Below are 57671 nucleotides of genomic sequence, written 5' to 3' on the forward strand. Positions count from 1 at the left end.
TATCTGACTGCACACAATACAAGGTGTTTGTCTGAAGCAGCTTGTACAAAAGCCAGGTTTCCGGTATTAACAAGCACCACTTCCCAGCTATTTTATCGGTGGTCGCTTTGTCAACCACAGCGTATAAGACCCGGTAAGCGCCATCACCTGAACTAATAATTTTCCACAGCACTTTCGCGTCATTACGGGACAGTACTTTAAGCTCGTTACGTATGATACGCGGTAAATCCAATGCACTGGCACTGTAACGCCGAACATACTCACTGTAAGCGGCCTTGTCCAGAATTAGGGTACGTCTTGACGTTCTCGAACCAGATTCTAACGCTGAGTTAAACCAGGATGGCGCCGTTAACCACTGCTGCAATACTTTCAATTTGCCTCCATCATGACAAACCCGGGTTGTTTTTCAGCGATATACATTATATTGCCGCTACCATATCCTTTGCCAAGAATGAAGGTTTCGCCATAAGCACTGTCTTCAATCTCGGCGTATATACTTACCCTTAGCCTCCTGCTTAAATAAACGTTCATTTCTTCAGAGCGCTCAGGCGTAAGCTGATCAGCGGAAACTTCATCGCCGCGGCGCAAGGCGGCCAGCTGCGTTGCCCGGTACTCGCCAATAAAGGAAGGAAGTATAGCTTCGGGTGAAAAGTCGAAGTTTACCACGGAAGATCCAACAAAAGTAACATAGGGAGCTATCTTCGGCCAATAGGGGTGCATACCTTTTACCAGTTGAAGCTCTTCAACGGTTTGCGGTAAGCCGTTTCTGGGCAGGCCCGGTTGTAGGTAATCACTTTTCTCTGCTCCGTTAAGGTGTAAAAAATCATCGGCATCAAACCAGTCTTCCAGTGCAGCGACTATATGACCCGGCTCCGCGGCTCCGGCATTGTCAAGCACGTTAAACCAGGCGGCTGCATTAAAAGGGTGCACAGCCAGAAGACCGGCCGTATCAAACAGACGAATATCAACGTCCTGCCACTGAAATTGTTCACCCCAGAAATTAAATTTCAAAGGTAAACCCAGCCGTTGGTTTACATCTTGCCCTGGCCGCTCCAGCCATAAAGGTGACGTTAATAATAAATAACTGAGTTCTGCTTTTGCCGTTTCAACTTTTGCTTTTGCCAACAGCAGGTTTTTAGCCTGGCTGGCTACAGCTAAATGACTTCTGGTTTTGTACTGATAAACTGTCACCACAACTGCAATAACAGCACATAGCATTAATACCAGTATTAGCGCTATGCCTTGTTGTGCCTTATTTGCGCTAGCCAATGCTTTCACTCAAAAAAATTCCCAATCTTTCTCTATCACTATTTTCCAACCGTAGCCAATATTCCCGCTCGCCTTCTGCTGTGCTAAGCAACAGCTTTACCCAGCCGGGCAATAAACCTGTTTCAAAGGCATCCACCTTTTTAAACCACTGTGGTTTGCTAACAAGAGCACCTGCTAGCGCCGTTGTCGTTTCGGCGTTTTGCTTTGCTACCAGACTAGGCCAACTAAAATATTCCAGTCTGATCTTATCTGCAGGCGCGATCTCCAGCATATAACTATCACATAGCGTTTTTACATCAAGTTGAGGGTTAACAAACAGTGTATCTGTCAACGTTTGTTCGCAATACACCAGTTGCTTATCACGCATTCCAAGCCAGGCAACGCTTGTTATGCCGGGCTGCTGGAGGCTGGTTGAAGCTACCCAACTGACATCTGTAGCATTACCTTTAAACCATATGCGGTTAGTGTTTGGTGCTACTTCAACGAAATAAGCAAACGCAGCAGATAGCTGATTCTGCCAGGCTTGCGCCAGCTTTGTATCTTGTAAACGAGCACCAAAAGCTGTTTGCTGCCGGTTTAACTGGCCAACATAGTATGAATAAGACGTGCTGGTCAGCGCTAACACTGTGGTCAGGATGAGTATTGATACCAGCATTTCAAGTAATGTTAAACCGCGCTGCTTTTCCACACTGTCTGCCTGAAGTTAAAGCTGAAGTCTTTTTTGTCGGTTACGGTAATATCGTACAGCACAAATATACCTTCTGCCGTTTCGGCAGCACCTGCCTCGGGACTGTATTGAGTAACCCCTGACGCTTGGCTAACGACGGTTGCTGTCCATTGATAAACATTGTCTTGTGACAGTTGAAAGCTGCCTGCTTTTTCTTGAGTGTTTTCCAACTGAAAGCTTATCTTTGCCACAATAGACGGATAATCATTTAAGGTACTGATAAACTTCGCAGCTTGATTTTGCGATGCGATATTCTGCTGAAAAATGGCCGAAACTACCCCTAGCGTCATAAACAAAATCATCGACGCTATCAGCACTTCAATCAGCGTTAACCCATATGGCGTTTTGGTTTTCAATTTTAAGTTTCCATAACGTTTGCCCGATACTGGCATTAAATTCCAGTTTAACGCTGGTGTTTAATGGCAGAAACTCGATGTGTTGCTCTTCAAACGCAATATACTGCAAGTCCAACCGCTGTGTGAAATTGCCACTGTTGGCAACAAGTGCTTTGCCACCAGCGTTAACTGTAACGGGCCTGGATAAAAAAAAGCTGTTGTGCTGCATACGCTGAATAAACAGAGCAGAAAGTTCACGCTCACCGCGATACCTGGCAGCGTCAATTTGCTTAATGGTTAATGGCAAAATAATACTGACACTGAGCGCCATCAGTGCCATAACAACCAGCAACTCAATAAGCGTAAAAGCTTGTTTAAAACGGTACATCAGATGTCGATACGATACTGAGCAGCATGGTTACTACGACTGAACCTACCAGTCCGCCCATAACGATGATTAGAATGGGTTCGAGCATACTGGTAAGTTTTAACGCCCATTGCTCAAAGCGCCAACGTGACCTGTTAGACATCTCAGCAAACACGGTGTCAAGATTACCGCTCTCTTCGCCGACTTTAACCAGTGAAAGCATTACAGGCTCTAAGATGTCTGTAGAAGCCAAAGTGTCGGATAACATACGCCCCTGTGATACTTCATCACGTACGCGGCGTAATTGTCCCTGAATTTTCTCATCAGAACTAATACCCACTGACAGCTTTAATGCCTGCGCAAGTGGCAAACCACTTTGTAACATTAACTGCATTGAAGATATAAACCTGATGCGCTCACTTAACAACAGGCCATTTTTTATGACAGGGGTATGTGTTAAAACGGTACGCAGCATTCTTTGAAACCAGGGCTTGCGGGCATTGGCAATAATAACCACTATTAGCAATACAAAAACCAGCAGGATATAAATCTGGTTGTTGCGCATCCAGGCACTGGTATCAATAAGAAACGCAGTGTAAGCAGGGATATCGCGCATATTTGCGAATAAGCCTTCCATACTTGGCACGATAAAGTTAAATATGGCAAACAACGCGATAAGGCATACCGCAAAAATAAAACCAGGATAAATCATTGCCTGATTAACTTTGCTTTTCAGGTCGTTCTGAAACTTCTGGTTTGCTCCAAGGCGTTCAAGTGTCGTGGCAAGCTGTCCTGACTCTTCGCCAATACGGATCATCTCACAGTACAACGTATTGAAGTATCGCGGAAACATCGCAAATGCAACATTAAGCGGCTTACCGGCTCTTACCTGCTCGGTCATCGTCGCCAACATTTCCGCCGCCACAGGATTAGTATTACTTTGTGACATCATATCCAGGGCACGGTCAAGTTGCACACCGTTTCTCATCAGTAACGATAGCTCGACCGTTATCTGCTCAAGATCAGCATTGCTGATCCGGTTAAATAAACTGGTATCCGCCTTTATCTCTTTTACACTTAACGGCGATAGCTTTTTTGCAATGACCTGAGACAAAGCTTCGGTTTCAGTTTCAGCTCTGATACGCCCCTTTACGCGGGCGCCAGCCTGATCAATAGCAAGATACTCCCAGCTTTGCATTAACCTGCCACCCGAATAACTTCATCATAAGTTGTAATACCTTTGAGCACTTTTAACAAACCATCTTGTTTCAGTGTTCTTAGCCCATGCTGAAGTCGATACTCGCGGATCTTCTTGATAAAGTTCTGATCTTTCGGCATGGCTTGTATATCTTCATTGTTTGGCAAATACTCCAGAATGGCTACACGCCCAGCATAGCCAGTGCCACCGCACCGTTCGCAGCCTTTACCACGGCAAATAGTTGGAGCTTCTATCAGCTTATCGATTACAAACTGCACCTCTGCCTGCTGCAATATTGACGCTGCATTTTGGTCTGCTTCTTTGCAATCGGGGCAAATGGCGCGTACTAACCGCTGAGCCATAACTGATATGACAGACGCATTAAGCAGAAACTCCTCAACGCCTAAGTCCAGTAACCGGGTAAAGGTTGTCGGAGCATCGTTGGTGTGAACAGTACTAAACACCAGGTGTCCGGTTAATGCAGACTGCATGGCGATACGTGCAGTTTCGTGGTCCCGGATTTCGCCTACCATAATAATGTCAGGGTCTTGCCGGACGATACTTCTTAAGCCTTTAGCAAAATCAAAACCGATATCGCTGTTAACCTGAACCTGGTTTATACCCGCCAACTGATACTCTATCGGATCTTCCAGCGTAACAATTTTCACCGCTGGCGTATTTAACTGCGATAAGAATGAGTACAAACTGGTTGTTTTACCCGACCCGGTAGGGCCTGTCATTAAAATGACGCCTGTTGTTCTTGTCAGGTCTTGTTGAATACGCTCGATTAAGTCAGTTTCATAGCCTGCTTTAGTCAATGAGAAACTTACAGATTCTTTTAACAAGAACCGCATAACTAAACTCTCGCCCTCTCCCAATGGCAAAGACGACACACGGATATCAAGCTCCTTTCCCGCGACACTGGTTTCAATCTTGCCATCTTGTGGCTTGCGCCGTTCTGCTATATCCATCCCCGAGATAATTTTAATCCGGGACAATACGCCAAGTTGCAAATCAAGTGGAATGGTATCGCTCTGGTGCAGTATACCGTCGACTCTATAACGCACGCGATAGCGACCATTAAACGGCTCTATATGCATATCAGACGCACGTAACTTAATACCCCTTACTATCAGGGTATTAACCAAGTTTACGGTAGGAGCTCCGAAAGCAAGTTCGCGTAGACGTTCAAGTTCATTACCACCTTCCACAGCATGATGCTGCTCGGACTGCTTTTTGGCAATAATCTGCGCTCGTAGTGCATCCAAGTGTGACTGCCGACACAGATGAATACTTAAACGGTGTTTAAAAGCATCAAAACTGTCGTAAACCCGCAGATCAAAGGGATCGACGACAGCCAGCTCAACTTTATTATCAATACAACGGTAGGGTAATGCGCCAGATTCGAATGCGTTGTCAAGGTCAAAGGTAGCGAGAAACTCTAAATCCAGTTCAATTTGCTCACTGAGCGATTCAAATAAAGGTAAGTTCAGATATGATGAATAAATCTCCGCAAGATCGTCTTTCTGGATAACCCCTAGGTTAACCAGTATATGTTCTATTCTTCCTCCTAGCTGCGACTGGTAATCAATAGCTCTTTTTAGCTGACTCTCTGACACCACTCCTAATTCGAGGATATGATCTGCAATCGACTTATTCATAAATTCCGTCTAATTATTTGTAAATAATATCAGCATTATCACCTTCTCCGCCCTCTACACCATCGGCGGCAAAGCTGAGTAGGTCATAAGCTTCAATCTCTCCGGGGATCCGGTAAACATAAGGAGCGCCCCAGGGATCAAGAGGTACTTCCCTTGGTAAATAAGGACCATCCCAGCCACGCCGATCTGAGGTTCTGAGTTCGTCAAGCCGATCGGGATAACGACCGACATCCAAACGAAATGCATCAAGCGACGTTGCTAACATTTGCATTTGTGCCACGGCCGTATTCCGTTTCGAAGAGTCAACTTTAGAGAACATTGTCGGCGCGACTAAAGATGCCAGCAGTCCCAAAATAACCATAACAATTAGTAATTCAATAAGCGTAAAGCCACGCATTTTTTTACTGCACTGAACATCTAACATCACTATTCAATCTCCTGCGTTACGGGGCCTGCGGCCGATTTAGAATGCATTATAGGGTAAAAGTTCAGCCCGTTACCGGGCTTCAGGTTATAAACCATTGATGGCGGCTATCGCAACGGCACTTTGGTAGAAAATTTGTGTTACCTGACTCCACAGGCTGAGGCTATCTTTGTATTCGGTATCCAGTGGCACCACTATGGTATCACCCGGGCTAAGTTGATCTCTGGATACACTAAACCAGCTATTTTGCTGTGGTAACATCACAGATCCATCTGCACGGATCACATATACTCGGTCAGAATCAGCCCGTTTGCGAAAACCGCCCGCTTGCTGCAGATAATATTCCAGCGATTTATTATCACTAAATCTGTGGCTGCTAGCATGCTGTACTTCGCCCACCACAGTAATGGCACTGTTGTGGCGCGGAATATACAGCACATCGCCGTTCTCCACATTAATATCGGCGGCAGGATTTTCAGCCACTATACTGGGCAAGTCAATGACCAGACGGCCCACCGGCTGTTGCTTTTCAATTTCTTTGATCATTGCCACTGCATCTGCCGGGCTGATCAAGCTTTTTTCAGCGGATAGTGCTCTTGACGCGACATCAGCCCGCAGTTGTTCTATCAGTTTACGCATTTGCAGCGTTTCACGCTCACGCACCTGTTCACGGGTAAAAACTGCTCCACTGGCGAAGGCTCGGCTAGTCAAACCACCAGCACGCCTTATTAATGAGCTGAGGGACTCACCCCGCTGCACCGTATAACGACCAGGAAATTTAACTTCTCCGCGAATTTCAACACTGCGTTGCATATTCCAATCAGGTATCGCAAAAATGTTAAGGGTGTCACGGCTGTGCAAACTGATATTTTGTTCACCGCTTAATACCTGTTGCAAAGCGATATCCAGATGCTGTACCTCGACTCCGGCCTGATCCAGATTGTTAGCCATAATACGTGTAAGCTCAGCACGTCCAAAATGGGCAGAATCTTTTAAACCACCGGCAGCATAAATAAGCTGAGCAACACCGGCATTTTGCGCCAACGGATATTCACCACCAACTAGCACTTCGCCCTGCACATTAACTATTTGCGGCACTTGTCCATTGCGCGCTTGACGCTTCAGCTTATCCAGCACCGGATAAAGTAATTCACGTCGGGTTAGATGTTGTGACAATGTTAGTAAAGCAGGATCATATAGCACACGGTTTAATTGGCTTTGCATAGTTTGTTGCAAAGCTTTTTTCTGCTCAACGACCAAAGCTTCATAAGAGAACGGCACCAGCTCGTCGTCCAGCTGTAATCCATTCGGTGCAATACGCTGGCTAATATTGTCGTTAATAAGATGTTCTGCAATTATCGTCGAGTTAGTGTCTGCAGTATCCGCCAGCACGCTGGAAAAAGCTTCATCTGCCAGATTCTCATTGGCAAGCCAGCGCTCCATTTCCGGTAGCTCAAAGCGCGCTTTTAATACTTCACTGAGCTGTTTGTTTAAAACGGCCCGATCAAAAGTAGTATTGCCATAGTGAAATACTAACAAGGTGTCGCCAGCGTTAAGTGGCAAGTTATGTACTGAATCTGGCTGACTGATTGCCTCACCCAGATCAAACTGAAGCACTGAAAGATCGCCCTGCTTATTGGTTTCACGCAGTACTAAGGCATAATCTAAATCTACCGTGATATGTAAATCAGACCAGATAGAGCCCAGCAGATTGCTCACCCTAATCCCCTTATACCAAGCAAAAACGCCCGGCCGCACTACAGCACCGGCAACAGTAATACGGTTTTCAATGCGAGGCGATGCCAAACCAATACGAAGCACATCCCCACTCTTAACCGGCAAGGTGCTATTTGTTTTATCAGTGAGATCGATATTCTTCAATGTGCGAACGCTTTGCTCGTTAAAACGTTCCAGCACAGCAGATTGCTGATAACCGCCTTCTTTTACACCACCAGCCATAGCTAACAAACTGGTCAGCGTATCTTCAGCGGTAACTTCAAATAATGCCGGGCGTCGTACCTCGCCTTTTACTTCCGCAATAGCCCGCACCGGTGCAATAAACACTACGTCGCCATTTTGCAAGTGTACATCTTGACGGGCATTGCCATGGAGCAGCAAGTCGTATAAATCAAAACTGGCGACCTGAGCGCCACTGCGCTGCACCCGGATATCCCGCAGGCTACCAATATCACTGACGCCTCCAGCAATAAAGAGTGCCTGGGTTACGGATGTCAGTGCTGAAACCGTATAACTACCTGGGTGCTTTGCTTCGCCGGCAACAAAAATATTGATAGTACGCAGCGTGCCCATACTGACTGCTGCCTCAACGCCCAACAGGCTTTTCTTAACATGGTTCTGAACAAGATCTTTGGTCTCATTAAAGGTTAGCCCTGCTATGCTAAGGTTACCCAACTCGGGAATTTGTAACTCTCCTTCGCGGGTAACGGTCAAATCATATTGAGCGTTGACCTTGCCATACAGTTGCAGTTTAATTGTATCGTCTGGCCCGAGAATATAGTTGTCAGGCACCGGTATTGTTGCGGTAGGCGCAAAAGTACTGATTTCAGAGTCAAACAGATTCATACCAAACCGTTTTGGTCCTTCATCTTCTTCTTTCTGTTCGAGTTGCAAATCAAGTTGTTGTTCATTAAGCGCCCGTTGCTTGGGAGTAAGCTGCATTCCTTGCTGATTTTTATTGTCTGTGGCGGAGGTGTTATTTTGGTTTAACTGATTTATTTGGTTTAAATCAAAACCGTACTCTTTAGCCAGCCGTTCCTGCTCAACTCGTGGTAATTGTTTTAGCTGCTCTATCATAGCAGGTGACGGAGTAACAGCGCTGGCAGGGGTAGTAATGACCACAGCGGACAGTACCAATAATACAACTCTAAACAATCTCAACACATTATTACTCCATTTAACCTTTTGCCTGCATAAAGTCCTGACAGCTCTCCATCGCAGACACCGGCTGCGCATTCCGGTTTAAGGTTGATAATTTTCTGAAAAACCAACGTATTCTAACGAGTTTTATGACATTAATCGAATGTTATTGTACCGTGCTAGACGCTCTATCAACTGCCCGTTGCAAATACCACTTTACGGTCTTTTTCAAGCCTGAACTAAAGTTTTCTGCCGGCCGCCAACCTATCTGTTGCTGGATTTTATTACTATTAACCGCATAACGCACATCGTGGCCCGGCCGATCTGTGACAAAACTGATTTGTTGCCGATAACTGCCCACAGCTAACGGCTTAATTTCATCAAGCAGCAGGCAAATCTGAGTTACTACATTAATATTTTGCATCTCACTATTTCCACCGATGTTGTAACTTTCACCCACGCCGCCTTTAGTAAGCGCAAGATAAAGCGCCTGCGCGTGATCTTCTACAAATAACCAGTCCCTGATCTGCTTACCGTCGCCATAAACAGGGATAGGTAAACCATTAAGTGCTTTATAAATAGTGTTGGGTATCAGCTTTTCGGCATGCTGCCAGGGCCCATAGTTATTAGAACAGTTAGTTAGAATTACCGGTAAGCCGTAAGTGCGGCTCCAGGCATTAACCAAATGATCGCTGGCGGCTTTACTGGCGGCGTAAGGGCTACTTGGTGAATATGCGGTTTGTTCGGTAAATGCTTCTGCGTCAGCTGTTGCTAAATCACCATAAACCTCATCGGTAGAAATATGATGAAAACGAAATGCACGCTTTCTGATATCGGGCAACTGCTGCCAGTATGAGCGGGTGGTTTCAAGTAGGTTAAAAGTACCGTGAATATTTGTATCTATAAAAGCACCTGCTGCTGCAATAGAGTTATCAACATGGCTTTCGGCAGCCAGATGCATTATGGCATCTGGCTGAAATTGCCTGAACACCTGCTCCATGGCTGCTAAATCACAAATATCACTGTGAACAAAATGGTAGCGGGGTGATGCTGAACACTTTGCCAACGCCTGCGGCGAAGCTGCATAGGTAAGTTTATCGACATTGACGACAATGTGCTCAGTATTGGCAATTATATAACGTATAACGGCTGAACCAATAAAGCCACAACCACCAGTGATCAATATTATCATTGTGCTTCCTTAGCAAGTTGTTTTAACGCCGCTTGCCAATTAAGTACCTGCAAACTAAAACATGCTACAAAATGGCTACTGTCGAGCACCGAGTAGCTGGGCCGTTTAACGCTCGCTGCCCAGCTTGCTGTAGAGGTACGTGCCACACCGGCTTGCAAGTTATGGCTTGCTGCTATCGCTTGGGCAAACTGATACCAACTGACGGCTGGCGTACCGCTGAGATGGTAAACGCCGTAGTTTAGGGAGCCATGCACTGAATAATATTGCAGTAATTGCATAAGCCGCAATGCAAGATCACCCGCATAAGTTGGGCAGCCAAACTGGTCATCAACGACTGTTACAGGTTGCCCTAAACGCAGTTTCTCTAACACCGTGCTGTAAAAATTGCGGCCAAACTCGCTAAACAGCCAACTGGTACGGACAATTACATATTTGCTGCAGTTCGCCTGTATTGCCTGCTCGGCAAACCATTTTGATTTGCCATACACATTTAAAGGCGCAGGAGCATCCTTTTCGGTATAAGGTGTATGGCTATCACCACTGAAGACATAATCGGTAGATAATTGCACCAGTAAGCAGTTATTAAGCTGACATAACTGCGCCAGCTGGCGCACCGCCTCAGTGTTTACAGCATAGCAAAGCTCCAGTTGCTGCTCGGCAAGCTCTACCGCAGTAAAAGCGGCACAATTAATGACCACATCAGGCTGATGCAGCTTAAACTGCTCTGCAATTGCGGCAGTATCCGTAATATCAAGCTGCTGGCGATTCAATGCCACCCCATCAAAGGTACACCATAGTGGTTGCGCCAGAAATGCCCTGCCTAGCTGGCCATCTGCTCCCAGTAAGAGTATTTTCATTCTGGTTTGCCTAACGTTGCCATGGCCTGAGCAAAAGAGGGGGCGCTGGCATCCTTAGCTGACAGATGCAGCGGCGATGCTGGCCAGTGAATTGCCAGTTTGGGGTCATTCCAGCTAAAGCTGCCCTCACAAGCGACATTGTAGTAACTACTGGTTTTATAGATAACGTCGGCAACGTCAGACAGCACTAAAAAACCGTGAGCAAAACCAGGTGGTAACCATAGATGAGTGGCATTATTTTCGGATAATACAACTGCCTGCCACTGGCCAAAACTAGCCGAGTCTTTGCGGATATCTACCGCAACATCGTAAATTTCGCCTCGTATTACGCTGATCAACTTGCCCTGAGGTAAAGTGTGTTGAAAATGCATACCGCGAAGTACACCCTTTATCGAGCGTGACCAGTTGTCCTGCACTAACTCGTCATTAATGCCTGCCTGGCGATAATCGGCTGCGCGAAAATTTTCCTGAAAAAAACCGCGTTGGTCGCTAAAACGAGTAGGTTCTATAAGCAAACAATCTGGCAGTTCAGCTGCTGTTACTTTCATTTTCACAGGTTCTATAAGCAAACAATCTGGCAGTTCAGCTGCTGTTACTTTCATTTTCACAGGTTCTATAAAACAAAACGCCGATTATAAAGCATCGGCGTTATGGGCAGAAAGCACCAATTTAGCAACTACAAGCGTAAATCGCTGTCGGTGGTGCTGAGTACGTATTTCAGATCGTATAAAATACTGCCTTCTTTACCCAAAGCGCGAATACCGGCTGCGCCCATGTCACGGAATTGCTTGTGCCCTACCGCCAGAATCACTGCATCGTAACTGCCGGTTTCTGGCTGCACAATTGGCGTTATGCCATATTCATGCTCTGCTTCAGCTGCATCTACCCAGGGGTCGAATACATCTGCAACAACGCCATACTCTTTTAGCTCTGCCAGAATATCGACCACCTTAGTGTTGCGGATGTCCGGGCAGTTCTCTTTAAACGTCAAACCCATTACCAGCACTTTGGCACCGCTTACCTGAATACAGCGCTTAATCATTGCTTTGACCAGTTGGCTTATCACATAACGGCCCATGCTGTCATTTATACGCCGTCCTGCCAGAATAACCTCAGGGTTATAACCTATCGCCTGCGCTTTATGGGTTAAGTAATACGGGTCTACCCCAATACAGTGCCCACCAACCAGGCCCGGCCGAAACGGCAGGAAGTTCCATTTGGTACCCGCGGCAAGCAGCACTTCCTCGGTATCAATACCCAGCTTATTAAAAATAACCGCCAGCTCGTTGATTAGTGCGATGTTCAGATCGCGCTGGGTGTTTTCGATAACTTTTGCCGCTTCGGCTACGCGGATTGAGCTGGCTTTATAGGTGCCAGCGGTAATGATGCTGCCGTACAGGCTATCGACAAATTCTGCGATTTGCGGTGTTGAACCAGAGGTAACTTTTTTAATCGTCGTTACGCGGTGCTCTTTATCGCCCGGGTTAATACGTTCCGGGCTGTAACCGGCAAAAAAATCCACATTGTATTTAAGGCCAGACACGCGTTCGATAACAGGAATACAGTCTTCTTCTGTGGCGCCCGGGTAAACCGTTGACTCGTACACGACGATATCGCCTTTCTTAATCACTTTACCCAAAGTTTCAGAGGCTTTAATCAGTGGGGTTAAATCGGGCTGACGGTGTTTGTCTATTGGGGTCGGCACCGTAACAATAAATACATTGGCGCTGCGTAAATCGTCCAGTTCACAACTGTAGCGCAGCTTGTCGGCTTGTTTTAACTCTTCGCTACTGACTTCCAGCGTATGGTCTTCGCCATTGTTCAGCTCTGCAATACGGGCTTTGTTAATATCAAACCCCAAAGTGGCATAGTGCTTACCAAACTCAACTGCCAATGGCAGGCCGACATAACCTAAACCAATAATGGCAATCTGACTGTCTGCAATATTCTTCATCTTGAACATCCTGTGTAATTCCGTTTACGGGAGAAATTAGCTTTTACTATAGCTGTGTTGCTGAATATACCATGGCATCGCCAGCGAAAGGCCTTCGCGGATGCGATACTGTGGGGTATAACCCAACATATGCTGTGCTTTACTGATGTCGGCCTGAGAGTGGCGCACATCACCAGCACGGAAATCGCCATATTGTGCTGTCTTTTGGTAATGAATGCCATTGTCAGCCAAACTGTCTGCAATGGCAGCAAATAATTCATTCAATGTAGTACGATCACCCAGTGCAACGTTAAATACCTCTGAATGTTCGATATCTGCCAGTGCTGCACGTATGTTCGCCTGCACGGCATTGTCGACAAAGCAAAAATCACGGCTGGTTTCGCCATCGCCGTTAATCATAACGTTCTGATCGGCAATCATGGCTGCAGTCCATTTCGGAATCACTGCGGCATAAGCGCCATTGGGATCCTGCCTTGGGCCGAATACATTAAAATAGCGCAGGCCTATGCTGTGAAAACCGTAACTGCGGGAGAATACATCTGCATACAGCTCATTGACGTATTTCGTCACAGCGTAAGGCGACAGTGGCTTACCAATCGCATCTTCGACTTTGGGCAGCGCCGGGTGGTCACCATAGGTTGAGCTGGATGCAGCGTAAACAAAGCGCTTAACGCCGGCATCATGCGCGGCTAAAAGCATGTTTAAAAAGCCGCTGATATTGGTATCGTTACTGGTAACAGGGTCTGCAATTGAACGCGGCACAGAACCAAGTGCAGCCTGATGCAACACATAATCGACATCGCTACATGCCTGCTGGCAATCTGCCAGATTACAAATATCGCCTTTGATAAAGCTAAAATTAGCCCACTGCTGCGGACTGACCAGTTGCTGTACTTCATCAAGGTTACGCTGGTAGCCGGTCGCAAAGTTATCCAACCCCACTACCTGCTGGTTTGCTTTTAATAACGTTTCCAGCAAATTAGAACCGATAAAACCTGCACAGCCGGTAATTAACCAACGTTTTGGGGAAGCTTGCAGGTTTTGCAGAATATCCATATTCACTACTCCGGATGTCAGTTTTTCACACTGACGTCTGATCTTATTGCATCAATAATACGCTGACAGGCTTTGCCATCGCCATAGGGATTGTGCGCAAAGCTCATACTATCGTAATACGCTTTATCAGTCAGCAGTTTAGTGACTTCGCTGATAATAACCTGAGTATCGGTACCCACCAGTTTGACGGTACCAGCTTCCACCGCCTCAGGGCGCTCGGTGGTGTCGCGCATCACCAGCACCGGTTTACCCAGTGACGGGGCTTCTTCCTGGATGCCACCCGAATCGGTCAGTACCAGTGTACTGCGGCTCATCAGATAGACAAACGGCAGATAATCCTGCGGCTCTATCAGATGGATATTATTGGCATCTGACAGCAGACGGAATACCGGCTCGCGCACATTCGGGTTTAAATGCACCGGATAAACAATGTCGCAATCGGCAAACTGCTGCGACAGCTGCTTAAGCGCTGCACAGATGTTCTCAAAACCACCACCAAAGCTTTCACGCCGGTGACCGGTAACCAGAATAAGCCGCCTGCCATTTTGGCCATATGGAAACTTAGCCGCAAATTGCTGGCTTAACTGCTGGTCACTGTCAATTTTCGCTACCACCTGCAGCAGTGCATCAATAACAGTGTTACCGGTAACGAAAATATCCGCCGGTTTCACTTGCTCATTTAACAGGTTTTGCTCAGACGTTTTGGTTGGCGCAAAATGGAAACGGGTAATGGCGCCGGTCAGCTTACGGTTCGCCTCTTCCGGCCAGGGGCTGTAAATATTACCGGTACGCAAACCGGCTTCAACATGGCCAACGGCAATTTTCTCGTAATAGCACGCCAGGGCCGCAGCAAAAGTCGTGCTGGTGTCACCGTGCACCAGTACAACGTCGGGTTTAAAATCACGCAGCACCGGCTTAATATTCAGCAGTATGCTGGTGGTCACATCATATAAATCCTGACCGGCCTTCATAATAGCCAGATCATATTCGGGCTCGATATCAAATAACTGCAATACCTGATCCAGCATTTCCCGGTGCTGACCGGTGACACATACCCGGCTATCGATATCTGCCTGCTGTTTCAGCAGGTTTACCAGCGGCGCCATTTTTATCGCCTCTGGCCGGGTGCCAAATACACTAAGAACTTTAATCATCACAGATCCTTGTTGCAGCAATGGCGTAAAGCTTACCAAAAGCGCTTTTAAAGCGATAGATAGAACCGTTAAACTAGCCGCTGCAAAATAAGGAACCGTTTATGTTATATCTGAACAGCCGAAGTATTCCTGAACTGGCAGGCCTGAGTTTCCCCCAGCGCATGGCCGTTATCCGCAAAGCCGCAGATAATTTGGCGGTACCAACCAAAATTTCTCTCAATATACTGAAACTGCTGATCCTGGTGCCGCTATTTTTACTGATAGCCCGGGCTGACGGCTGGGCAATTGCAGGTTATATCCTGTTACTGGTCGTATTGTATCCGTTGATAACACGGCCGGTTACTTTTGCGCTGTGCCGCAAAGATTTTAGCCGTGTACGCAGCCAACTGTACCCGGCAGAGGCAGGAAAACAGCAGTAAAACCGCGTTTTTTACCCTTTTTGTCCCATCGTTTTCGCGCTGGTGATGACAACTAAGCCGAACATCTGCATAATCCGGTCAGCTTCCTGTATATAAACGAAGCCGATAATTCTAATAACACTGGGGATTCCATGACTGATTCAAGCACTGTTGCGGCGGCTCCGGCCAATCAGCCGCAATTTCTCGGCCATCCGGTCGGGCTGTATGTGTGCTTTCTCACCGAAATGTGGGAGCGCTTCTCTTTCTACGGCATGAAATATCTGCTGTTGCTGTATTTAACAAAGTATCACCTGTTCAGCGATGCCGGCGGCCTGGATGTACTGGGTAGTTATGCTGGCTTAGTGTATGCCATGCCTGTGATAGGTGGCATGCTGGCAGACCGCTATTTAGGTATGCGTAAAGCAGTAACCTTCGGTGCCATCTTACTCTGTATGGGCCACCTTGGCCTGGCTTATGAAGGCTTTCAGGCTTATGTTGAAAACGGTGTAGTTGTGCAGGATACCGGCGCTATCCAGGTATTTTACTTCTCGCTGGCACTTATCATTATGGGCGTCGGTTTTTTAAAGCCGAATATCTCTACCATAGTGGGTCAGTTGTATGGCAAAGAAGATGCACGTCGCGACTCCGGTTTTACCATTTTCTATATGGGTATTAACCTGGGTTCTTTTATTGCTACCTTATCTGTAACTTACCTGGGCGAGACCTACGGCTGGGGTTATGGCTTTGGCTTAGCCGGTATTGGTATGGTTATCGGTTTAATCGTGTTTTTAACCGGCCAGAAATATCTGTTTGGCTATGCAGAACCTGCAAATCCGGCGCTGTTAAAAGAGAAAGTGTTCGCCGGTATCAACAAAGAGTGGTTAATTTACCTGGCTACTATTCCTGCACTGGTGGTTATGTGGCAACTGGTTCAATACAACCCTGTGGTACACAGTACTCTGCTTGGTATGTCATTTATTGTTCTGGTTGGCATTATCTGGTTTATTACGACCCAATGTAATAAAGAAGAACGTGATCGGATGATAGTGCTGATTATCTTAACCATGTCTACTGTGGTGTTCTGGGCACTGTTTGAGCAATCAGCCTCGTCAATGACACTGTACGCAGACCGGGTATTGGATCGCACCGTGCTTGGTTATGAAGCGACCGCTGGTCAGTTCGGTTCACTGAATGCATTTTTCATTATTACACTGGCCCCTCTGTTCGCCTGGTTATGGATAGCGCTGGCCAAACGCAAACTCGAGCCAAGTACTCCGGTTAAATTTGCGCTGGGTATTATCCAGGCCGGTTTAGGCTTCGGTGCATTGGTATATGGTGCAACTCACCCGAATGAAGCGGGCTATGTGGCAGCCTGGTGGTTAATACTGGCTTATGCGCTGCACACCATGGGTGAGCTGTGCTTATCACCGGTTGGCTTATCTGCCGTGACCAAACTGGCGGTGCCAAAAGTAGTAGGCGTAATGATGGGTAGCTGGTTCCTGGCCACTGCTTACTCAGAGCTGTTGGCAACACAACTGGCAAAACTGGCTGCTATTGATACTCATGCCGGTGAAGTGGCGAATGTCAGTGAGGCGCTTGCAGCGTACACTGAACTGTTTAGCTTCTTGTTCTATGTTGGCATTGGTGTGGGTGTATTCATGTTGCTTATCAGCCCCTGGCTGAAAAAACGTATGCATGGCGTGCATTAAACGTTAATACTGAAAAAGGTCTGCATTGCAGACCTTTTTTATTACCTTTTATTGCCCACGCCACACTTTACTATTGACCGCGCCATTGGGCATGACAAAGTGACTCATACTTTTCCCGGCTTAACAGAATACGAGCCAGTACTATATCTGCATCGCCATTTTCGCCGGTCAGCCCTATTTGGGCTTCATAGTGCAGTTCGGGTTCCAAGTCTTGCATCATCATCTCAACCCAGTCTTCACCAGGTATCGCCAGGTCAACATAACCGCGGCTTTCATAATGCTGCTGATACAAAGTGTAATCTTCGGCAGACAGGTTTTCTGCTGCCAGTTCTTCAAAAATATCAAACGCGTGGTCACATAACTCGTCCAGCGTCCACAACTCTAATTCCTGCATTAAGGCTCCGGTTTTTCTTTCTATTGATGCTGAAATCTATTGGCAGGCCGGTTAGAACCTGCTGCGCACAGCCGAAGAGTGTCTGAGCGAACGCTGCGCGTGAGCGAGTTGCTTCGGCGAGCACAGCAGCGTTGTAACGCAAGGCCTGCTAAACACCAGACAGTTGACTGAATAGATGATCATGAACGCCAGTATAGCAAGCCTTTGCCGAAAACACTGCTGTACTGCTACACTGTCGGCCTTTTTTCCGGCCGGATTTTCTTATGTACCTGTGCCCGCTGTGTCAACAGCCTTTATATCTGAACACAAAACAGTATCAGTGCACTAACCGTCACAGCTTTGACATCGCCCGCGAAGGCTATGTAAATTTGTTGCCTGTGCAGCATAAAAACTCTAAAGATCCGGGTGACAATAAAGAAATGATGCAAGCCAGGCGTGATTTTTTGCATGCCGGCTGGTATGCACCTCTGGCTCAGGCGCTGACAGACAGTGTGACAAAACTGGCGCCCGATTCTTTACTGGATTTGGGCTGCGGTGAAGGCTATTACACCGCTCAACTAAAACGCGCTTTACCGGACGCACAGGTATTTGGAGTAGATATCTCCAAGGCAGCAATCAAATTTGCTGCCAAAGCAAATAGCAATATTCAGTTTAGTGTCGCCAGTGCCTTTCAATTGCCATTTGCCGATCACAGCTTTGCTGCCATAACGCGCATTTATGCCCCCTCGAAACCGGAAGAACTGCTAAGGCTGTTAAAGCCACAGGGCCACTTAATTACCGTAAGCCCGGGCCCGCAGCATCTGGTCGAAATTAAACAAGCTGTGTATGAGAACGTTCAGCTACACAGCGATGCGGTAGCCGACATACCAGCGCTGACTCATCTAACGCGCCAGCGCCTGCAGTTTACTCTGCGCTTTGAGAAGGCCGACGATGTGTCAGCCCTGATACAAATGGTACCGTTGGCCTGGAAATTCAGCGCCGGGCAGAAACAGCAGTTTGCAGCTACTCTGCCCGACATCAGTGTCGACTTTTTGCTCGATCTATATCAAAAAGCCTAGCGCCTGACGTAAATACGGTAGTCCCACGCAGCCAGTTTTACTGTACTGTCAGCTGTAAATTGCACCGGCTCACCAGTTAAATAGTCAATGTAATTGCCGTGGTGCAGATGCTCTTTAAAGCTGACATGTTGCGGCTTATCGCTGAAATTAAATACAGCAAACACTTTGTCTTTAGCGTTTTGCCGTACGAAGCTCAGGATTTGTGCTGGTTCACTGCTGTGCACCGGCAGCATTCTGGCCCCCCACTCAGCATTCCACAGCGCCGTGTTATCACGTTTCAGTGCCAGTAACTTCTTATACAAATTACCGTTTTCATGCTCGCGCCAGATAATAGGATCACGCTCAAAAAACGCCAACCGCCTGTCGTTACCCGCCTCCTGACCGTTATAGATCATTGGCATGCCCTCGCTCACTACTGACAGCGCCATAGCAGCGTGCAGTGCATCGCCAAACATCTCAAACTCTGTACCTTCCCAGGCATTTTGATCATGATTACTGACGCCCAGCATGCGCATAATGTTTTGCGGAAAGTATTTCTCGTTCCAGGAGTAATAAACCCGCAACTTGTTGACATCAGCATGGCCATTAGCAATATCATGCACGGCTTTATGCCAGCTCCAGCCATAAGTCATATCAAAAGCGTTGGCATGAAAATCACGCCCTTCAAATTCGGCCAGCATAAACACCGGTTTTATGCTATCTAGCTCCTTTCGGGCTTGCTCCCAAAAATCCAGCGGTACAAAGCCTGCCACATCACAGCGAAAACCATCAAAACCAAACTCCTGTATCCAGTATTTCATTGCTCCGGTCATATAACGGCGTAAATCACTGTTACTGTAATCCAGTTCAATAATGTCGTCCCAGTCCCACCAGGGTGTTGGCCGAAAATCGCCTTTCCAATCGCGTAAATACCAATCAGGATGCTGCTTAACCAGCACATTATCCCAGGCAGTATGATTAGCTACCCAATCTAAAATTACATACAAACCAAGCTGATGGGCCTCAGCAATAAAGGCCTTAAGTTCATCTTCAGTGCCAAACTCGCTATTCACACCGTAGTAGTCTTTAACGGAATACGGGCTGCCTAACGTTCCTTTACGGTTGAGCTCGCCAATAGGCTGTACCGGCATCAGCCAAAGTATTTTAACCCCTAGATCTTTTAGCCGGTTTAGCTGCTCCGTCGCTGCAACAAAAGTACCCTCTGGCGTAAACTGGCGCATGTTGATCTGATAAATAGCAGCGTCTTTGCTCCACTCAGGGTGAGTCAGCCTGACATATGGCTGCGCCTGGTAAGGGCTAACGTTGTTTGGCGTGGCGGATGGTTTGGTAGCACTGCTACAGGCACAAAGCGATAACAAAGCTGCAGCCAGCAGCACCGGATAAAACCAGCGCGTGTGATTGATGCTAAATTGCATATTAGATCCCCGTCAGTCATTTTTTATTATTGGCGTAAGCCAGCAATAATAGTCTGATTTGCGCCTTCAGGGTCTAAACTGCATTCGTATTCACGGTGTTTGTACTGTGTTTTTTTGCTCCAGGCGTTGTTGATGAATTGCCGTTAATACACCAGACCAGAAATACGTACCCAGCTCGTTGATCAGGTTAGATTCAGCATTCATCAACATCACCAGGCCCATCTGATGCTCACGCGAGTAAGCAATTTCAGCGCGGTAACCCTGCACCCAGCCGCCATGGTAAATCAGTTCATCCTGCCCGAACTGATAAACCCGCCAGCCCATGGCGTAATGAGCGTCTGTCAAATACCGCCGCCACTCTTTACGGCGTAAATCACGACGGGTTTTTACCTGCTTGGCCGTAATACTAGCCAGCAGCTCATCAGACAATACCGCCGGGTTATGCCCTAATTGGGCAATTAACCAGTAGCCCAAATCTATCGCACTGGCATTAACACCTGCAGCCGGGCTGAAATGATAATAACTTTCGGCTACTTTAGTCGGATACCATTTCCCTCTGGCCCTTACATGTGGCATGGCGCGGTTTTCAGTGCTGAAAAAACCAGCCAACCCGACTGATGCAGTTGGCAACTGCAATGGTGTAATAATGCGTTCCTGTAGCTGTTCAGCATAGGTTTTGCCGGTGGTTTTCTGAATAACCTGGTCAATCAGACTAAACAACACATTTTGATAGCCATAGCACTGCCCTGGCGGACATAAAGGGTCTATTTTACTAAACTGCGGTAAAATCTTCTCAAGCGGGACATTTGCTTCTATCAGGTTGTCATACGCATTAGGCATCACGCCGGTGCTTTGCGATAACAGATGTTTAAGCTTCAGCTGGCTATTGTATTTTTTTGTTTTAAATGAAAAATCCGGTACGTAATCAACCAGTTTATCGTCCCAGCTGAAATGACCTTCAGCTTCGAGAATACTGCTTAAGCTGCCAGCAAAGGTTTTCGATACTGACGCTAAACGAAATACAGTATAGGGATCTACCGGCTCTTTACGGCCCAGCTGCCGCACACCAAAACCCGCTGTAGCGATAATTTTATTACCCTGCACTATGGCATAGGCAGCACCGGGAATATTGTGCTCTTTCAGTTTGGCCGCGTAATACTGATCAAAATCCGCCACCAGTTCAGCCAGCGAGTCATCACCAGGTGTAATGTTATCTGTTTGCGCCAGTGCTACAGCGCTAAATAAACAGCCGAATACTGCAATGAAAAACGGTTTCACTCGTTATTATTATCCGTTGTTAGTGCCAGCACCTATTGCCCAGCCAGAGAGCATTGTATGAACTTTACCTGCCGCTGCCAAGCCGACCTTTGTAAAACACCGCTGGCAAGGCCCCTAACTATGCGGGCAAACCAACGCTTCTGTAGCTGGCTGAATAGCTACCAGTTGTCCCTGACGATTACGGATAAACTCCACCCATTGCGGTTGCTCCAGCCGTGTGTTTACCTGCCCTGGTATATCAAGTTTGTCCATTAGCTGTGGTGTTATTGTTAAAAACAAATCATTGCATACGGTAATGCTCCACTCTTGCTGTTGCCGCCTTAATAATCCAACCTGGTGATGAAGCGCTTCACTGTGTTGATTCGATGCAAGGTATTGCTGGTAACGATCAGCTTTAGCATGTTGTGGTTTTTGCTCACTGACACTGTGTTGCTGTGTCTCGTTAAAACCCTCATCATGTAATACCGTAACCTGATAATACAACGGCGTTTGCTGCGCAGGTGACGATACCATCAGGTAGCCTAATACTGATAATGCCGCACAAGCTAGCGCCAACTGCAGGTTTCGCCAGTTAAATGCAAAGTGGCGGGCCTGTTTAGCTGCCGCATGACGCAGAACAGTATCGCGGATATGCGCTGGCAACGGATGCAGTGCCTTGTCATGCTGATAGCGATGTTTTAACTCTTGCTCAAATTGTTCAGGGGTTTGCATAAGTTACTCCTGCTGCGCCCGGTTAGAATGTTGCTGTAAAAACTGACGGGCGTAGCGTAAGCGGCTTTTAACTGTTTCACTGCCTTGCGCCGTTATCTGGCAAATTTCCTGTAACGAGAAGCCCTCCAACTGTAACATCAGGGCTTCGCGCTGGGTAAATGGCAGCAGCATCATCAGCTCACCAAACTGCAGTCGCTGCTGACGTATTGCCAGAACCTCCTCCGGACTAAATGGTGCAAACGCAGTATCATCTCCCAATTCCTGCCATTGCCACCGATTCAACCTTCTGAGCTCATCAATCAAACTATGCCGGGCCAGTGTAAACAACCAGGTTTTGAAGTTGCTCTGGCCAGCAAAGCCGGCATGCGAAGAAACCAGTTTAAGCCAGCATTGCTGACTGATATCTTCAGCCAGTGTCCGGTCAGATTGACGCAACAAAAAGTGGTACAGTCCATTGCCGTGCAGAGCAATCAGTTGCTCCAACGCGTTGGTATCAGCGTACTGCTGATAACGGCTGTAAAGCTGCTCTGAGGTCAACTCCGGGTTCACAGCACCGGGCCAGAAAAAGGATAATGCCATATAACGCTCCTGTTACCGCCAACGCTATTACTCAGATTAGCTCTGGTCCAGACTGAAATCGAGCTGCACCTGCATACCAGTTTGTTTTATTGTTTTGCCATCAACCTGCTTAGGCTGATATTTCCAACGCTTAAGCGCGGCCATTGCCTCACGTTCAAACACCCGTGCAGGCTCTGCTGCAAGTACTGTCACATCGGTAACTGCTCCGCTCTCATCGATACTGAAACCAAGCCGTACCCAACCACTGACGCCGTCACGGGCAGCGGTTACCGGATAACGCGGCTCAATACGCACCAGCGGTGTTGCGCCCCGGTCAGCCGGCTCCAACCTGCCGCCACTGCTAGCTGGCAAAACCGGGCCTGTCAGGGTAACCGCCATCGTACCGACGCTAACGGTATCGGCAGGCTCAGGTGCAGTCACCGGCAACTGGCGCGGTGTCGGGGCAGGCCGGGCCGGTATTACCGGCCTGATATCAGGCTCACTGTCCTGCGCTTGTTCGTACAACTGTATCACCGGCATTTCAGCGGGCGGCTTTCTTACGCTGTCTTTTATTGCTATTAACTGCTGCATCGCGGCAAACAACACTAACGTCACGCCAAGGCCTCCGCCTATGGCAGCTGCAAACTTAGTAGCCGGTATTTTATCTGTGGCAGATTGCTGTATTGATAACATTTGGTTTTCCCCTTTTTTCTGCTGTTACTCCTTTTGACGCCTGAACGTAGAACAAGGGGTTATATTTTTATTTTTTATCTGTATAGACTTTAGTCTGCCCTTCTTAAACAGTGATTGACAGTACGAGCCAAAGTACCAACACTGAAAAACACGCTACAGTTATCACTAATTTGTATAGCCAAGAGATACTTATGCTAAATAATAAACTTAAACCAGCGTTGTTTGTGTTACTGCTTGCACTTGTACAGTTTGCGGTATTTAGCGTTAGCAGCTCCGCTTTAATCTCCGTTCTGACTACCGCGCTACTACTGCTCATCTACTTTTACTGGCCCGCCAAAGCTGAGCAGCAGCCAACGAACGACAACGGCGAAGCCCTGGCCAAAACGGCCGATAATATCACCGAAGCTACGTCAAATATGGCAATAGGTGCTGCTGAAGTGTCGTTTTACATCGATAGCCTGATAAAAGATATCAAGCAAAGCAGCGCAGACAGTGACAATATTGCCGGCGTAAGCAACCGGCTTGCCAGCAGCGGTACCGACCTGACAAACTCGTTACAGAGTATTGGCAAAACCTTGCAAAATACCGCAACAGCTTCACAACAGGCAGATCTGCTACTGGCAAACGGCGTAACGAATATTGGTGCTCTGGTTGTAGCCGTAAGAGATGCAGCAGAACAACTGGCGCGTTTACGTAGCAGCAGCGACGACATTCAGCGTATTACCGAAGTGATTAACACCGTGGCCGAACAAACCAACCTGCTGGCACTGAATGCCGCGATAGAGGCAGCAAGAGCAGGTGAGCAAGGCCGCGGCTTTGCTGTCGTAGCTGAAGAAGTACGGGCGCTGGCTGGCAAAACCGCAGCTGCAACCCAGGATATCGCCGCTATGCTGGCTAATATCCGCCAGCAAAGCCAGCAAACAGCTGGCCAGATGGGCCAACTGCAGCACGCTGGCGAACAGGTACAACACGAACTGCAACAGGTTGCCGCAGGCTTTACTGACATTAATAACCAGATAGGCGCCTCATCACGCTCGCTGGGGCACATTGAACAAGTCAGTGCTGACTTACAACACACCAGCGAAGAACTGGCGGGGTCCGTTGTGAGTATCAGCAAAGCACTTCAAAACATCGGTACCAAAGGGCAGTCGGTAGCACAACAGGCTATTGAATTGTCTGAGGAAACAGAAAGTGTTTACCGGGAATTAAGCACGCTTAGCAGCCATAGCTTCTTCAGCCCAATCCTGGCAGAAGCGATGCAGGCAGCGGAGCAAATCGGCGCATTGTTTGCAAACGCAATAGCCAGCGGACAGCTAAGTAGTGATGCTATTTTCGCTGAGAAATATCAGCCGATAAAAGATACTAATCCGACCAAATATCACACAGGGTACGACAGTTTTACCGATAAGTTTCTGCCCGATATTCAGGAGCCGATACTGGCGCGCCATAATAATATCCTGTACGCCGGTGCCGTTGATCGGAAGGGATACTTCCCTACCCATAACAAAAAATTCAGCCAGCCACTTAGCGGCAACTACGAAAAAGATTTACTGCAAAACCGCACCAAACGCATTTTTAATGACCGTACCGGCAGCCGCTGCGGCAATCATACCCAGAGCATGTTGCTGCAGACCTACAAGCGCGATACGGGCGAGATCCTGCATGATTTATCGGTACCCATTTATGTCAATGGCCGTCATTGGGGCGGTTTCAGGATAGGCTTTAAACGTTAAACCGGGCTTGGTCTAATGCCGGGCAGCTGCCATCGGTTTGCCCACACCAACACGTCGTAAACCCATCCATGGGGCCTCCTCTCAGCCCTTCCGGGGCTGAGACGGTTGGTTTAGGGCAAACCGATTCTGCGTAAATGATTAGGGTTAGCGCCTGGCCCGATTTTCAGATTTACTCTAAGTCGTCCAGCAGGTCGTCCAAAGCGGCTTCATCCACTTCCGGCTCTGGCGCTTTTGGCGGGTTGCCATCGTATATTTTGAACTGCTGACGCTGGAAGTATGATTCTTTGACAAACGCATACGGGTCAAGTGACTCTTCCAGCAGATTTTCCATCGACATCAATTGTTCACGCGCATCCAGCGCACCTATGGCTGCGCGGGTTAACGTCAGTGGCGTACTAAGCAGTGCTAAAGGAAAATACAGATTATCAACAACTCCGCCTGTAGTGTCGCGCACGGTGCTCGGCCCCAGAGCTGGCAACATTAAAAAAGGGCCATCGCCAACCCCCCAAACGGCCAGCGTCTGGCTGAAATCCTCTTCGCGCTGCACCAGGCCAATCTTTGTTGCCACGTCAAACAGACCAAACAACCCCAGGGTGCTGTTTACCAGAAAACGTCCGGCACTGATTGCCGCACTATCGGGTTTAGCCTGCAAGGTACCGTTTAAAAAACTGGCTGGTTCGCTAAGGTTATTGGCGGCATTAACCAAACCTTTGCGGGCAGGTTTCGGCACTACGGTCATGTAGCCTACAGTAGCGGGACGCAGCAGATACTTATCGAGAATATCATAGTTAAAATCCCACAGTGGCCGGTTGATGGTTTCAAGCGGATCCCGGCTATCTGTATATTGCGCGTTAGTACTAGCTGTCGCTCCCGGTTGCGTTGTAGCTGGTTTGGACGCACAGCCTGCCAGCAGCAGCGCAGCCAGCACTAAACAAGATTTTAACGGCACAGAAGACATATATCAGGGCTCCAGGGTTAAAGAAATGGTTAAGCCGGGCTCGGTGAAGTTTAATACATCCGATACAGTCTGAATATCGCCCGGACGCTGCTCAACAGTACCTGACAAAGACATACGGGCAACGACTTCAACCTGATCAGCATTGGCCAGGCTCCAGCCTGGTTGCATCGCCATCTGCTCTGTCAGTTGCAACTCTATGTTACCTTCCGGCAACGGAATACGCTGTACCGCAAGCGGCAACCCCACACCCTCTTTGGCCCGGGCAAATAAAAACAGACTGGCATCCGGGTTAGCCTGTTTCAGCTGCGGCGCCACATACAATTGCACCGTAATGTAGCGGCCGGCAACCTGAACATCCGCGCCAAGCTCCTGCAACCTTTGTTGCACAGCTTCATATCTTGGGTCATCTTGTGGCAGTTGTTTCAACAACAGCTGCCAGGCTGTTGTTGCTTCTTTAAAATCACCTTTTTCATAAGCAATTAATGCCATCATCGACAACGCATCGCTGTTCTGTGGCTCTTTGCTCAATACCCGGGCCACCGCGCGGCCGGCGCGGGCTAAGCTATTGTCATCAGCCAGCAGTATCTGTGCCTGGGCGTAGCTAAGCAGCAAAGGTGTACGCTCAGGAGTTAACAACAAGGCCCGCTCAAATGCGTCCACAGCCTGCTCCAGCGCACCTTGCGATAAACGTATACGGCCAAGCAGCATCCAGGCCACTGCATCATCGCCTTCATTCGCCAGACGGGTACGCAGCGCCAGCGCGAAGCGTTCAACCTCCTGCTCTGACAGCGGCTCTCCCTGGTTCAACAGCGCCCGCTCACCGTATTGTTTAAGATTCTGCTGTGCCAGCTGCCACTCCTGCAACTGCTGATAATGCCCGCTGACGCTGTAGACCGCGCCAACTAGACCGGCAACAATCAGTAACAGCACTGCCGGCAGCCGCCAACTGCTGTTGCCTTGTAAGCTATTAGTTGCGTGCTGCTGTAAAAACTGGCTTTTCAACTCCTCGGCAGCACTGTCAAAGTCTTGCTCTGCCAGCTCGCCACCATCACGTGCCAATGCCAGCAATTGTAACCGTTCTTCAAATTGTTGAGACACGGTTTGTTGCGCTTTGTGTACAGTTTTTCTGGGCCAGAACAAACATAATGCTGTCAGCAACAGCATACTTAACGCTGCAACAAATACAGGCCAAATTATCATTTTTTACTCCGGTAACGGGCAATAAGCTGGTCCAGCTCAGCGGCGGTGTTCCCTGCTGTGTCTTGCGGCATTTGCTTACTTTGCTGCGCGCGACGGAACACACCAACCGCTATCAGCCCCAGTAACATCAACAGTGGTAACAACCAAAGCCACAAGGTGTAACGATTAACCGGTGGCAGATAATGCACAAAGTCGCCGTAGCGGTTAATCATATAATCCAGCACTTGCTGCCGGTCTTTGCCTTCGCGGATCAACTGATAGGTTTTTTCCCGCATATCCACTGCAACAACCGCATGCGAGTCGGCAATATTCTGGTTTTGACATTGCGGACAGCGTAACTCAGCAGTAAGTTGCTGATATAAATCGCGCTGTGCATCATTATCAAACTGTAATACTTCCTCTGCCCAAGGCCCGCTGCTGAATAGCCCGGCGCACAACAACAGCACAGCTAACAATGCTTTCATTGGCTGCTCCACTGCTGATAAAGCGGTGCCAGTTTACTGCGCCATACCGCCGGATTAATATCGCCAATGTGGTGCGCTCTGACTATACCGTCGGCATCGACAATAAAGGTTTCAGGTGCACCGCTTACTCCCAGATCGAGCGAGACACTACGCGTAAGGTCAAGCATATTAAACTGATAAGGGTCGCCCTGCTGCTGCAGTTTCTGCTGTACTTCCTGTTGCAGTGCGGCTAAATCGAACGGCGGGTCAAACGCCGGATCGCGTGGCAGCTCATAGTACAGGCCAACGATTTTAACCCCCTGCTGACGTAGTTCGCTAAGATAACCAAGTTCAGCATTACAGGTTGGGCACCAGGTACCCCAGACATTTAACAGATATACTTCACCCTTTAACTTTTCCGGTGTCCAGATGGTGTTGGGTTGCATTAAATCAGCCAGCGCAAAATTGGGCAGCGCTTTATCCAGACTGGCAGACTCCCGCTCGCGCGGGTCGGAAAAAAGTCCGCTTAATAAAAACAGAGCCAATGCCAGAAATGCCAGCAGCGGCACATAAAACAGTACTTTACGCATGGCTTACTCCCGGATCAGTTATTTTGCGCCGGTAGCGCTTATCAGCCAATGCCAACAGGGCGCCAAATGCCATTAGCAGGCCGCCAAGCCAAACCCAGCGTACAAAAGGCTTAACCTGAATTCGAAGCGCCCAGGCGTTGTCAGGCAATTCTTCGCCAAGCGATACGTAAAGATCCCGGCTTAAACGTGCATGCACCGCAGATTCTGTCATCACAGTGCGCTGTATACGGTAAAAGCGTTTTTCAGCATGCAGGTGGGTTACAAAATTTCCGTTCTGGCGCACATCAAGCTCTGCCGCCTGACCACCATAATTCGGTCCGTTCAGATCATACACATCCGTCAGCGTGAACTGATAACCGGCGACCTCTGCTGTATCGCCTTCCTGCATGCGTACATCACGTTCTATGGTATAGGTTTTAGTCATCGCCACGCCAATAACCAATACAGCAAAACCAATGTGTGCCACTGTCATACCATAATGGCTGGCGTTCAGCTTGGTCAGGCCTTTACTGACTGAACCGAACTGGCGTGCACGTAGCATCACTTCAGCCAGAGCAGATATCCCCACCCAGGCTCCCAGCAGCATCCCCAGCAGCGCCAGGTTCGCTTGCACACTTTGCATACTGGCCAGAACGCCCAGTGCCACTATTAGTGCGGCAACAGCAACTAAACCAAGCGGGCGCACGAGTGGCAGCACTTGCTGCTGCTTCCAGCGTACCCAGGGGCCAAGACCCAGTAGCAAAGCAAAGGGTATCGTCAGGTAATAAAACATTTGGTTAAAGAATGGCTCGCCTATAGAAATAGAGCCTAACCCCAGTTCTTTATGAAACAGCGGGAATAAAGTGCCAAGAAACACTATCAGACATGCAGTTAGCAAGAAAATATTATTACCCCACAGCAACATCTCCCGTGAAAACAGCTGATAACGGGCCTGGCTGCGCACGGAGTTCATCCTGCTGCCGTAGAGCAATAATGAACCACCGACTACCACCAGTAAAAACGCCAGCAGGTAGAGGCCGCGGCCCGGGTCTGTCGCGAAAGAATGCACCGACACCAGCACGCCGGAGCGCACCAAAAAGGCACCAACCAGGCTTAGCGCAAATGCAGCTAAAGCCAGCAGCACTGTCCAGCTTTTAAAAGTACCGCGCTTCTCAGTCACCGCCAGGCTATGAATAAGTGCAGTACCGGCAAGCCAGGGCATAAAAGAAGCATTTTCAACCGGGTCCCAGAACCACCAGCCGCCCCAGCCCAGTTCATTGTAGGCCCACCAGCTACCGAGCATAATACCCAGTGTCAGAAACAACCAGGCTGACAGTGCCCAGGGCCTTACCCACCGCGCCCATACACTGTCAAAACGGCCACTGATCAGCGCCGCCAGCGCAAAAGCAAACGCAACCGCAAAACCGACATAACCCATATACAAAGTAGGTGGATGCATGATCATGCCGAAATCCTGCAGCAGCGGGTTCAGATCACGCCCTTCTACCGGATAAAATGGCAAGCTGCGGGCAAAGGGGTTTGACATAAACAGCGAAAACGCAATAAAACCAGCACTTATAAGGCCCAAAATACCTAAAATCCGGCCTTGCAGCAGCAGCGGCAATGCTTTGGAAAATTGCGCTACCAGTGCAGTCCAGCCTGCCAGCATCAATACCCACAACAGCATTGACCCCTCATGTGAACCAAAACTGGCCGTGATCTGATAATACCAGGGCAGCGTAGAGCTGGAGTTTTGTGCAACATTGATAACAGTAAAATCGTTAGTACGAAATGCATACACCAATGCAGCCATCGCCAAAAAGCTAAATATAAACTGGCCAAATGCAAGGGGTTTGGCCAGCAACAACATATTCTGCCGGGCAGTAAAGCTGCCGTAAAGTGGCACAATGGCCAGTAGCAGCGATAAGGCAAAGGCAAAAGTAAGGGCCAGTTGACCGGCTTCAGCGATCATTTAATAACGTCCTTCTTTTACTTGCGCTTCGCTGCTTGTCTGCTGCGATGGCGGCACATGCTTAATGCCTTTCATCGCTTCTGCTACTTCAGGCGGCATATATTCTTCGTCATGTTTTGCCAGCACTTCACTGGCATCAATAGTGGTTGCATCAACCAGGATGCCCTGGGCAACGATACCCTGCCCCTCACGGAATAAATCCGGTAATATACCTTCGTATGTCACGCGTACCAATGGCCCGGTATCGACCAGATCAAAACTGACTTTGAGCGAATTAGGATCGCGCTGTACAGAACCAGGCACCACCATACCACCAATGCGCAAACGCTGGCCGGGAACGGGTTTTACTTTGTCTTTACCCAGCCCGTCGACCAACTGAGATGGAGTGTAAAACAAATCAATATTCTGCTGCAGCGCGTATAACATAGCCGCTACTGCGCCTGTTAACAGTGCGATAACCAGTATTACCGCGGCTAACCGCTTCTGACGTCTGGGTTGCATTATTTAACTTGCTCCTGATACTGCTTTACACGTTGCTCGCGGGCGAGACGGGCTGACAACTGTCGCTTGAACTGCTTATGCTGATAATGGCTGTAACCTGTCAGCACGGCCAGCAGGGCGTAGGTAATTCCGAATGATAACCAAACAAAAAGGCCATAACCGCCCATTGCCCAGAATTCTGTCATTGACTGAAAATACATCGCTATTCCTCTACCAGCGCTTTAACCCAGGGCCGGTGTTGTTCGTTTTGCAATATGGCAGTTCGCAGCCGCAGGCACACCAAAGCCAGCATCAACACCTTAAATGCCAGAATACTGATTAACAGCGGCCATAGCATGCTCGGGTCGATAGACGGCTTGGCAAACTTTGTAATAGACGCGCCCTGGTGCAAGGTGTTCCACCATTCTACAGAGAAATGGATCACCGGCAGATTAATAACACCAATCACCGCCAGCAAAGAAGCTGCCTTTGCGCCGGTCTGGCGATCAGAAAAAGCACCGCTTAAAGCAATAACGCCTAAATACAAAAACAGCAGAATCAGCTCTGATGTCAGTCTGGCATCCCAAACCCACCAGGTGCCCCACATTGGTTTGCCCCATGCCATACCGGTAATAAGAGCAATAGCGGTGTATACAGCACCTATCGGTGCTATCGCAGTAACTGACCATTGTGCCACCTTAACCTGCCATACCAGCGCAATAAAAGCGGCAATCGCCATGGCAGAGTATGTACCCATCGACATAATGGCAGATGGCACATGAATATGGATGATACGGTAACTGTCGCCCTGCTGATAATCAGGCGGTGTAAATGCCAGCCCCCAGATATTACCTAAGGCTAACAGGGCCACACCTGACAGCATTAACCACGGATAAAAACGCCCACACAACCGGTATACGGTTTCCGGCTTGGCATAAGGATGCAACCACTTAAACATATCAGCTCACATTCAGTTTTAGTGCGCTAATCACCGCCAACGGGATCAGCGCCATTGCAAACAATAACATGGCCAGCATAATAGCGAGCTGCCCGTGATAAGGCAGCCCCATTGCCGCAGCTTCCATTGCAGAGCTGGCGAAAATCAGCAAAGGAATATACAGCGGCAGGATAAGCAGTGCCAGTAAAATACCACCTTTGTCGGCAGATACCGTCAAGGCTGCGCCCATAACACTGAGCAGACTGAGCAGAGGTGTTCCCAGTAACAGCGTCAGTGACATCGCCACAAACTCTGCACTGTTGATACTCAGGAGTAATGCCACCAGTGGCGATAGCAGCACCAGTGGTAAGCCAGTACTAAGCCAGTTAGTAAAAAGCTTGGCCAGCACAAAACTGAGTAATGGCTGACGTGCTGCCACCAGTTGTTCAACTACCCCATTGCGATAATCATCTTTAAACAACCGTTCCGCAGCCAGAAGTACGCTCAAGAGAGCGGCAATCCAGACAATACCGGGCGCCATCAGGCGCAGCATATTAGGCTCTGGCCCGACGCCCAGCGGAAACAAACTCAGCACTATGACAAAAAACAGAACCGGATTCAGCCAGTCTGCTTTTTGCCGCGCCAGCAAGCGCAGCTCACGCTTAACAAAAGTACTCAGTGCTACCATCGGTATGCCAGCTCCAGTGTGGTTTGTCTGGCAAATGCCATGCTGAGGCTTTGATGCGTGGTCAGCACTATGGCGCCACCTTGTTGCAAATGTTCTGCAAAATGTTGCTGCAGCATTGCTATAGCCGTTTGATCTAACGCCGTGAAGGGTTCATCCAATATCCACAACTGGCGTCTGGTAAACCATAACCGGGCCAGTGACACCCTGCGCTGCTGCCCTGCCGACAACATTCTACAGGGAATATCCTCCAACCCCGCCAGGCCAAGCTCAGCCAGCAAAGCGAAATCATCAGCCTTAGCTATACCCGAGGCTGAGCGCCAGAAGCTGAGGTTCTCCAGTGCAGTTAATTGCTCATGAATGCCACTTTGGTGGCCGATATAACAAAGATTAGCGGCATAATCGCTGCTTGCCGCGGTTAGAGGCTGTTGGCGGTAATACAAGCCGCCATCATCAGGTGCAACAAGGGCGGCCAGAATACGCAGCAATGAGCTTTTGCCTGCACCATTTTTTCCGGCGATTTGAACTAATTCGCTGGCATGCACCCTGAAATCCAGCTGCTCAAACAGCACGCGGTCCTGGCGGATACAACACAGGCCAGCGCCATGCAACAGCAATTCGTCGGTTGGAACGGGATAAGGTTGTGGTGTGCTCACTAATCTCTGGCTATCGACGACAGTAAAAATTGGGCGCATATTACCATACTGACGGCATAATACGAATGCAGCGCGGTATCAGAGTGAAGGAAAAACAGGTAAAAATATGAACCAGATCAATCTGGATAAGCTATCACAACTGGCATCAGGCGCCCCTGCAGACACATCAGCGCTTAAACTGGTTGTTGCACAGGTGTATCAGGGGCAGATCCAGCAGCTCAGCAGTGATGGTTTTCGTCTGCAACTTCCCTCAGCGCACGGCGCATTGCAGATAGATTTACCGGCATCAGCCTCAACTTCACTGCAACAACTGGTGCAGCGCAGTCTGCCTGAACAGATGCAAAATCTAGCGACACAGCAACAACTTGCTCACCATACAAGGCAGCAAAAAGTGCCGGTACAGGTGCAGTTTCAGCCTCAACCGGATGGCCAGATTAAACTTAGTCTGCAAAGCAGCACTGCCCCCGTTACGCTGACACTGCAACCACAACACTTAAGGGCACTTTTGATTGCACTGTTCAGCAGCCAAAACGCAGCCACTTTAGTTAAAAGTGGCGATAGCAACAGCAGCGCTGCCCTGGTAACAGCCAAACTACAAACTCAGGGCAACAACTATCAGGTGCAATTACCCACTCTACCACCCCTGCAGCTGAAAACTGATGCTCAAAGCAGCCTGGCAACTGCGCTGGCAGGCAGTCATTCAAAGCAGCTGACCGTGGTGCTGCAGCTGACAAGTCATGACAAGACGCTCAGTACAAACCTGCTACTTGGCGCCGCGCAAGGCCAGCCGCCAGGTGTCACTTTACTGGATAAACCTCAGCAGCTGGCACTTATGCGGCAGCTGGTTCAGGCTTTTAATCAACTGCAACTGAGCACAGCCAATAGCCAGCATCCGGCCATGCAAATACTGAAACCTGTGATTGCTGCGCGTCCCGATTTATCCGGCAGCTATCAGGTACAACTACAGCCATCTGCTCAACCTTTGCAGTTACAGCTGATCCCTCAAAAAGCCCAGCTGCAACTTTCTGTATCGCCAGAGGATAGTAATCGTGCAATACAGTTTGTTGCGCCCGGGGCAAGCAGTCAAACCACAACAGCGAAACCGCAAACTGGTGCTAACAGCCTGCCGCAGGTAGTGCAGCAAGCCTGGCGCAATCTGTTGCCATTGCTGTCTGCCCACGCTGATCTGTTGGCCGATTTGCCTGAACTGCCAGAGCCGGTGCAACAGGTGCTGCAACTGGTCAGACAAAGCCAACCGGATAGCAGTAAAGTCTTATCTGCTACTCAACTTGTCTCTCAGCTGCAAAGCCTGCTACAGTTTCAGCCACTGCAAAATCAGCCAAATGTTCAAACCACCGGCGGTGCACTGGCGGTAGCAATCCAGTTACTGCTGGGCCATCTGATGCAAAAACCTCAAAATGCAGCACTGCAACCTGCTAACCAAAAACTGGCGCAGCTGATTAATACCCTGGAACCTGCGCAGGCCAGCAGCCTGCTGCGGCAGTTGGCCAGCCATAGCAGTACTTTACAGCAAAGCCAACTGGCGACACTTGACAGTAATCAGGCCACCCAACAGCATCTGTTGTTGCAGCTGCCGCTACAACAGGGGGAGCAGTCGGTATTTAGCCAGATCCAATTAGAACAACGTGAGGCCGACGGCAAACAGCAGCCAGGAAAAGAGACACAATGGCAATTGACGATGCGGTTTGAACTGCAGCAATTGGGAGCACTGCTGGTGGTTGCCAAACTGCAACAACAGCAGCTGCAGTTGCAATTTTATACTGAGCAGCAAGAGGCAAAGCAGCTGGCAGACCGCTTCTTACCTATTCTGAAAGACCGTTGTACTATGCAAGGCCTGGTTGTCAGTGAAGCAGAATGCGTACTGGGCAAAATTCCGGATACGCTGTTGCCACGGGCCAATAGTTTGCTGGCAATAAAGGTGTAATGATAAACATGACTGATGATAAATATAAAACCGCAACAGCGCTGCAATATGCCGGTAAACAGGCTCCTACGGTAACAGCAAAAGGCCATGGCGATTTGGCCGATGATATCGTTGCGCTGGCCAGGCAACATGGCGTATTGATACATCAGGACGAAGAATTAAGTAAGTTGCTTAGCCAGCTTGAACTTGGCGAACAAATACCACCTCAGCTTTATATTGTGATAGCCGAATTAATCGCATTTTCGTACGTGCTACAGGGGAAATTCCCAAAAGACTGGCACAACATACACCAACGCATTGATTTTAAAACATAAAAGCGCTAGTGCTTTTAATATGTATTTAGAAATTCTGCTATAACTGTCTTTTTTGCTGATGCAGATTAAACAGCAATTCAGCTTCTGCTCGGGGTAATTCACATTCGCGCATAATTTCATCCAAATCTGCGCCCAGCTGCACCATTTTCATCGCCCGGCTGTATATTTTGGACTCAGGGTCGGTCATTTCCATCGCTTGTTGCTTGTCAGACAACTCCCGCAACGAAGAGCTGAGTTGATTGTTTAGTTGAGTCAGAGTTGATTCAAGCTGTAACACCCGCTGCCCGACACCAATGATGCCGGCACGCAACTCTTCCACTTCAAGCTTCGCGTGCTCCTGTTGCCGGGCACTGAAATCAATGCGTTTTTCCAGTAGCTCAAGCTGCCCTGCGGTGCGTTGCTTCAGGCTGCGTACCCATAGGTAACAAGCTAGCATCAACACCAGTAGCAACACAGCCTGAACTGTTACAGCAAGCCACATCGTCGTCATCAGATCGAGCTGATCTCTTCCCACTCTTCGTCACTGAGTAGTTTATTTAAGTCAACCAGGATCAACAGCTCACCCTCACGGTTTGACACCCCCTGAATAAAGCGCGCGCTTTCTTCTGTGCCTACGTTCGGCGCAGTATCAATTTCAGAAGATTTCAGGTAAACCACTTCAGCAACGCTGTCGACGAGAATACCAATAACCTGCTTCTCGGCTTCAATAATAACAATCCGGCTGTTTTCAGTAACTTCTGCAGGTTCGAGGCCAAAACGCGAACGGGTATCAATAACCGTGACCACGTTACCGCGCAAATTAATGATACCCAATACATAGTCTGGCGAGCCGGGTACCGGTGCAATCTCGGTATAACGCAATACTTCCTGCACCTGCATTACATTGATACCGTAGGTTTCTTCCTGCAGTTTAAATGTGACCCATTGCAACACAGTGTCTGCGGATTCACTATTTTTAGCAGACTGCTTGGTTAAATTACTCATGCACAGCTCCTGTATTAAAACCTTCCCGTTTAGGCACTGATATCCAGACCACGGTTTAATAAATCTATCATAGCGTCAACATCGACCAATACACACATATGTTTTTTTATCAGTCCGGCCATCCAGGGCCTTTTGCCACCAACTTCACGCCACTTCACGTCATCCTGTTCCAGCACATAGGTATTAATCAATGTTTCACAGCATAATCCCCAGTCGCTGTTACCCAGCATGATAACATACTGATAGTTTAGCTTTTCCTGAAGCATGGCGTCATACTTTTCTGGCATGACCCAACAAGCGGTATCTACTGTATTGATTTTTTGCTCACGATACAGCATCACGCCCTTAAACCATTCAGGCTTACCGATCAGGCTGCTAATTTTACCCATTTGATGAATACCGCCAAGTTCTTTTAGCGGTACCGCAACTTTCAAACCTGCCACATCAAAAAACAGCGCCTGAAATTTCCCCTGACGATAATCTTTCAGCACAGGTGCAACAACCTGAGGCGGCTGCGGCTCTGCTTTAACCGGCGTGGCTAAACGCTCTGCCACCGGTACATCGCGTTGCTGTAATTGCTGCGTTTTTTCTGCGACAGCAAAGCGCTCTTTTAACGCGGCAAGCGCTTTTGCCTCTGTATCCGTTTTAACCTGAGCTTTCGTATCTGGCTGAGCCGGTGTTTTTGTCACTGCAGGACTGGTCGAAACCACTGCCTGCGACAACAGCTCATTTAGCTGCTGCTTTTTCTGTTCCGCAAGTACAACCTGTTCTGTTTGCTCTTCTTCGGTTAACAAAGCAGCCAGATAATGCTGCATGACCTTCTGACTGGCAATTAAGTTGCTCATGCTGACTCCGGCGTCAGCTGCAACAGATAAGTCAACAGCGTGTTGTAAGCAAAAACACCGCGAGATGCAGATGCGAACTCACTTGGCGGTGTCTGTGCCAGGCTGGCATCGCGGAACTTGGTATCGACCGGTATTACCGCTGACCATACCCTGTCCTGATATTTTGCTTTCAGCTCTTTGTAAGCTTCCAAAGATGCCTTAGTGCGCTTGTCATACATAGTAGGGATAATAGTATAGGCATACTCCTTTTGCTGAGAAGTACGCATTAGCGCCATCGTTGCTATCATCCTTTCCAAACCTTTCAATGCCAGAAACTCGGTTTGCACCGGGATCAGGATCCGATCGCAGGCCGCAATGGCATTAACCATTAACACACCCATTACCGGTGGACAATCTATCAGCACATAGTCATATTCTTTCTTGATCTTTTGTAAAGCTTTTTTCAGCATCAGGCCCATGCCGCCTTTACTACCCAGAGACCGGTCCAATGTCGCCAGAGCCATAGAAGATGGCAGTATATCCAGGTTTGCCATGCCACTTGGACACAGCGACTGCAGGATCTCCTCACTGCTGATATCTTTACCGCGAATAAAGATATCGTACACACTCACTTCCAGCTCTTCTGCATCAATACCAAAGTAATAAGTTAGTGAGGCATGCGGATCGGTATCGACCAATAAGACTTTATAGCCTCGTTGTGCCAGCAAGCCTCCTAGCGTAACAGTAGTGGTGGTTTTACCTACACCACCTTTCTGATTTGCAACTGTCCAAATAACCACTTCAGGGTTCCTGTTGTTCTGGCGGAACGACATCTGGGTTGTCTTCACGCGTAGTAATACGGATGCCGCCGCCGGGTAAGGCTATCACTTTAATGCTGCCGTCTTGCTGTGACACTTTCTCAAGCTGCCGTTGTAAAACACCGGCATCTTCAGTACGGCTTGGTGTATCGCTGTTTTCTGACGACATTGGCGGCTGATAGCCGTAACGGGATATTGCGATCACCACTTTACGATTTGCCGCACGCCCCTCTGCACTGTCGTTCTGTTCAAATGGATAATACTGGCCGTAACCTTCAATTGCCAGACGTTGCGGAGCAGTACCTAACTGTTCCAGTAACCTCAGTACAGAAGTCGCTCTGCTAACCGATAATTCCCAGTTTGAAGAAAATAATTCGTTGTTGATAGGTTCATCGTCTGTATAGCCGCGCACCCGGATAAAGTTATTGATAGGATTAATTACCCGGGTAATTTCAGTTAGCAGCGTTGTGGCTGACTGCGTCGCAGTTGCGCTGCCACTGGCGAACAACAGGCCACTGCTTAATTCAATAGTTAACCAGTTCTGGTCTTGCTGCAACTTTGCCAGCCCCTGCTCCAGCAAATTGGCTAATGCCTTTGTTAATTGCTGTTCTACCGATTGCAGCGGACTACCGAGCAAACGCTCGGAAACATCGGAAAGACGGGTAGCATCTGCCACCAACTCAGGGCCTTTAGCCTGTTCGAGTGAGCTGCCATAAAGATCGAATTCACTCTGTGCTGTCGGCGTTGTTAGTACCGACTGCCCGGGTACACCGGTACCAGATTGCTCCGGCTTTTCAAACATCCGGGTCAGGCTGTCGGCCAATACGCTGTATTGTTCTTCTTTAACAATCGCCATCGCATACAACACCACAAACAACGCAAACATTAATGTCATGTAGTCGGCATAAGACACCAGCCACCTGTCCAGTTGTTCTGGCTCTACCTGTGAATGCTTTTGCTTATGACGATACATAGGCGTTATCCCGGATGATAAGCAGACAGTTTACGCTCGATATTTCGGGGGTTCTCACCATGAGCGATAGACACCAGACCTTCGATTATCAGTTCATGATATAAAGTGCGTTGGTGCACCAGGCTCTTTAATTTATTACCAACAGGAATAAACACCAGATTGGCAAAACCTACACCGTAAATTGTAGCGACGAATGCAGTCGCGATCCCCGTGCCAAGTAATTCCGGTTCAGAAATATTGGCCATCGCCTGAATAAGCCCCAAGACTGCACCAACGATACCAATGGTTGGGCTATAGCCGCCCATGGCTTCAAAGATACGGGCACCACGTAACAAACGCTCGCGCTCCAGCGTTAATTCTGCATCCAGCGTATCCTGCAAAGCACTGGGCTCTACACCGTCGACCAGCAGGTTAAGACCGCGATGTAAAAATGGGTCTTGCTCTGCCAATGCATCATTTTCAAGTGCCAGAAAACCGCTGCCACGTGCCGCGCTTCCCCAATGCACAATGCGCTCAACAGTGTGCTGCAGAGGTATATGGTTCGGTCTTATCACCCAAGGCAGCATTTTCAGCCCCAGCTGAAACTGACTAACCGGCGTTTGCAACATAACCGCACCTATGGTGCCGCCAAATACAATCAGAAACGCAGGGAAATGCAGCAAAGTGGTAAGGCTGCCGCCCTCAATAACAAAGCCGCCTGCAACCGCCAGTATCGCCAGCAAAAAACCGCTGACAGCCAGCTTATCCATTTGCAACTTCCGTTATTAGACGCGATGCGACGTCATTAAGACCAACCTCTACGTCCATCAGTCCGGCGGCAGCAATTGCCTGAGGCATACCATAGACCACACAACTGGCTTCATCCTGCGCCCATATTCTTGAACCGGTTTGCTTAAGCAAACGTGCACCTTCCCTGCCGTCGGCGCCCATTCCGGTCAGAACAACTGCCAGTACTTTGTCGGCATATACTTTAGCAGCTGTCGCGAACGTAATGTCCACGCTGGGTTTAAACGTTATACGTGGCGAGTCATCTTCTTTAACCCTCAGGCGGGCGTCGCGTTCACTGCCCTCAATCAGCATTTGCTTACCACCTGGTGCCAGATAGGCTACGCCAGGCCGGAGCACATCATTATCCTTTGCTTCACACACTTCAATTTTCGCCAATGAATTAAGGCGCTGGGCAAAAGCCCCGGTGAATGCAGCCGGCATATGCTGAATAAGCACGATAGGTAACGGAAAATCAGCCGGTAGTGCGGTGATAATACGCTGCAATGCTACGGGGCCGCCGGTCGAGGTACCAATAGCCACTAATTTGTACTGTTTACCACTGGCCTGAAAACGCGTAGTTGAAGAGCTGACACGCTCACTCAGCTTTGGTCGCTCAAATGTACTGCGTGTTAATGCGGGCCGCTCGCTTAGCCTGGGAGCGGTCGCAGGCTCTGAGCGCTGGCTTAAAGAACTTGAAAACGTTGTTCTGCCGAGTTGCCGTTTACGGGCAACTGCCCGGACTCTGTCCCTGAGCAACTGGCCTGCTTCATCTTTATCGCGTGCAATGTCTTCGAACTTCTTCGGTAGGAAATCGACCGCGCCAGCTTCAAGTGCATCAAGCGTTGCCTTTGCCCCTTCATGTGTTAAAGATGAAAACATCAGAATGGGAATACGCTGCTGCTGCATAATTTCACGCACGGCAGAAATACCGTCAAGCACCGGCATTTCAACATCCATCGTGATAACGTCAGGCCTTAGCGCTAACGCTTTTTCAACAGCTTCACGGCCGTTATTAGCGGTATCTGCGATTTCAATATCGCCGTCCTTCGCCAGAATTTCTGTCAGACGACGACGAAAAAAGCTTGAATCATCAACCACTAACACCTTTATCGCCATAGGTTTTTCTCCTTAGGCGTTCACTTTATTGAAGCGATCAAACTTGATCTTTGATTTCTTCGCGTAATGTTTCAGAAGGTTAGGTACATCCAGGATCAGTGCAATACCACCATCGGACGTAATGGTTGCCCCCGCCATACCCGGCGTGCCCTGAAGTAGCGCGTCCAGAGGCTTAATGACAACTTCTTCCTGTCCGATCAATGAGTCGACAACGAAGCCAACCTGCTGGGTGCCTATTTGCACGATAACCACGTGGCCCTGCTCACGACGGCGCTTCTTATCAGAGCCTTTGACCAACCAGTGCTCCAGGAAGAACAGCGGAATAGCTTTGTTGCGCACCACCACAGTAAGTTGCCCGTCTACCACATTGGTTTTGTTCAAATCCAGATGGAAGATCTCACTGACGCCAGCAAGTGGTAATGCAAAAGTCTGCTTTCCAACGACAACCATCAGTGTTGGCAAGATGGCCAATGTCAGCGGCACTTTAATTTCCAGTAACGTGCCTTCGCCCATTTTTGAGTGAATATGCACAGTACCGTTTAACTGGTTAATTTTGGTCTTAACCACATCCATACCTACGCCGCGGCCGGATATGTCAGAAATCTGCTCTTTGGTTGAAAAACCAGGCGCAAAAATCAGGTTAAAAGCTTCTGTATCGGACATTCGTCCTGCGGCATCACTGTCGAGAATACCGCGCTTGATTGCAATACCTTTTAGCTTTTCCGGGTCCATGCCGGCACCATCATCATGGATAGTAAGCAAAATATGGTCACCAGCCTGAGCAGCAGCTAGCTTAACTGTACCGGTACGTTTCTTACCGGCCTTCTGCCGCACATCCGGCATTTCAATGCCATGGTCTACCGAGTTACGTACTAAGTGAACTAACGGGTCGGCCAGCGCTTCTACCAGGTTTTTATCTAAATCAGTTTCTTCACCTTCCAGCACCAGTTCAATATCTTTTTGCAGTGAACGCGCTAAATCGCGTACAACCCGGGGGAAGCGGCCAAATACTTTCTTAATTGGCTGCATCCGGGTTTTCATGACCGCGCCCTGAATGTCTGCAGTAACCACATCCAGATTCGAAATGGCTTTACTCATTTCTTCGCTTTGTACTGTGCCAGACAGACTCACCAAACGGTTACGTACCAATACCAACTCGCCGACCATGTTCATAATTTGGTCAAGCCGCTTAGTATCAACCCTGACAGTTGTTTCAGCCTGAGCAGCCTGCTGAGCCGCTGCGGCTTTATCTGCTGCAGGCGCTGGCACCGGCGCAGCCTTAGGCTCTGCTGGGGCAGGTTTTACTGCTGCAGCTGAAGGTTCTGATGAAACAGATTTTGGCGTTGGCGCAGGCGCAGCGGCCGGCCCCTGGCCTTTACCATGTAATTGATCGAGTAAAGCTTCAAACTCAGCATCATCAATTTCATCGTCCGCTTTGGCCTTTGCTGCCGGCTCTGCAGCTGATGGCTTAGCGGCGGTGTCAGGAATAAAAGACCCTTTGCCATGCAACTGGTCCAGAATAGCTTCAAACTCATCATCAGTGATATCGTCACCGCCATCAGCTGCGGGTGCAGAGTTCGGCACAGGTGCTGATGTTGTAACAGCCGGTCCTTTATTTTTACCGTGCAGTTCGTCCATCATCTGCTCAAATTCTTCTTCAGTAATATCATCAACATTACCGGCAGAGGATGGCTGAACGACAGGTGCCGGAGCAGGCTCTGGTTTTGCCGGCTCAGCTTTAGCTACAGCAGGAGGAGGAGAACCCGCAGCTTCAGGTTCACTGTAGTAGTGCAGTGCATCAAGAATAGCAGCAGATGCGGGCGTCAGGGGCTGACGGTTCTGCACTTCAACAAACATGGCATTGATGCTGTCAAGCGACTGCAGAATAACGTCCATCAGCTCTGGTGTAACACGGCGCTTGCCAGTACGCAGAATATCGAAAACGTTTTCAGCACCATGACAGGCATCAACCAGCTCGGTTAATGACAGAAACCCTGCTCCACCTTTCACCGTATGGAAACCCCGGAAAATGGCATTCAGCAAATTCGCGTCGTCCGGATTATTCTCCAGCTCAACCAGTTGCTCCTGCAGTAATTCCAGAATCTCACCGGCCTCTACCAGGAAGTCCTGCAGTATATCCTCATCCATATCAAAGCTCATGCAAAGACACCTCTGTTAAAAACCTAAGCTGGATAACAAATCATCAACGTCATCCTGACCACTCACAACATCATCGCGCTCTGCAGCGTCAATGATAGGCCCTTCGGCTTCGTGGGCCTTAGGTTTGCTTTTCGCAGGTTTAGCTTCAGTCTGAACCATCAGGCTCGACTGACCAAATGCGGTCAGCAGGCCAATCAGACTTTCCTCAACCTCACGAACAAGCTCGATTACCCTACGCAATATCTGCCCGGTCAAATCCTGATAATCCTGAGCCATCAGCACATCTGTCAGCAATGAATTCAGAGTGTTCGAGTCATTGTTTGCCTGTTGAAAAAAACCATCAAGATTATGGCAAAGCGATTTAAACTCACCCAGTTGCATCTGACGCTGCATCAGCTTCTGCCACTGTGGCTGTATTTTGCCTAACTGTTGTGTCAGCTGATCAGCAATAGGTAAGCAAGACTCCACTGCATCCATGGTGCGGTTAGCGGCTTGCTCTGTCATGTCTATAACATGATTAAGCCGTTTTTTTGCATCGGGAATATCTTCCTCGAGCAAGTTGTTTAACGAAGGGTCAATTTGGAAATTTTTAAGTGAATCATGCAATTGACGGGTGAGTTTGCCAACTTCTGCAAACAATTCAGAAGAACCAGGTACAGCCAACTGCTGTACCAACTCATTGGCAGACTCGTTTTCTCCCATCTCCAGCAGTTGGACTAACTCCCTGGCCTGCTCCAGTGAAATTAAAGGCTCCGTAATTGCGGACATGGCAACGCTCCTTTGTCAGTTACGATTAGCCAATCCGTTCAAACACTTTAGCTAACTTCTCTTGCAGCGTAGCGGCAGTAAAAGGTTTTACAATATAACCGTTCACCCCAGCCTGCGCAGCAGCAATGATTTGCTCTTTCTTCGCTTCAGCCGTTACCATCAGCACCGGAATATGTTTTAGTTTGGCGTCTGCTCGAATTGCCCGAAGTAAATCAATACCTTGCATGCCAGGCATGTTCCAGTCAGTTACCACGAAATCGAAATCACCGTTTTGCAGCATAGGCAACGCTGTGCTACCGTCGTCTGCTTCAGATACATTTGTAAAGCCAAGGTCACGTAACAGATTTTTTATTATGCGTCTCATGGTTGAAAAATCATCTACCACAAGAATTTTCATGTTCTTATCCAAAATCCCCTCCGACGAGATATTACTGTTATCTCAGAATAGGTTACAACCAATCCTGCATTCTGGCTTTTAATCTGACCAATGCCTGACTATGGATTTGACTGATCCGGGACTCACTGACATTAAGCACTGCCCCGATCTCCTTCAAGTTTAGTTCGTCATTATAATACAGCGAAAGCACTAATGCTTCACGCTCAGGTAAACTACTGATTGTTTTTGCTAAATCCTGATGAAAGCTTTCGCTTGCCTGACTTTCATATAAATGATCTGAGTCAGTATCACCAGAGGTTACCAGCACATCTTCTGAAACACCAAGATCTTCTATCCCGATGATTCTGCCACTGCTGATATCACTTAGCATATGATGGTATTCATCCAAAGATATATCAAGTTTTTCAGCAACTTCACTATCTTTTATGTCTCTACCATACAAAGCCTCAAGCTCTGCTATGGTCTCCGCGATCAAACGGGCGTTACGATGTACAGAGCGGGGAGTCCAATCCCCTCTGCGCATTTCGTCAAGCATAGCGCCGCGGATACGGATACCGGCAAAAGTTTCAAAACTGGCACCCTTGCTGCCATCAAAGTTTTTCGCTGCTTCTATCAGGCCAATCATACCTGACTGAATTAAATCATCGACCAACACACTAGCTGGTAGTCTCGCCATCAGATGGTAAGCTATGCGTTTAACCAAAGGGGCGTGGCGTTCGACCAACTGCTGCATATGGTCAACACCACCATAAGCTGCAATTTTACTGTTCACGCTATCCCCCGATCAATGTGAGGTTGAACCAGCTGTTCCAGAAAAAACTCCAGATGCCCGGACGCAGTAGCAGGTAATGGCCATTTTGCAGCTTTCAATGCCAGACTCTTCACCGCCATGCTGGCTGGTGTTTTTGGGAATGCTTCAACAAAGGCTTTTTGTTTACGTGCTGCTTTACGCACATTTTCATCGTAAGGAATGGTCGCCACAAGCTCTAAACTGACATCTAAAAAGCGATCAGTTACTCTGGTTAACTTCGCAAACAGTTCCTGGCCTTCTTTCAGGCTGCGCACCATATTGGCAACTATCTTAAACTTTTCGACACCATGGTCACGGCTGAGGATCTTCATCAGGGCGTAAGCATCCGTAATCGAGGATGGCTCATCACAAACCACAACCATCACATCCTGTGAGGCTCTGGAGAAACTCAGCACCATATCGGAAATACCGGCTGCTGTATCAACTAACAAGACATCAACAGGCGTCTGTAATTCGCTGAAGGCTCTGATAAGCCCTGCATGTTCAGCTGGCGCCAGCTCTGTCATATTCTGAGAGCCGGACGTGGCAGGTATAATTTTAATACCAAAAGGGCCGTCGATGATCACATCATCCAGCTCGGCCTCGCCCGCCAGTACATGCGATAAGTTTTTTTCTACCCGAAGCCCCAGCATAACGTCACAGTTAGCCAGGCCCAAATCTGCATCCAGCACCAGCACGCGCTTTCCCAGCTGGGCCAGCGACATGGCAAGGTTCAGCGTAACGTTGGTTTTACCCACGCCGCCTTTACCACCGGTAACTGATATTACTTTTACCATCTGCTTATTCATTCTTCTCAGGCCATTGGCTTGATCATCGGTATTGTCATGACTATGCATAGGTTCCGTCCGCGCGGCTCATCTGGTCGTTATACCACTGGTGAACCGTACTACTTTGTGCAATTCGTAATTTCTCTGCCTGCTGCACCAGCTTCTGTGCATCAGCAACAGCTATATCTTCAGGGACACGCTGGCCATTCGTCAAGTAACTTACCGGCAGCGCATTTGCAATAGCCACATTGATCACTTCACCTAAACTTAAGCATTCATCAAGTTTGGTGAAAATACAACCAGACAACGGAATACGTTTAAAATGGGTGACACTTTCCTGCATAACCCTTGCCTGCGCTGTCGCAGACAATACCAGATAACTTTTTATTTTGACACGACTATTATGCATCAGGCTGGCAAGTTTTTCAGCCAAACGTACATCGCGCTGGCTCATACCTGCAGTATCTATCAATATCAGTTTGCGTTGTTGTAACTGATTAATTAACAGCGCCAGCTCATCACTGTCTTTTGCCAGTTTTACCGGACAACCTATTATCCGGCCAAATGTCGCTAATTGCTCAAAAGCGCCAATCCGATAACTATCCGTGGTAATCAGGGCCACCTGATCGGCGCCATGGCGCTTGGCAAACTCTGCCGCAAGCTTAGCAACCGTTGTCGTTTTCCCGACACCTGTCGGGCCAACCAACGCAACCACCCCACCACGGCGCAATATATCGTCATTGGTTGTGCTCAGTTGTCCGCCAAGCAGCTCTAAAGCTGCCTCCCAGGCATCTGCACTGTTTAGCTCTTCCGGCATAAAACACGCCAGCTGATCAGCAACCTGTTCAGACAATCCTAATTGCTGCAGGTTTTCGATAATTAGCGCCCGCACGGGTTCACGTCGAGCCAGATCCTGCCACATTAAACCTGATACCTGATGCTGTAATAACTGGCGCATGGACAACATTTCGCTGCGCATAGCATCCATTTGCTGCTGCACTAACTTCGCTTGTTGCTCCTGAAGTTTAGTCAGCTCTGTTAGCTGAACGGTATTAGCGCTTGCTGCCGCGCCAGAAGTTTGACGCTCAAATTGAGCCGCACGCGGCGCTTCCTGCGCTGCAGATTTTACAGCCGGTTTAGCGGTGGCATTTTGTGTCACCTGTTGCTTTATCATCTGCCGGGCTAACAAGGCTTTTAGCGAATCTGCCGGCGCTTGCGCTTCGTCATCATCATCCACAGTAGCGCTGAAGCGCGGTTCAGGCCGAGGCTGCGCTGCAGGCACGGGCTTAGCCGCGGGTACCGGTTCCTGATCTATCGCTGCAACAATCTCGACGCCTTCAGCGACCTTTTTGTTTGACAGAATAATAGCATCCGGGCCAAGAAACTCTTTTACCTCAGTTAAGGCTGTGCGCATATCTTTTGCGACAAAACGTTTGATTTTCATCAGTTATCTCCTAACTTGCCTGGCCTATTACGCTGACAATCCGAATTTGTTTATCATCAGGTATCTCCTGATATGACAATACCCTAAGTCCTGGAATGGTGTATTTCACGAATCGTGCCATTACTGAGCGTAAAATTCCTGACGTTAGCAACACCGCACTGTCGCCACTTAATTCCTGGCTCTGATGTGCATCCTGCAATGACTGCTGAATACGGTCAGCTAAACCCGGCTCTATGCCAGCACCGTCGTTGCCGGCAGCCTGCATTGATTGATGCAGCATCTGCTCCAGTTCAGGTGCAAAGGTAATAACCGGGATTTCTTTGCGATTGCCGCCCACTTCCTGCACGATAAGCCGGCGCAGCGCAATACGGCATGCAGCCGTCAGCACATCAACATCCTGACTCTTAGCACCATACTCCACCAGTGTCTGCACTATGGTACGCATATCACGGATTGGCACACCTTCATTCAGCAGGTTCTGCAGTACTTTTACCACTGAGGTCAGCGGCAAGGTATCTGGCACCAAGCCTTCAACCAGTTTCGGTGAGTGTTTGGCCAGCATATCCAGCAGGTTCTGAACTTCTTCATGTCCAAGCAAGCTGGCTGCATGATTGGTCAGGATCTGACTTAAATGGGTCGCTACTACTGTAGCTGCGTCAACAACGGTATAGCCTAAGGTCTGTGCATGTTCGCGCTGATCTTTACCAATCCATACCGCATCTAGGCCAAAAGCCGGATCTTTAGTGGCAATACCTTTTACCGTACCGAATACCTGCCCAGGGTTGATCGCCAGCTCGTTGTCGTGGCGCAGTTCACCCTCACCGCTGGTTACCCCCATCAACGTCATACGATAACTGTTTGGCTCTAAATCCAGGTTATCGCGGATGTGCACCGCAGGGATAAGAAAACCCAGCTCTTGCGACAATTTTTTACGCACGCCTTTAATCCGGCTTAGCAGTTCGCCACCCTGAGACTTATCAACCAGTGGGATTAGACGGTAGCCGACTTCAAGGCCTATCGTATCGACACCCTGCACATCGTCCCAGCCAATTTCTTTGACGACATTGGTCTCGACCGGCGCCAGATCGGCAGCATTGCGGTTAACCAGTTCGGCTTTGGTTTCATTGTTACGTTTGTGCATCAGGTACGCCAGACCGCCTACTACAGCTGCCAGTGATAAAAATGCAAAATGTGGCATGCCCGGTACTATCCCCATCAGGGTCAGTACGCCAGCGGCAACAAACAGTACATGCACATTGCCCAGCTGATCAGTCATTTGCTGGCCCATGTTTTCAGACTTATTCTGCCGGGTAACAATGATAGCAGTACCGATAGACAGCAACAGTGATGGAATTTGCGCCACCAGGCCATCACCAATCGTCAGCAGGGTATAAATCTCCATCGCATCGCCAAACGACAGATCATGTTGCATCATGCCGATAAACAAACCGCCGACCAGGTTAATCACCAGGATAACGATGCCGGCAATGGCATCGCCTTTTACAAACTTACTGGCACCGTCCATCGAGCCATAGAAATCCGCTTCGCTGGTGACTTCTTCCCGGCGCACCCGCGCCTCTTCCTGCGTGATAAGGCCTGAATTTAAATCAGCATCAATGGCCATTTGTTTACCGGGCATAGCATCCAGCGTGAAACGGGCCGACACTTCAGCAATACGGCCAGCACCTTTGGTTACCACAACGAAGTTAATAATGATTAGAATTAGAAACACGACGATACCGACAGCATAGTTACCACCGATAACCACTGAGCCGAAAGCCTCGATCACTTTACCCGCCGCATCACCACCTTCATGCCCTTCCAGCAGCACCACCCGGGTACTGGCCACGTTCAGTGCCAGTCGCATAATGGTTGCTACCAGCAAAATAGCCGGGAAGGCGCCAAAATCCAGCGGTCGCATGGTGTAAATGGTCACCAGCAGCACTACCAGTGCCAGGGCGATATTAAAGGAGAACAATACATCGAGCAGCAATGGCGGCAATGGCAACACCACCATGGCCAAAGCGGCAAGAATAAATAACGGTGTACCGAGGCCTTTGGCAAAGGCAAATTTCGAGCGGTCGAAATTGGTAAAATAACTGGCTAACTGCATGACAACCCTGACAGTAAATTGGCGCTGTATCAGGTATCAGCAAAAAGCATTCCAACAAGTACCGGTAAATACGCAGCAGGCACGTTTTGTTTTAATATCTCCTGGCTTAGTGGCGGTAGCCTTCTGGGATAGGCAGCTCTTTCGCCAGCGCTTTAGGCCGGTTGCCTTTGCCTTTTTTGTACATTCTAAGCTGATACACATAGGCCAGCACCTGCGCTACAGCAGCAAACAGTTGCTCCGGTATCGGATGATCCAACTCTGTGGTGTGATAAATAGACCGTGCCAGTGCAGGCGATTCAATCACCGGTACTTTATGTTCGTTAGCAATTTTACGGATATGCATCGCCACTTCATCCACGCCTTTTGCCACTACCACAGGGGCGCGAAATTTGCCCTGATCGTATTTCAATGCAATAGCATAATGGGTCGGGTTGGTGACAATAACATCGGCTTTAGGCACTTCCTGCATCATCCGTTTCATCGACATCTGCATTTGGGTGCGACGGATACGGGCTTTAATCTGCGGATCACCTTCGCTGTTCTTATACTCGTCTTTAATTTCCTGCAGCGACATTTTCAGCTGCCGTATATGGTTCCATTTCTGATACGGCGCATCGACCACAGCTATCACCGAGACACTGGCGCATAAGCCCAAAAAAAGCCAGGCCAGAAAATACAGCGCTGATTCTATATTGTTTGGCTCACTCATAAGCGACAGCGCCATGATGTCAAAGAAAAACATCTTCAGCAGCAAGTAAGCGATACCAACTACCACCAGCACTTTAAGAATACTCTTTAGCAGTTCCACCAATGCCTGCAAACCAAACATACGCTTGAACCCACTTAACGGATTAAGCTTACTAGCTTTAGGTGCAGCCGCTTGCCAGCTGAAGTTAAAACCACCCAGCAGTGTATTGCCAATAAAACTGGCGACAAGAATAATAAAGAAGATACCGGCCAGTGGCGGAATGATATGCTCACCAACCGCGCCCCAGGCCGTAAACATAGAATTGGTTTCAAAAATGTCTTTCGGGTTTAGCTGCATCATGCGCTGGGCAACATCCAGCAGTGCCATTGCCAGCATTTTGCCAAAAATTAAAATCGCTGCGGCGCTGCCTATCAGTACAAAAGCGGTACCCATATCTTTAGAGCGCGCAATCTGGCCTTTCTCGGCTGCATCCTGCAGCTTTTTGGACGTGGGCTGTTCGGTCTTTTCGGCGCTTTCATCTGCCATTGCAGAGCCCTCCGGTTAGCAGCCAATCAGCCGGCAGCTGAAATCGATGCTGTGCTGCCACTGTTTGTCAAAATGGAATAAAAAGGTGTCCAGCGTCAACCACAGGATAATTAAACCTGACAGCATGGTGATAGGAAAACCTATAGAGAAAATATTCAGCTGCGGTGCCGCACGCGTCATAATGCCAAAAGACAAATTCACCACCAGCATAGAGACTATCGGTGCCAGTGCTATCGCCAGTGCAGTAGCAAACATCCAGCCGCCAAACTCGATCACCGTCCAGTAACTGGTCACTTCCCACCACTGGCCGTTAATCGGCAACGTATCAAAGCTAAACACCAGCATTTGGATCATGATCAGGTGGCCATCAAACAACCAGAACAGTAAAGTGGCCAGGATCAGATAAAACTGACCTATCGCAGCCACGTTAACGCCGCTTGCCGGGTCGACCATCGATGCAAAGCCTAAACCGGTCTGGGTCGCCAGCAACTGCCCCGCCAGCACAAAAGTGTTAATAAACATCAGCGAGATAAAGCCCAGTGCAAAACCGATCAGCAGTTGTAACAGAACTTCCAGAAACATCTGCCCAGACATCAAATCCGGGTTCGTGACAGGTGGCAACGTTGGCATGATTATCAGCGTGATCATCACTACCAGGCCGGTTTTAATCCGCATAGGGATATTGCGTACGCCTATGCCGGCCATGATCAGAAACATCCCCGTTACCCGGCACAGCGGCAGCAGGTAATCAGCTATAGTCTGCATCAGGACACTAAGTGGAAATTCCATACCTGGTTTAACCTACCACCGTCGGAATACTGAGAAACAGTTCATTGGTGTACTCCATAATCACCCGGGTAAACCAATGACCGCCAAAAATCAGCGCCAGCAAGGTGACAATTAACCTCGGCAGGAAGCTAAGCGTTTGCTCGTTAATGGATGTTGCGGCCTGAAACACCGCCACAATCAGACCGACAAATAACGACGGCAGAATAATGGCGCTAACCAGCAGAATAACCAGATACAACGCATCGCGCAGTACATCAACAAAAACCTCTGGTGTCATGTGCCCACCCCATAGCTTGTCGCCAGCGTCCCCATTACCAGTATCCAGCCATCAACCAGTACAAACATCATCAGTTTGAAAGGCAAGGATATAATCATCGGTGACAGCATCATCATACCCATGGCCATCAGCACGCTGGCGACCACCAGATCGATGATCAGAAACGGGATAAACAGCATAAAACCTATCTGAAATGCGGTTTTAAGCTCGCTGGTAATAAACGCCGGGATCACTACAGTAATCGGATAATCCTGTGGCTGCTCAGCCACTTCCAGCCCGGCAATTTGGGCAAAGGTATCCAGATCTTTGGTGCGGGTTTGATGCAGCATAAACGCTTTGATTGGCACTATCGCCGCGTCCAGCGCCTGCACCGGCGTAATCTCCTCCGATAAATACGGCTGTATAGCCGTGTCATTAATGTTTTTAAACACCGGCGCCATAATAAAAAACGTCAGAAATAACGTAATGCCTATAAGCACCTGATTAGATGGGGATTGTTGCAGGCCTATAGCCTGACGCAGTATGGCCAGTACCACAATGATGCGGGTGAAGCTGGTCATCATAATGACCATGGCCGGGATAAAACTCAGCGCCGTCATCAGCGCCAGCACCTGCAGCGTAACGCTGTATTGCTGGCTGCCATCGGCGCCGGTGGTTACAGTAACAGCAGATAAAGCACCATTATCAGCCAGAACATCGGGGCTTAGCATTATTGCCAGCACCACGAACAACAGTCGCAACATAGCTCACACTATTTTTTCAGGAACGATTGCAACTGTGTATGAAAGTCTGATGCCAACTTTTCTTCAGGTAATGGATTTTCCAGTTCAAACAGCAAATTTATGCTTTGTGAGGTCACCCCCAAAACACGCTGTTTTCCTTGCATTTCAATAACTAACAAACGCTCTTTGGGCCCAAGCGGCATAGTGGAAATTATTTTTATATGCCGACTGCCTGGCAGGCGCAGTGTCAATTTTTTGAATGCCCAGCCAAGCGCAATAACGATTGCGACAACGATACCCAGTGACAACGCCATTTTCCCCAGGCCAAGCCCGGCAGATGGCCGCTGCGCGCTGTTATCAAGTTTGGTAACCGGTTGCACCGGCGCAGGCTCAGCGGGTACTTCTGCCGGTGTTGCCGGCAGAACCGCAGTACTGTTGTCCGTAGCAGCGTTGTCAGCACGGCTGTCAGCCGTCACATCAACTACCGTATCCTCTGCCTGCGTTTGCGCATTAAGCGTTGCCGGTAACAGCAACATACAACATAAAGCGAAATAAAATAGGCGCATCAGCGAAGTTTCTTAATCCGTTCAATCTGACTGATAACATCTGTCAGACGAATACCAAACTTGTCATTTACCACAACCACTTCACCATGCGCAATCAGGGTACCATTGACCAGAACATCCAGCGGTTCACCCGCTACCCGCTCCAGCTCCACTACAGACCCCTGGTTTAACTGCAGCAAATTACGGATGCTGATTTTCGCCCGCCCCACTTCCATTGAAATAGTCACCGGAATATCTAAAATGGTGTCGAGTTTGCGTTTTTCATCAACGGTAATATCGGCTTTCTCGCCATGCAACTCTTCCAGTTCAACCGGCTCAGCGCCGTCTCCAGTACCTTCAGCTTCCGCCATCGCGGCGGCCCATTCGTCCATGGTGTCTTTATCATCAGCCATCTTAGTTACCTTCTATCACGATCTGACAGATTCAGATCGGCTTCTAATTCAGAGATATCGGCATCGCTGTCAAGCCGACGCCCGCCTTTAGTAAATACATGCATTTCTGATTTAACCGACTCAGGCCGCTTAATTTTCTCAGTGATTTTAAGCGCCACGTTTTCACGCGAGCGGCCCAGTTTGGCACGATAAGTCGGTAAATCTTCAATTAATACCGTGATATGTTCCGGAATCTCAATCGGAATAATATCGCCGGCTTTTAGCTCCATCACTTCACGCAACGTCAGGTCCACATCCATCATTTTTGTAGTCAGATCGACCTTAACATCCATAATTTCATCGCGCAGTGCTTTACTCCAGCGTAAATCCGTATCTTCTTTGTCACTTTGCACACCGGCATCGAGTAATTCGCGGATAGGCTCCAGCATGGAGTAAGGCAAGGCCACGTGGAAATCACCACCACCACCATCCAGTTCAATGTGAAACGAGCTGATAACCACCACTTCTGTCGGACTAACGATGTTCGCCATCGCCGGGTTCACTTCAGAGTCGAGATATTCAAACGACACATCCATTACCGGTGCCCAGGCTTCTTTGTAATCCTCAAAAATCAGTTTCAGCAGCATCTGAATAATGCGGCGCTCGGTAGGCGTAAATTCGCGGCCTTCTATTTTGGCATGGTAACGGCCGTCACCACCAAAAAAGTTGTCCACCAGAATAAACACCAGCCTCGCTTCCATCGTAATAAGACCAGTACCTTTAAGCGGTCTGAAGCGCACCATATTCAGGCTGGTTGGTACGAACAAGGTATGCACATACTCACCAAACTTGATCATCTGCACACCGTTGATAGAAACCTCGGCAGTACGGCGCATCATATTAAATAAACTGATTCGCATATGGCGGGCAAAGCGCTCGTTCACCATTTCCAGTGTTGGCATACGGCCACGGACAATACGATCCTGCGACGAGAAGTCGTATTCCATGGCAGAGCGGCCCCGGCCCTCGCCGGATTCGTCTATTTCTTCTTCTTCAACGTCATCGACACCATGTAATAGCGCATCAATTTCGTCTTGTGACAGTAAATCAGTCACGGCTGCTCACTCTTATTGCATAACAAAACCGGTGAATAGCACTTCATCGACCACCACCGAACCAACCACTTCAATCATCGCCTGTTGTAAATCACTCAGCGCTTTATTCTTCAGTGCATCGCGCCCGGCAACCGTTACCAGCTCATCGGCATTGGCGGCACTGAATGTTTCCAGCAGGCTGCCTTCAATGAGTGGTATATGACGCATGGCGATGGTTTCGTTGTTTGTACCACGCACCAACAATTGCACTTTAATCTGAACCATACGATCCCGTGAAGCACCCGGCACATTAAATACAAAAGGCCGTGGTAAGGGCACATATAAGGCGGTGCCTTTGGGCTCTGCACCGTCAGCGCCCGCTGACGCTGAGGCTTCATTACCTGCAGCCGTTGGTGCTGCGGCATCGTCACCGCCGGACAAGAACATAAAACCAACCACACCCAGAACAATCAGCAGTACAGCGCCTCCACCGATCAGCAATAATTTCTTTTTACCGCCACCTTCTGCAATGACTAAATCTTTTTCTGCTGCCATAGTTTATGTCTTCCGTCCGTTTTGTCCGGCGTTATTATGCTCATCTGTCAGCGGCAATGTAAATCATCGCGCCTTAAATTCCGCTCTTGCCAGACTTTATGCGTAATAATCCACCAGTCGATCATTCACAGTGGCCGTTACCTGCACCGCAGGAGCAGCAGCTGAACTGTCATCACCCGCATCCTGCCCCCCCCGATGTCTGCCGCTGCCGTTGTCATCGCGCTGGGCGAGCTGTCGTTCCTGTTGCTGGCTCTGCTGTTGTACGTTGCCCTCGCTAAGGGTAATGCCCTGCTGCTGCAACATCTCACGCAATCTTGGCATGTGTTGTTCAAGTGCTTCTTTCGCCTGGGGCTGCTGCACAACAAACTGCACCGAAGCCTGTTCTTGCTGCATATCTATTTTAATCTGCATCTGGCCAAGACCCGCAGGGTCAAGCCGGATCTCGGCTACCTGAATATTCTGCCGTACCATCAGGTTAACCCGCTCCCGAAGCTGACCAGCGGCATCCTGCTGCAACAAATTCAGGTTCTGTTTTAACTGCTCAGCCTGGCTGCGCTGAACTGTGTGCACAACACCAGTTTGCTGACGCTGCTCAGCTGCGTTCAAACTATGACTAAAAATAGCATCATGACGCACACCGGCAGTATCGGCGCCTGACTTCATACCAGACTGAAGCTGGTGCTGCCCCTCAGCCGTCAGCTGTTGTATTTCAGCTGCGGTCTGAGTACTGCCCTGTCTTGGGTTTTGTTGCTGGCCGGATTGCTCAGAGCCCTGTTTGGCGCCAGATTTGCTATCGGTTTTATCACCGTCAGGCTTCAGCAGCTTTTCAGCAGCACTGGCATTTGACGTTTTTTGTTCAGTATCAGCCGCAGCTGTGGCGTCGTCTGGCGACAACACATTTACCGCACCAGCACCCGCCAACGCCGGCGCATCCTCAGCACTTAGCTTAGCACCCTGAGCAACAGACGCATCGTCTGCTTCCGCTTTAACTTTAGCCGCACCTGTTTTAAGCGGCTTATCCTCAGCAGACTTTGCTTCAGCTTTTAATGTGGCCTGTGTCAACCCGGCCAAATCTTCGGCGTTTTCAGCATTCACACCGACAACAGAGATATCGCCATCCTCCGGCGGCACCGGTATGGCTTTATCTGCACTGGCAGCGGAGTCGAGTGTCATTTTACTGCCACGCGCTATCTGCGCATTGTCGTAGCGTGAGGCAGGTTTCTGCTCTGTCGTCTCAGTGTCAGCTAAGGCTACATTTTTTGCGTCAGTTATTGTTTGTTTAGTTGCTGATGCGGCTTTATCTGTTTGCCCGGCGGCTGAATCTGCTTCAGCATTGTTATCAGCGGTATGTGCTTCTACGGGCATCTCGTCACTTGCTGCTTGTTGCGCGGCAGTGGCATTTGCTCTGGCCAGCTGCGCAATATCCTGCCCTGCTTCTTTGTTATCGCTGCTGGCCGCAGCTTGCTCAGATGCTGCCTTAGCAGAGCGGCTTTTATCTTTTAGCGCTAATTGGTCAAGCAAACTTGCGGCGAGCAATGCCTCTTCAGCATCCTGCTGCGCACTTTCATCTGCACTGCCGTCTGCATCGACAGCAGCCTTCTCTTCATCACTGATAGCAGCCATAGCAGCACTTCGCAGCGCCTGGCTGATACCAGAAAGCGAGCTTACAGCGGCAGGCAACTGCCGAAGTTTTGTATCAGAAGGGTCGTTTTTTGCCGGTTGAACCAGCTCACCGAACATAGTGCCAAACACGGCGCTTTCACCATCAGTGCCAGCATCAGTTTTAGCGCTGTCTGATTTGAGCGACGTGTCTGTGCTCAATAGCATTGATATTTGTAAGCCTTGCGTCATGCTTATCTCCCATGCCAGCTATGTCAAAATATAGCTATAGCGTGTTACTGCTACTCTGACTATTTGCCGCATTAACGGCCACTGCCTTTATTACGTTTTAACCAACATTCAATTTTCAGGCCAGGTTGTCATCCTGCTGAGCCGCCAGCCGACGCATAAATAACTGATTGGCATACTCGTCGGCGTTCTTCTGCTCTTGCTTTAACTGGCGTTGCAGCTCGGCAACATTATTGCGTTCAACCAGCAGTTCCAGCGCCTTACGTTTCTTTTGCATGGCTAACCAGCTTTGTTTACGTTGCTCGGCCGCGGCACGGGCCTGATGTACCGCCCGTCCCTGCTGTAAGATGGCCTGATCCAACTTGCCGATAAAGTTAACAAATTGCGTGTACTGCCGGCTTTGTAAGCCGGCACTGCCCTGCTGCTGGCTTTGCTGTATATATTCGGTACGGTAGTTCGCCAGCCCCTGATACTTTTGTTCCTGCTGCTGGTAAAATTGCTGGGCCGAAACAAATTGCGCCTGCAGTTTTTCTTCTCTTTCTTGCTGAATTTTAATCAGCATCGCAAAGCGCTTGTTGATCATACGGTGTTATTCCTTGCTACAGGTGCCAACTGGCTCAGTGCCTGCAGGCTGTCATCGTAGGCGACAACATCATGCATACCCTGCTGCAAAAACCGGTTGATATTGGGCATCATTGCTATGGCTTTATCTAACTGAGGATCGCTACCACGCACATAGGCGCCTATCGCAATCAGATCTTTACTTTGCTGATAACTGGAATACAGCTGCTTAACTGAACGGGCCATCTGCTGATGTTCACTGCTGGTCACCGACGGCATAACGCGGCTGATAGATTTCTCAATGTCCACTGCCGGAAAATGCCCACTGTCAGCCAAAGCACGAGACAACACTATGTGGCCATCCAAAATAGCACGGGACGCATCAGCAATCGGGTCCTGTAGATCATCGCCTTCTGACAATACCGTATAAAATGCAGTAATAGACCCCTGGCTGCCGCTGCCGTTGCCAGCACGTTCAACCAGTGCCGGTAACTTGGCGAACACAGAAGGCGGATAGCCTTTTGTTGCCGGTGG

At 48.9% G+C, this 57671-nt stretch carries 62 protein-coding genes (2 of these 62 running past the window's edge); 6 read left to right on the forward strand and 56 right to left on the reverse strand.

Annotated elements, in window-relative coordinates; genetic code table 11:
- From AC5SV9_RS03240 to wecB, 15 genes are all read right to left on the reverse strand, one after another.
- Positions 1-373, reverse strand: the start of a protein-coding gene (locus AC5SV9_RS03240; RefSeq protein WP_475152791.1) for a hypothetical protein. The gene continues 701 nt to the left of window position 1, outside the view; 373 of the gene's 1074 nt are visible here — the first part of the coding sequence; it begins with the start codon at positions 371-373; the stop codon falls past the left edge of the window.
- Complete coding sequence (locus tag AC5SV9_RS03245; protein WP_475152790.1) at positions 370-1278, reverse strand: type II secretion system minor pseudopilin; 909 nt, start codon at positions 1276-1278, stop codon at positions 370-372. The genes AC5SV9_RS03240 and AC5SV9_RS03245 overlap by 4 nt, the downstream gene beginning before the upstream one ends.
- Positions 1262-1957: a type II secretion system protein gene (locus AC5SV9_RS03250; RefSeq protein WP_475152789.1), complete on the reverse strand. Its 696-nt coding sequence runs from the start codon at positions 1955-1957 to the stop codon at positions 1262-1264. Before AC5SV9_RS03250 ends, AC5SV9_RS03245 begins: the two co-directional genes overlap by 17 nt.
- On the reverse strand, positions 1936-2352 hold the full coding sequence (locus AC5SV9_RS03255; protein ID WP_475152786.1) for a PulJ/GspJ family protein: 417 nt from the start codon (positions 2350-2352) through the stop codon (positions 1936-1938). The genes AC5SV9_RS03250 and AC5SV9_RS03255 overlap by 22 nt, the downstream gene beginning before the upstream one ends.
- A complete protein-coding gene (locus AC5SV9_RS03260; RefSeq protein ID WP_475152784.1) occupies positions 2315-2719 on the reverse strand; it encodes a type II secretion system protein in 405 nt (134 codons plus the stop codon). Before AC5SV9_RS03260 ends, AC5SV9_RS03255 begins: the two co-directional genes overlap by 38 nt.
- Complete coding sequence (locus AC5SV9_RS03265) at positions 2706-3896, reverse strand: type II secretion system F family protein (RefSeq protein WP_475152782.1); 1191 nt, start codon at positions 3894-3896, stop codon at positions 2706-2708. The genes AC5SV9_RS03260 and AC5SV9_RS03265 overlap by 14 nt, the downstream gene beginning before the upstream one ends.
- Positions 3896-5557 (reverse strand): GspE/PulE family protein, encoded by a 1662-nt coding sequence (locus AC5SV9_RS03270; RefSeq protein WP_475152781.1) that lies wholly within the window; start codon positions 5555-5557, stop codon positions 3896-3898. The genes AC5SV9_RS03265 and AC5SV9_RS03270 overlap by 1 nt, the downstream gene beginning before the upstream one ends.
- 13 nt (positions 5558-5570) lie before the next feature.
- Positions 5571-5981 carry a type II secretion system major pseudopilin GspG gene (gene gspG, locus AC5SV9_RS03275; protein WP_475152952.1) on the reverse strand — a complete coding sequence of 137 codons (411 nt, stop codon included), beginning with the start codon at positions 5979-5981 and terminating at the stop codon, positions 5571-5573.
- Between the two features lie 87 nt (positions 5982-6068).
- Positions 6069-8882, reverse strand: a complete 2814-nt coding sequence (locus AC5SV9_RS03280) for an SLBB domain-containing protein (protein ID WP_475152778.1) — start codon at positions 8880-8882, stop codon at positions 6069-6071.
- 142 nt (positions 8883-9024) lie between these two features.
- On the reverse strand, positions 9025-10050 hold the full coding sequence (gene rfbB / locus AC5SV9_RS03285; RefSeq protein WP_475152777.1) for a dTDP-glucose 4,6-dehydratase: 1026 nt from the start codon (positions 10048-10050) through the stop codon (positions 9025-9027).
- A complete protein-coding gene (gene rfbD, locus AC5SV9_RS03290; RefSeq protein WP_475152774.1) occupies positions 10047-10907 on the reverse strand; it encodes a dTDP-4-dehydrorhamnose reductase in 861 nt (286 codons plus the stop codon). Before rfbD ends, rfbB begins: the two co-directional genes overlap by 4 nt.
- Entirely contained in the window at positions 10904-11455 is a 552-nt protein-coding gene (rfbC, locus tag AC5SV9_RS03295) for a dTDP-4-dehydrorhamnose 3,5-epimerase (RefSeq protein ID WP_475152773.1), read from the reverse strand. The genes rfbD and rfbC overlap by 4 nt, the downstream gene beginning before the upstream one ends.
- Before the next feature lie 128 nt (positions 11456-11583).
- Positions 11584-12861, reverse strand: coding sequence for a Vi polysaccharide biosynthesis UDP-N-acetylglucosamine C-6 dehydrogenase TviB (gene tviB / locus AC5SV9_RS03300; RefSeq protein WP_475152771.1), 1278 nt, complete (start codon positions 12859-12861; stop codon positions 11584-11586).
- Positions 12862-12897: 36 nt separating this feature from the next.
- On the reverse strand, positions 12898-13917 hold the full coding sequence (locus tag AC5SV9_RS03305; RefSeq protein ID WP_475152769.1) for an SDR family oxidoreductase: 1020 nt from the start codon (positions 13915-13917) through the stop codon (positions 12898-12900).
- Between the two features lie 17 nt (positions 13918-13934).
- Entirely contained in the window at positions 13935-15071 is a 1137-nt protein-coding gene (gene wecB / locus AC5SV9_RS03310; protein WP_475152766.1) for a non-hydrolyzing UDP-N-acetylglucosamine 2-epimerase, read from the reverse strand.
- A 101-nt stretch (positions 15072-15172) separates the two neighbouring features.
- On the opposite strand from wecB, the gene AC5SV9_RS03315 reads away from it, so the two are divergent.
- Both AC5SV9_RS03315 and AC5SV9_RS03320 read left to right on the forward strand, forming a co-directional pair.
- Entirely contained in the window at positions 15173-15490 is a 318-nt protein-coding gene (locus AC5SV9_RS03315; RefSeq protein WP_475152765.1) for a DUF6170 family protein, read from the forward strand.
- Positions 15491-15621: 131 nt separating this feature from the next.
- Positions 15622-17178 carry a peptide MFS transporter gene (locus AC5SV9_RS03320; protein ID WP_475152764.1) on the forward strand — a complete coding sequence of 519 codons (1557 nt, stop codon included), beginning with the start codon at positions 15622-15624 and terminating at the stop codon, positions 17176-17178.
- Positions 17179-17248: 70 nt separating this feature from the next.
- Here the strand turns inward: AC5SV9_RS03320 and AC5SV9_RS03325 are convergent, their stop codons facing one another.
- Positions 17249-17572, reverse strand: coding sequence for a DUF440 family protein (locus tag AC5SV9_RS03325; protein ID WP_134053865.1), 324 nt, complete (start codon positions 17570-17572; stop codon positions 17249-17251).
- Positions 17573-17835: 263 nt separating this feature from the next.
- Here AC5SV9_RS03325 and rlmA point away from each other — a divergent pair, with 263 nt between their 5' ends.
- Positions 17836-18630 (forward strand): 23S rRNA (guanine(745)-N(1))-methyltransferase, encoded by a 795-nt coding sequence (rlmA, locus tag AC5SV9_RS03330; RefSeq protein WP_475152761.1) that lies wholly within the window; start codon positions 17836-17838, stop codon positions 18628-18630.
- On the opposite strand, the gene AC5SV9_RS03335 is transcribed toward rlmA, so the two are convergent.
- The 5 genes from AC5SV9_RS03335 to AC5SV9_RS03355 all read right to left on the reverse strand — a co-directional run bounded on the left by AC5SV9_RS03335 (position 18627) and on the right by AC5SV9_RS03355 (position 23285).
- The gene (locus tag AC5SV9_RS03335; RefSeq protein ID WP_475152760.1) at positions 18627-20045 is read right to left on the reverse strand and encodes an alpha-amylase family glycosyl hydrolase; all 1419 of its coding nucleotides are present in this window, start codon (positions 20043-20045) and stop codon (positions 18627-18629) included. The genes rlmA and AC5SV9_RS03335 overlap by 4 nt on opposite strands.
- 90 nt (positions 20046-20135) lie before the next feature.
- The gene (locus tag AC5SV9_RS03340; RefSeq protein ID WP_475152758.1) at positions 20136-21323 is read right to left on the reverse strand and encodes a serine hydrolase domain-containing protein; all 1188 of its coding nucleotides are present in this window, start codon (positions 21321-21323) and stop codon (positions 20136-20138) included.
- Positions 21324-21437: 114 nt separating this feature from the next.
- Positions 21438-22034, reverse strand: a complete 597-nt coding sequence (locus AC5SV9_RS03345) for a hypothetical protein (RefSeq protein WP_475152757.1) — start codon at positions 22032-22034, stop codon at positions 21438-21440.
- A gap of 3 nt (positions 22035-22037) precedes the next feature.
- Positions 22038-22613, reverse strand: coding sequence for a sigma-70 family RNA polymerase sigma factor (locus tag AC5SV9_RS03350; protein WP_475152755.1), 576 nt, complete (start codon positions 22611-22613; stop codon positions 22038-22040).
- A gap of 36 nt (positions 22614-22649) precedes the next feature.
- A complete protein-coding gene (locus tag AC5SV9_RS03355) occupies positions 22650-23285 on the reverse strand; it encodes an energy transducer TonB (protein WP_475152753.1) in 636 nt (211 codons plus the stop codon).
- Between the two features lie 191 nt (positions 23286-23476).
- On the opposite strand from AC5SV9_RS03355, the gene AC5SV9_RS03360 reads away from it, so the two are divergent.
- A complete protein-coding gene (locus AC5SV9_RS03360) occupies positions 23477-25018 on the forward strand; it encodes a methyl-accepting chemotaxis protein (protein WP_475152751.1) in 1542 nt (513 codons plus the stop codon).
- A gap of 169 nt (positions 25019-25187) precedes the next feature.
- On the opposite strand, the gene AC5SV9_RS03365 is transcribed toward AC5SV9_RS03360, so the two are convergent.
- Genes AC5SV9_RS03365 through ccmA form a run of 10 tightly spaced genes read right to left on the reverse strand, consistent with a single transcriptional unit; the run spans position 25188 to position 32957 of the window.
- Positions 25188-25976, reverse strand: a complete 789-nt coding sequence (locus AC5SV9_RS03365) for an MlaA family lipoprotein (RefSeq protein ID WP_475152749.1) — start codon at positions 25974-25976, stop codon at positions 25188-25190.
- A 3-nt stretch (positions 25977-25979) separates the two neighbouring features.
- Positions 25980-27176 (reverse strand): c-type cytochrome biogenesis protein CcmI, encoded by a 1197-nt coding sequence (ccmI, locus tag AC5SV9_RS03370; RefSeq protein ID WP_475152748.1) that lies wholly within the window; start codon positions 27174-27176, stop codon positions 25980-25982.
- Positions 27173-27640: a cytochrome c-type biogenesis protein gene (locus AC5SV9_RS03375; RefSeq protein WP_475152746.1), complete on the reverse strand. Its 468-nt coding sequence runs from the start codon at positions 27638-27640 to the stop codon at positions 27173-27175. Before AC5SV9_RS03375 ends, ccmI begins: the two co-directional genes overlap by 4 nt.
- Complete coding sequence (locus tag AC5SV9_RS03380) at positions 27637-28209, reverse strand: DsbE family thiol:disulfide interchange protein (protein ID WP_475152744.1); 573 nt, start codon at positions 28207-28209, stop codon at positions 27637-27639. Before AC5SV9_RS03380 ends, AC5SV9_RS03375 begins: the two co-directional genes overlap by 4 nt.
- Positions 28202-30160 carry a heme lyase CcmF/NrfE family subunit gene (locus AC5SV9_RS03385; RefSeq protein WP_475152742.1) on the reverse strand — a complete coding sequence of 653 codons (1959 nt, stop codon included), beginning with the start codon at positions 30158-30160 and terminating at the stop codon, positions 28202-28204. Before AC5SV9_RS03385 ends, AC5SV9_RS03380 begins: the two co-directional genes overlap by 8 nt.
- Positions 30161-30661 carry a cytochrome c maturation protein CcmE gene (gene ccmE / locus AC5SV9_RS03390; protein ID WP_475152739.1) on the reverse strand — a complete coding sequence of 167 codons (501 nt, stop codon included), beginning with the start codon at positions 30659-30661 and terminating at the stop codon, positions 30161-30163.
- Complete coding sequence (gene ccmD, locus AC5SV9_RS03395) at positions 30661-30861, reverse strand: heme exporter protein CcmD (protein WP_475152736.1); 201 nt, start codon at positions 30859-30861, stop codon at positions 30661-30663. Before ccmD ends, ccmE begins: the two co-directional genes overlap by 1 nt.
- A 2-nt stretch (positions 30862-30863) precedes the next feature.
- A complete protein-coding gene (locus AC5SV9_RS03400) occupies positions 30864-31598 on the reverse strand; it encodes a heme ABC transporter permease (protein ID WP_134053842.1) in 735 nt (244 codons plus the stop codon).
- A 1-nt stretch (position 31599) separates the two neighbouring features.
- Entirely contained in the window at positions 31600-32265 is a 666-nt protein-coding gene (gene ccmB, locus AC5SV9_RS03405) for a heme exporter protein CcmB (RefSeq protein WP_475152734.1), read from the reverse strand.
- Positions 32259-32957, reverse strand: a complete 699-nt coding sequence (gene ccmA / locus AC5SV9_RS03410; protein ID WP_475152733.1) for a cytochrome c biogenesis heme-transporting ATPase CcmA — start codon at positions 32955-32957, stop codon at positions 32259-32261. The genes ccmB and ccmA overlap by 7 nt, the downstream gene beginning before the upstream one ends.
- 67 nt (positions 32958-33024) lie before the next feature.
- On the opposite strand from ccmA, the gene AC5SV9_RS03415 reads away from it, so the two are divergent.
- Both AC5SV9_RS03415 and AC5SV9_RS03420 read left to right on the forward strand, forming a co-directional pair.
- The gene (locus tag AC5SV9_RS03415; protein ID WP_475152730.1) at positions 33025-34863 is read left to right on the forward strand and encodes a flagellar hook-length control protein FliK; all 1839 of its coding nucleotides are present in this window, start codon (positions 33025-33027) and stop codon (positions 34861-34863) included.
- 8 nt (positions 34864-34871) lie between these two features.
- Complete coding sequence (locus AC5SV9_RS03420; RefSeq protein WP_475152729.1) at positions 34872-35177, forward strand: EscU/YscU/HrcU family type III secretion system export apparatus switch protein; 306 nt, start codon at positions 34872-34874, stop codon at positions 35175-35177.
- Positions 35178-35214: 37 nt separating this feature from the next.
- On the opposite strand, the gene AC5SV9_RS03425 is transcribed toward AC5SV9_RS03420, so the two are convergent.
- The 25 genes from AC5SV9_RS03425 to fliI form a co-directional block, all read right to left on the reverse strand.
- Positions 35215-35667 carry a DUF2802 domain-containing protein gene (locus AC5SV9_RS03425; protein WP_273020833.1) on the reverse strand — a complete coding sequence of 151 codons (453 nt, stop codon included), beginning with the start codon at positions 35665-35667 and terminating at the stop codon, positions 35215-35217.
- Positions 35667-36161, reverse strand: coding sequence for a chemotaxis protein CheW (locus AC5SV9_RS03430; RefSeq protein WP_475152727.1), 495 nt, complete (start codon positions 36159-36161; stop codon positions 35667-35669). The genes AC5SV9_RS03425 and AC5SV9_RS03430 overlap by 1 nt, the downstream gene beginning before the upstream one ends.
- 29 nt (positions 36162-36190) lie before the next feature.
- Positions 36191-37006, reverse strand: a complete 816-nt coding sequence (locus AC5SV9_RS03435; protein ID WP_475152724.1) for a chemotaxis protein CheW — start codon at positions 37004-37006, stop codon at positions 36191-36193.
- Positions 37003-37785, reverse strand: a complete 783-nt coding sequence (locus AC5SV9_RS03440) for a ParA family protein (protein WP_134053826.1) — start codon at positions 37783-37785, stop codon at positions 37003-37005. Before AC5SV9_RS03440 ends, AC5SV9_RS03435 begins: the two co-directional genes overlap by 4 nt.
- A 1-nt stretch (position 37786) precedes the next feature.
- Positions 37787-38776, reverse strand: a complete 990-nt coding sequence (locus AC5SV9_RS03445; RefSeq protein WP_475152721.1) for a flagellar motor protein MotB — start codon at positions 38774-38776, stop codon at positions 37787-37789.
- Between the two features lie 5 nt (positions 38777-38781).
- Entirely contained in the window at positions 38782-39525 is a 744-nt protein-coding gene (locus AC5SV9_RS03450) for a flagellar motor protein (protein WP_475152719.1), read from the reverse strand.
- Positions 39518-40660, reverse strand: coding sequence for a protein-glutamate methylesterase/protein-glutamine glutaminase (locus AC5SV9_RS03455; protein ID WP_475152716.1), 1143 nt, complete (start codon positions 40658-40660; stop codon positions 39518-39520). The genes AC5SV9_RS03450 and AC5SV9_RS03455 overlap by 8 nt, the downstream gene beginning before the upstream one ends.
- 12 nt (positions 40661-40672) lie before the next feature.
- Positions 40673-42820: a chemotaxis protein CheA gene (locus AC5SV9_RS03460; protein ID WP_475152713.1), complete on the reverse strand. Its 2148-nt coding sequence runs from the start codon at positions 42818-42820 to the stop codon at positions 40673-40675.
- A 15-nt stretch (positions 42821-42835) separates the two neighbouring features.
- Positions 42836-43588 carry a protein phosphatase CheZ gene (locus AC5SV9_RS03465; RefSeq protein WP_475152711.1) on the reverse strand — a complete coding sequence of 251 codons (753 nt, stop codon included), beginning with the start codon at positions 43586-43588 and terminating at the stop codon, positions 42836-42838.
- A gap of 25 nt (positions 43589-43613) precedes the next feature.
- Complete coding sequence (gene cheY, locus AC5SV9_RS03470; RefSeq protein ID WP_206109480.1) at positions 43614-43985, reverse strand: chemotaxis response regulator CheY; 372 nt, start codon at positions 43983-43985, stop codon at positions 43614-43616.
- Positions 43986-44037: 52 nt separating this feature from the next.
- On the reverse strand, positions 44038-44757 hold the full coding sequence (locus tag AC5SV9_RS03475; RefSeq protein WP_134053814.1) for an RNA polymerase sigma factor FliA: 720 nt from the start codon (positions 44755-44757) through the stop codon (positions 44038-44040).
- Positions 44754-45632 (reverse strand): MinD/ParA family protein, encoded by an 879-nt coding sequence (locus AC5SV9_RS03480; RefSeq protein ID WP_134053812.1) that lies wholly within the window; start codon positions 45630-45632, stop codon positions 44754-44756. Before AC5SV9_RS03480 ends, AC5SV9_RS03475 begins: the two co-directional genes overlap by 4 nt.
- Entirely contained in the window at positions 45625-47007 is a 1383-nt protein-coding gene (flhF, locus tag AC5SV9_RS03485) for a flagellar biosynthesis GTPase FlhF (RefSeq protein ID WP_475152709.1), read from the reverse strand. Before flhF ends, AC5SV9_RS03480 begins: the two co-directional genes overlap by 8 nt.
- 10 nt (positions 47008-47017) lie before the next feature.
- Positions 47018-49120, reverse strand: a complete 2103-nt coding sequence (gene flhA / locus AC5SV9_RS03490; RefSeq protein ID WP_134053808.1) for a flagellar biosynthesis protein FlhA — start codon at positions 49118-49120, stop codon at positions 47018-47020.
- Between the two features lie 106 nt (positions 49121-49226).
- Positions 49227-50354 carry a flagellar biosynthesis protein FlhB gene (gene flhB / locus AC5SV9_RS03495; protein ID WP_475152707.1) on the reverse strand — a complete coding sequence of 376 codons (1128 nt, stop codon included), beginning with the start codon at positions 50352-50354 and terminating at the stop codon, positions 49227-49229.
- Positions 50355-50369: 15 nt separating this feature from the next.
- On the reverse strand, positions 50370-51143 hold the full coding sequence (gene fliR, locus AC5SV9_RS03500) for a flagellar biosynthetic protein FliR (RefSeq protein ID WP_475152705.1): 774 nt from the start codon (positions 51141-51143) through the stop codon (positions 50370-50372).
- 7 nt (positions 51144-51150) lie between these two features.
- A complete protein-coding gene (gene fliQ / locus AC5SV9_RS03505; protein WP_134053801.1) occupies positions 51151-51420 on the reverse strand; it encodes a flagellar biosynthesis protein FliQ in 270 nt (89 codons plus the stop codon).
- A complete protein-coding gene (gene fliP / locus AC5SV9_RS03510) occupies positions 51417-52163 on the reverse strand; it encodes a flagellar type III secretion system pore protein FliP (protein ID WP_273020814.1) in 747 nt (248 codons plus the stop codon). Before fliP ends, fliQ begins: the two co-directional genes overlap by 4 nt.
- Before the next feature lie 8 nt (positions 52164-52171).
- Positions 52172-52708 (reverse strand): flagellar biosynthetic protein FliO, encoded by a 537-nt coding sequence (gene fliO / locus AC5SV9_RS03515; RefSeq protein ID WP_475152703.1) that lies wholly within the window; start codon positions 52706-52708, stop codon positions 52172-52174.
- Positions 52708-53100, reverse strand: a complete 393-nt coding sequence (gene fliN, locus AC5SV9_RS03520) for a flagellar motor switch protein FliN (RefSeq protein ID WP_475152702.1) — start codon at positions 53098-53100, stop codon at positions 52708-52710. The genes fliO and fliN overlap by 1 nt, the downstream gene beginning before the upstream one ends.
- A gap of 5 nt (positions 53101-53105) precedes the next feature.
- On the reverse strand, positions 53106-54194 hold the full coding sequence (gene fliM / locus AC5SV9_RS03525) for a flagellar motor switch protein FliM (RefSeq protein ID WP_134053794.1): 1089 nt from the start codon (positions 54192-54194) through the stop codon (positions 53106-53108).
- Between the two features lie 12 nt (positions 54195-54206).
- Positions 54207-54728 carry a flagellar basal body-associated protein FliL gene (fliL, locus tag AC5SV9_RS03530; protein WP_475152700.1) on the reverse strand — a complete coding sequence of 174 codons (522 nt, stop codon included), beginning with the start codon at positions 54726-54728 and terminating at the stop codon, positions 54207-54209.
- A gap of 96 nt (positions 54729-54824) precedes the next feature.
- On the reverse strand, positions 54825-56579 hold the full coding sequence (locus AC5SV9_RS03535) for a flagellar hook-length control protein FliK (RefSeq protein WP_475152698.1): 1755 nt from the start codon (positions 56577-56579) through the stop codon (positions 54825-54827).
- A gap of 115 nt (positions 56580-56694) precedes the next feature.
- Positions 56695-57159 carry a flagellar export protein FliJ gene (gene fliJ, locus AC5SV9_RS03540; RefSeq protein WP_134053788.1) on the reverse strand — a complete coding sequence of 155 codons (465 nt, stop codon included), beginning with the start codon at positions 57157-57159 and terminating at the stop codon, positions 56695-56697.
- On the reverse strand, positions 57156-57671 hold the 3' end of the coding sequence (gene fliI / locus AC5SV9_RS03545) for a flagellar protein export ATPase FliI (protein WP_475152696.1). The gene runs 831 nt beyond the window's last position; 516 of the gene's 1347 nt are visible here — the last part of the coding sequence; its start codon lies beyond the right edge, outside the window; the stop codon is at positions 57156-57158. Before fliI ends, fliJ begins: the two co-directional genes overlap by 4 nt.

Source organism: Rheinheimera sp. ATLC3 (assembly GCF_059429535.1).

Coding starts and splice junctions, on each gene's coding strand:
- AC5SV9_RS03415 (WP_475152730.1), top strand. CDS start 33,025: ATGAACCAGATCAATCTGGATAAGCTATCACAACTGGCATCAGGCGCC.
- AC5SV9_RS03400 (WP_134053842.1), bottom strand. CDS start 31,598: ATGTTTAAGTGGTTGCATCCTTATGCCAAGCCGGAAACCGTATACCGG.
- AC5SV9_RS03535 (WP_475152698.1), bottom strand. CDS start 56,579: ATGACGCAAGGCTTACAAATATCAATGCTATTGAGCACAGACACGTCG.
- fliJ (WP_134053788.1), bottom strand. CDS start 57,159: ATGATCAACAAGCGCTTTGCGATGCTGATTAAAATTCAGCAAGAAAGA.
- ccmI (WP_475152748.1), bottom strand. CDS start 27,176: ATGATAATTTGGCCTGTATTTGTTGCAGCGTTAAGTATGCTGTTGCTG.
- cheY (WP_206109480.1), bottom strand. CDS start 43,985: ATGAAAATTCTTGTGGTAGATGATTTTTCAACCATGAGACGCATAATA.
- AC5SV9_RS03480 (WP_134053812.1), bottom strand. CDS start 45,632: ATGCATAGTCATGACAATACCGATGATCAAGCCAATGGCCTGAGAAGA.
- ccmE (WP_475152739.1), bottom strand. CDS start 30,661: ATGCAACCCAGACGTCAGAAGCGGTTAGCCGCGGTAATACTGGTTATC.
- flhA (WP_134053808.1), bottom strand. CDS start 49,120: ATGCAGTTAGCCAGTTATTTTACCAATTTCGACCGCTCGAAATTTGCC.
- AC5SV9_RS03425 (WP_273020833.1), bottom strand. CDS start 35,667: ATGACGACGATGTGGCTTGCTGTAACAGTTCAGGCTGTGTTGCTACTG.
- AC5SV9_RS03375 (WP_475152746.1), bottom strand. CDS start 27,640: ATGAAAGCATTGTTAGCTGTGCTGTTGTTGTGCGCCGGGCTATTCAGC.
- AC5SV9_RS03335 (WP_475152760.1), bottom strand. CDS start 20,045: ATGCAATTTAGCATCAATCACACGCGCTGGTTTTATCCGGTGCTGCTG.
- fliP (WP_273020814.1), bottom strand. CDS start 52,163: ATGTTGCGACTGTTGTTCGTGGTGCTGGCAATAATGCTAAGCCCCGAT.
- AC5SV9_RS03455 (WP_475152716.1), bottom strand. CDS start 40,660: ATGGCGATAAAGGTGTTAGTGGTTGATGATTCAAGCTTTTTTCGTCGT.
- AC5SV9_RS03460 (WP_475152713.1), bottom strand. CDS start 42,820: ATGAGCTTTGATATGGATGAGGATATACTGCAGGACTTCCTGGTAGAG.
- rlmA (WP_475152761.1), top strand. CDS start 17,836: ATGTACCTGTGCCCGCTGTGTCAACAGCCTTTATATCTGAACACAAAA.
- AC5SV9_RS03445 (WP_475152721.1), bottom strand. CDS start 38,776: ATGTATCGTCATAAGCAAAAGCATTCACAGGTAGAGCCAGAACAACTG.
- AC5SV9_RS03450 (WP_475152719.1), bottom strand. CDS start 39,525: ATGGATAAGCTGGCTGTCAGCGGTTTTTTGCTGGCGATACTGGCGGTT.
- flhB (WP_475152707.1), bottom strand. CDS start 50,354: ATGGCAGATGAAAGCGCCGAAAAGACCGAACAGCCCACGTCCAAAAAG.
- ccmB (WP_475152734.1), bottom strand. CDS start 32,265: ATGGTAGCACTGAGTACTTTTGTTAAGCGTGAGCTGCGCTTGCTGGCG.
- AC5SV9_RS03355 (WP_475152753.1), bottom strand. CDS start 23,285: ATGTTATCAATACAGCAATCTGCCACAGATAAAATACCGGCTACTAAG.
- AC5SV9_RS03260 (WP_475152784.1), bottom strand. CDS start 2,719: ATGTACCGTTTTAAACAAGCTTTTACGCTTATTGAGTTGCTGGTTGTT.
- tviB (WP_475152771.1), bottom strand. CDS start 12,861: ATGAAGAATATTGCAGACAGTCAGATTGCCATTATTGGTTTAGGTTAT.
- AC5SV9_RS03435 (WP_475152724.1), bottom strand. CDS start 37,006: ATGAGCAACTTAATTGCCAGTCAGAAGGTCATGCAGCATTATCTGGCT.
- ccmD (WP_475152736.1), bottom strand. CDS start 30,861: ATGTATTTTCAGTCAATGACAGAATTCTGGGCAATGGGCGGTTATGGC.
- flhF (WP_475152709.1), bottom strand. CDS start 47,007: ATGAAAATCAAACGTTTTGTCGCAAAAGATATGCGCACAGCCTTAACT.
- AC5SV9_RS03265 (WP_475152782.1), bottom strand. CDS start 3,896: ATGCAAAGCTGGGAGTATCTTGCTATTGATCAGGCTGGCGCCCGCGTA.
- fliQ (WP_134053801.1), bottom strand. CDS start 51,420: ATGACACCAGAGGTTTTTGTTGATGTACTGCGCGATGCGTTGTATCTG.
- AC5SV9_RS03345 (WP_475152757.1), bottom strand. CDS start 22,034: ATGCAAACCCCTGAACAATTTGAGCAAGAGTTAAAACATCGCTATCAG.
- ccmA (WP_475152733.1), bottom strand. CDS start 32,957: ATGCGCCCAATTTTTACTGTCGTCGATAGCCAGAGATTAGTGAGCACA.
- wecB (WP_475152766.1), bottom strand. CDS start 15,071: ATGATTAAAGTTCTTAGTGTATTTGGCACCCGGCCAGAGGCGATAAAA.
- fliN (WP_475152702.1), bottom strand. CDS start 53,100: ATGGCTGATGATAAAGACACCATGGACGAATGGGCCGCCGCGATGGCG.
- fliL (WP_475152700.1), bottom strand. CDS start 54,728: ATGGCAGCAGAAAAAGATTTAGTCATTGCAGAAGGTGGCGGTAAAAAG.
- gspG (WP_475152952.1), bottom strand. CDS start 5,981: ATGTTAGATGTTCAGTGCAGTAAAAAAATGCGTGGCTTTACGCTTATT.
- rfbD (WP_475152774.1), bottom strand. CDS start 10,907: ATGAAAATACTCTTACTGGGAGCAGATGGCCAGCTAGGCAGGGCATTT.
- AC5SV9_RS03305 (WP_475152769.1), bottom strand. CDS start 13,917: ATGGATATTCTGCAAAACCTGCAAGCTTCCCCAAAACGTTGGTTAATT.
- AC5SV9_RS03360 (WP_475152751.1), top strand. CDS start 23,477: ATGCTAAATAATAAACTTAAACCAGCGTTGTTTGTGTTACTGCTTGCA.
- AC5SV9_RS03380 (WP_475152744.1), bottom strand. CDS start 28,209: ATGCGTAAAGTACTGTTTTATGTGCCGCTGCTGGCATTTCTGGCATTG.
- AC5SV9_RS03385 (WP_475152742.1), bottom strand. CDS start 30,160: ATGATCGCTGAAGCCGGTCAACTGGCCCTTACTTTTGCCTTTGCCTTA.
- AC5SV9_RS03365 (WP_475152749.1), bottom strand. CDS start 25,976: ATGTCTTCTGTGCCGTTAAAATCTTGTTTAGTGCTGGCTGCGCTGCTG.
- AC5SV9_RS03420 (WP_475152729.1), top strand. CDS start 34,872: ATGACTGATGATAAATATAAAACCGCAACAGCGCTGCAATATGCCGGT.
- AC5SV9_RS03315 (WP_475152765.1), top strand. CDS start 15,173: ATGTTATATCTGAACAGCCGAAGTATTCCTGAACTGGCAGGCCTGAGT.
- fliO (WP_475152703.1), bottom strand. CDS start 52,708: ATGCGCCTATTTTATTTCGCTTTATGTTGTATGTTGCTGTTACCGGCA.
- AC5SV9_RS03350 (WP_475152755.1), bottom strand. CDS start 22,613: ATGGCATTATCCTTTTTCTGGCCCGGTGCTGTGAACCCGGAGTTGACC.
- rfbB (WP_475152777.1), bottom strand. CDS start 10,050: ATGATAATATTGATCACTGGTGGTTGTGGCTTTATTGGTTCAGCCGTT.
- AC5SV9_RS03270 (WP_475152781.1), bottom strand. CDS start 5,557: ATGAATAAGTCGATTGCAGATCATATCCTCGAATTAGGAGTGGTGTCA.
- fliR (WP_475152705.1), bottom strand. CDS start 51,143: ATGGAATTTCCACTTAGTGTCCTGATGCAGACTATAGCTGATTACCTG.
- AC5SV9_RS03325 (WP_134053865.1), bottom strand. CDS start 17,572: ATGCAGGAATTAGAGTTGTGGACGCTGGACGAGTTATGTGACCACGCG.
- rfbC (WP_475152773.1), bottom strand. CDS start 11,455: ATGAAAGTAACAGCAGCTGAACTGCCAGATTGTTTGCTTATAGAACCT.
- AC5SV9_RS03430 (WP_475152727.1), bottom strand. CDS start 36,161: ATGAGTAATTTAACCAAGCAGTCTGCTAAAAATAGTGAATCCGCAGAC.
- AC5SV9_RS03465 (WP_475152711.1), bottom strand. CDS start 43,588: ATGTCCGCAATTACGGAGCCTTTAATTTCACTGGAGCAGGCCAGGGAG.
- AC5SV9_RS03320 (WP_475152764.1), top strand. CDS start 15,622: ATGACTGATTCAAGCACTGTTGCGGCGGCTCCGGCCAATCAGCCGCAA.